This window comes from Paractinoplanes durhamensis (assembly GCF_016862175.1).
GTDB classification, from domain to species: Bacteria; Actinomycetota; Actinomycetes; order Mycobacteriales; family Micromonosporaceae; genus Actinoplanes; species Actinoplanes durhamensis.
The window spans coordinates 1-54673 of record NZ_BOML01000080.1; the positions used below are offsets into that span (position 1 = coordinate 1).

Here is a 54673-nt window from a genome sequence, read left to right on the forward strand (position 1 = left end):
CCCGGCCCAGCCCCGCGCCCCGTGAGTGCGTCGCCCAGTTCGGCCCCGCTCCCGGTGAGTGGGCCGCCCAGCCCTACCCGCGCCCCGTGAGTGCGTCGCCTGGCTCAGTCCTGCGCCGGGTGAACGGGACGCCTGGTTTACCCGCGCCCGGTGAGTTTGTCGGTTGGGTTGGGCTCTCGGCTTTGGGTGGGTGGGTTCGGTCACGCTTGGTTGGGGAGGAGTCGTGATCGGGCGTGGGGTGGGGGCGGCGGGGGGTGTTCTTGGAGGTTGCGGCTTGCTGATGTTGTGGAGTTGCGGTCAGTAGTTGGAGGGAAATCCACAAGATCGGGTGGCGGGGTGGGTTGGGGCCCGGTGGCTACTCGGGGTTGCTTTGTGGGGTGGTTCGAGATGTTGGTGGGGTGGGGTGGGGCGGTGTGAATTGAGTTTTCACGTTCGCTCGATGTGCGAAAACGGGCGTTGCTGTTGGAGCTGCCAGCGTTGTCAGCACGATCGGTGACATCGATCGCGGGGCATTTGAGGTGCCTGTCGTTGATCGTGCCGGGTTGGGCGGGTTCGGCGTTGGTGATCATTGCTGTCTTGTATTTGTGGGGCGCTACGGGGCGCTCAGGCCGTTGCGGTCTCGCTGGCCGGCCGGGCGGTGGGCTGTTCTGGGTACGCGAAAGGCCCGCGGGATCCGCGGGCCTTGGCGATTGGGGGTCTTACGTTTTTCGGGGGATCAGCTGGCGAAGAACGCGCGGGGGTCGGCCACCAGCACGCCCTGCTCCGTCAGGCGCTCGATCAAGCCCGAGGGGGAGATGTCGTACACGATGGCGAGCGCGCGCAGGTCGTCGGCGCGGATGGAGAGGACGCGGCCGTTGTAGTCGCCGCGCTGCTGCTGGATGGCCCGGGCGTACCGTGCGACGTAGGCGAGGTCTTCGCCGGTGGTGTCGTACAGCTTTTCCAGGTCCAGCACGATCTTGTTGGTGGCCTCGAGGCGGACGCCGCTGCCGTCGGGCAGCAGTTCCGAGACGGGTACGCGGTAGAAGTCGGCCAGCTCGGCGAGGCGCGACACGGTGACCGCACGGTCGCCGCGCTCGTACGAGCCCACCACGACGGCCTTCCACCGACCGTTCGACTTCTCTTCCACACCCTGCAGGGACAGGCCCTGCTGCTGCCGGATGGAGCGCAGGCGGGCGCCCAACGACTTGGCGTACTCAGACGGCATTCGGAACACTCCCAGTACTGTGCTGGCCCGGAGGGTTCTTCCTCCGCGATCGCTACGCAGCGTGACGGTACGCAGTGTGAGTCCGCCGGTCAAGTGTTGGTTACCGATGAGTCGCGCGGCCCTCGGGGGTTCTGCCGGATTCGTCCGACTGACACCAGGGGTCGGGCACGTCACCATGGTCAACGCCGCGTCCACTGGTAACGTAGCGTCAGCCATCGGGTAGCCCCCTGTCGGGGGTTCCCGTCGACGTCCTTTAACGACCCGTCCCGTGAGGCGGGGAAGGAGGTCCGCCGTGGCATCGCCGCGTGCTGACACCACCAGCAAGATCATTTTGAGTGGGTCCGACCTGCATCGGGTCGTCGATCGCATCGCTCATCAGATCCTCGAGAAGACGTCGGGTGCCACCGGCACCGTGCTGCTCGGGATCCCGACCCGCGGAGTGCCCCTGGCCCAGCGCCTGGCGGCCCGCATCCACGCCTTCGAGGGCATCGACGTTCCGGTCGGGTCGCTCGACATCACCCTCTACCGCGATGACCTGCGGCTGCACGCCACCCGGGCGCTCGGCAAGACCGAACTTCCCGGCGGCGGCATCGACGGGCGGCGGGTCATCCTGGTCGACGACGTGCTCTACTCCGGCCGCACCGTGCGGGCCGCGTTGGACGCGCTCAACGACGTCGGCCGGCCCCAGTCGGTGCAGCTCGCGGTGCTGGTCGACCGCGGTCACCGGCAGCTGCCGATCCGCGCCGACTACGTCGGCAAGAACATTCCGACCGCGCTGTACGAGAGTGTCCGGGTCTCGCTCACCGAGACCGACGGGCTCGACGAGGTCAAGCTGACCGGGGGCGAGAAATGATCAAGCACCTGCGTTCGGCCGCCGATCTGGACGCGGCCACCGCCACCCTGATCCTGGACACCGCGGGCGAGATGGCCGCGCTGGCCGGCCGCGAGGTCAAGAAGCTGCCGACGCTGCGCGGCCGCACCGTGGTGAACCTTTTTTACGAGGACTCGACCCGGACCCGGATCTCCTTCGAGGCCGCGGCGAAGCGCCTGTCCGCCGATGTCATCAATTTTTCCGCCAAAGGCTCCAGCGTCTCGAAGGGTGAGAGCCTCAAGGACACCGCTCTCACATTGCAGGCAATGGGCGCGGACGCGGTGGTCATCCGGCACTCCGCCTCGGGGGCCCCGCACCGGCTCGCCTCCTGGGTGGACGGTTCGGTGATCAACGCGGGCGACGGCACCCACGAGCACCCGACCCAGGCACTGCTCGACGCGTACACCATGCGCTCTCGTCTTGGCCGGCTTGCCGGCTTGAAGGTGGCCATCGTCGGGGACGTCCTGCACAGCCGGGTCGCGCGCTCGAACGTTTTGCTGCTGACCACGCTGGGCGCCTCGGTCACCCTGGTCGGACCGCCGACGCTGATTCCGAACGACGTCGCGGCGGCGCTCTCGCCGGCCACTGAGCTGACCGGCTCCGCTTCGCTCCGCGGCGATCGCCTTATACCCGGTGAGATGGCAGGCGGTTTTCCGCCACCCGCAAACCCCGCGGGCGTCGAAAAACCGACTGCCATCTCACCGGCGGCGATCGCAGTGTCGTACGACCTCGATAGCGTTCTGCCCGACATGGACGTCGTGATGATGCTGCGGGTGCAGACCGAGCGCATGCAGGACTCGTACTTCCCGTCCGCCCGGGAGTACAGCCGCCGCTACGGTCTCGACCTCGCGCGCATGCGCAAGCTGCCCGAGCACGCGATCGTCATGCACCCGGGCCCGATGAACCGGGGCATGGAGATCGCGCCCGAGGTGGCCGACTCGTCCCGCTCCACGATCGTCGAACAGGTCGCCAACGGGGTCTCGGCCCGGATGGCGGTTCTCTATCTGCTGCTTGGGGGCAAAGCGTGACCACATATCGGCTCAAGGGCGTCTCGGTTCTGGGAGCCGCGCCGACCGACCTGTTCATCACCGACGGTCTGATCTCCGACAAATCGGCGTCGGCCGAGGTGATCGACGCCGCCGGGCTCGTCGCCCTGCCCGGCCTCGTCGACCTGCACACCCACCTGCGCGAGCCGGGCCGGGAGGACGCCGAGACGGTCGAGACCGGTTCCCGGGCCGCGGCGCTCGGCGGCTACACGGCGGTCTGCGCGATGGCCAACACGTCGCCGGTCGCCGACAGCGCCGGCGTGGTCGAGCAGGTCTGGCGGCTCGGCCGGGAGGCCGGCATGGTCGACGTGCAGCCGATCGGCGCCGTCACCGTCGGGCTGGCCGGCAAGCAGCTCGCCGAGCTGGGTGCGATGGCCACCTCGGCCGCCAACGTGCGGATCTTCTCCGACGACGGCTTCTGCGTCGCCGACCCCCGGCTGATGCGCCGCGCTCTGGAGTATGTGAAGGCGTTCGACGGCATCATCGCCCAGCACGCCGAGGAGCCGCGGCTCACCGAGGGCGCCCAGATGCACGAGGGCGAGGTCAGCACCCGGCTCGGCCTGACCGGCTGGCCCGCGGTGGCCGAGGAAGCGATCATCGCCCGCGACGTGCTGCTGGCCGAGCACGTCGGCAGCCGCCTGCACGTCTGCCACGTCTCGACCGCCGGTTCGGTCGAGGTGCTGCGCCAGGCCAAGGCCCGCGGGGTCCGGGTGACCGCCGAGGTCACGCCGCACCACCTGCTGCTGACCGACGAGCTGGCCGCCTCCTACGACCCGGTTTACAAGGTCAACCCCCCTTTGCGTACGGCCGGGGACGTCGCCGCCCTCCGCCAGGCACTGGTCGACGGCGTGATCGACGTCGTCGCCACCGACCACGCGCCGCACGCGGTGGAGGACAAGGAATGCGAGTGGGCGTACGCCCGGCCCGGCATGCTGGGTCTGGAGACCGCCTTCTCGATCGTGCTGAGCGTCCTCGGTGAGCAGTGGGAGCTGATCGCCGACCGGATGTCGCGCACCCCGGCCCGGATCGCGGGCCTCGACGGGCACGGCACCGACCTCGCGGTCGGCTCGCCGGCCAACCTCACGCTGGTGGACCCGTCCGCCCGGCGGGTCGTCGACCCGGCCGAGCTGGCGAGCCGCAGCCGCAACACGCCGTACTCGGGCACCACCCTGCCGGGTCGCATCGTCGCGACCTTCCTCCGGGGAGAGCCGACGGTCCTCGACGGGAAGGCAGTGAAGTAATGACGAAAGCGATCCTCGTGCTTGAGGATGGGCGGACGTTCCATGGAACCGCATATGGCGCGGTGGGGGAGACGTTCGGGGAGGCCGTCTTCACCACCGGCATGACCGGTTACCAGGAGACGCTGACCGACCCGTCCTATCACCGGCAGGTGGTCGTCCAGACCGCCCCGATGATCGGCAACACCGGCGTCAACGACGAGGACGACGAGTCCTCGCGGATCTGGGTCGCGGGTTACGTCGTACGCGATCCGGCTCGTCGCCCTTCGAATTGGCGTTCCACCGGTGACCTGGGGGAGCGGCTGGCGGCCGAGGGGATCGTCGGCATCAGCGGGATCGACACCCGCGCCCTGACCCGGCACCTGCGGTCGCGGGGTGCGATGCGGGTCGGCGTGTCCAGCGTGGATCTCGATCCGCAGTCGCTGCTGGCCCGGGTCCTCGAGTCGCCGCAGATGACCGGCGCCGACCTGTCGGCCGAAGTCACCACCGCTTCGCGCTACACGGTGGAGGCGGTCGGCGAGCACCGCTACACGGTGGCCGCCCTCGACCTCGGCATCAAGCGCAACGTCTCGCGCCGGCTGGCCGCGCGCGGCGTCACGACGCACATCTTCCCGGCCTCGTCCTCGATCGAGGACCTTCTCGCGGTCAGCCCCGACGCGGTCTTCTTCTCGCCCGGCCCGGGCGACCCGGCCACCGCCGACGGGCCGGTCGCGCTGGCCCGTGAGGTGATGCGGCAGCGTACGCCGCTGTTCGGCATCTGTTTCGGCAGTCAGATTCTCGGGCGGGCGCTCGGCTTCGGCACCTACAAGCTGGGGTACGGCCACCGCGGCATCAACCAGCCGGTGCTCGACAAGACCACCGGCAAGGTCGAGGTCACCTCGCACAACCACGGCTTCGCGGTCGACGCGCCGCTCAACACCGTGATCGACACCGACTTCGGCGGCGTCGAGGTGTCCCATGTCTGCCTCAACGACAACGTGGTCGAGGGCCTGCGGGGGATCGACGTCCCCGCGTTCACCGTCCAGTACCACCCCGAGGCCGCCGCCGGCCCGCACGACGCCGACTACCTCTTCGACCGGTTCGTCGAGCTCGTGGAAAAGAAGGGCTGACCGACCATGCCTAAGCGCTCCGATTTGAAGCATGTGATGGTGATCGGCTCCGGGCCGATCGTCATCGGGCAGGCCTGCGAGTTCGACTACTCCGGCACCCAGGCCTGCCGGGTGCTGCGCGCCGAAGGGCTGCGCGTCTCGCTGGTCAATTCCAACCCGGCCACGATCATGACCGACCCGGAGTTCGCCGACGCCACCTACGTCGAGCCGATCACCCCCGAGTTCGTCGAGCTGGTCATCGCCAAGGAGCGGCCGGACGCGATCCTGGCCACGCTGGGCGGGCAGACCGCGCTGAACACGGCGGTCGCCCTGCACGAGAACGGCGTCCTGGAGAAGTACGGTGTCGAGCTGATCGGCGCCAACATCGACGCCATCCGCAAGGGCGAGGACCGCCAGCTGTTCAAGGACATCGTCGCGAAGGCCGGCGGCCAGACGCCGCGCTCGCGGGTCTGCCACTCTCTCGAGGAAGTTTTCTCGACGGTCGACGATCTCGGCCTTCCGGTGGTCATCCGCCCGTCGTTCACCATGGGTGGCCTCGGCTCGGGCATGGCGCACACCCGCGAGGATCTCGAGCGGATCGCCGGGGCCGGCCTGGCCGCCTCGCCGGTGACCGAGGTTCTCATCGAGGAGAGCGTGCTCGGCTGGAAGGAGTACGAGCTCGAGCTGATGCGCGACAAGCACGACAACGTCGTGGTCGTCTGCTCGATCGAGAACATCGACCCGATGGGCGTGCACACCGGCGACTCGGTGACCGTGGCCCCGGCCATGACGCTGACCGACCGGGAATATCAGGACCTGCGCGACCTCGGCATCGCGGTGCTGCGCGAGGTCGGCGTCGACACCGGCGGCTGCAACATCCAGTTCGCGGTCAACCCGGCCGACGGCCGCCTGGTCGTCATCGAGATGAACCCGCGGGTGTCCCGCTCGTCGGCGCTGGCCTCGAAGGCCACCGGCTTCCCGATCGCGAAGATCGCGGCCAAGCTGGCCATCGGCTACACCCTCGACGAGATCCCGAACGACATCACCCTGAAGACGCCGGCCGCGTTCGAGCCGGCCCTCGACTACGTGGTCGTGAAGATCCCGCGGTTCGCGTTCGAGAAGTTCCCGGGCGCCGACCCCGAGCTGACCACCACGATGAAGTCGGTCGGCGAGGCGATGTCGCTGGGCCGCAACTTCGCCGAGGCGCTGAACAAGGCGATGCGCTCGATGGAGACGTCGGCGGCCGGTTTCTGGACTGAGGCCGATCCTTCCGATTCGGTCGAGTCGGCTCTCTCGGATCTGCGCATTCCGCACGACGGCCGCCTCTACACCGTGGAGCGCGCCCTGCGGCTCGGCGCCTCGATCGACCAGGTCTTCGAGGCCAGCGGCGGGATCGACCCGTGGTTCCTCGAGGAGATCCAGGCGCTCATCGAGCTGCGGCAGGAGATCTCGGACGCGGCGGTCCTCGACGAGGAACTGCTGCGCCGGGCCAAGCGGTCCGGGCTCTCCGACCGGCAGCTCGCCGCGCTGCGGCCCGAGCTCGCCGGCGAGAACGGCGTGCGCATCCTGCGGCACCGGCTCGGGGTCCGCCCGGTCTACAAGACGGTCGACACCTGCGCGGCCGAGTTCGAGGCCAACACGCCTTACCACTACTCGACGTACGACGAGGAGACCGAGGTCGCGCCGAGCGACCGGCCCAAGGTCCTCATCCTCGGTTCCGGCCCCAACCGGATCGGCCAGGGCATCGAGTTCGACTACTCCTGCGTGCACGCCGTCATGGCGCTGCGCGGCGTCGACTACGAGACCGTCATGGTCAACTGCAACCCGGAGACGGTGTCGACCGACTACGACACCGCCGACCGGCTCTACTTCGAGCCGCTCACCTTCGAGGACGTCCTCGAGGTGTTCCACTCCGAGGACTCCAGCGGCAAGGCGGCCGGCGGCCCGGGCGTGGTCGGTGTGATCGTGCAGCTCGGCGGCCAGACCCCGCTCGGCCTGGCCAAGCGGCTCAAGGCGGCCGGCGTCCCGATCGTCGGCACCTCGCCCGAGTCGATCGACCTGGCCGAGGACCGCGGCCAGTTCGGCGCCGTGCTCGGCCGGGCCGGCCTGCGCTCGCCCGACCACGGCACCGCCACCAGCTTCGACGAGGCCAAGGCGATCGCCGACACGATCGGCTACCCGGTTCTGGTCCGCCCGTCGTACGTTCTCGGCGGCCGCGGCATGGAGATCGTCTACGACGAGCCGACGCTGGCCGGCTACATCGAGCGGGCCACCCAGATCTCGCCCGATCACCCGGTGCTGGTCGACAGCTTCCTCGACGACGCCATCGAGATCGACGTGGACGCGCTCTGCGACGACACCGGCGAGGTCTACCTGGGCGGCGTGATGGAGCACATCGAGGAGGCCGGCATCCACTCCGGCGACTCGTCCTGCTCGCTGCCGCCGGTCACCCTGGCCGGCTCGCACCTGGCCGAGGTCCGCCGCTACACCGAGGCGATCGCCCGCGGGGTCGGGGTGCGTGGCCTGCTCAACGTCCAGTACGCGCTGAAGGACGACACCCTCTACGTCCTGGAGGCCAACCCGCGCGCCTCCCGGACGGTGCCGTTCGTCTCCAAGGCGACCGCGGTCCCGCTGGCCAAGGCCGCGGCCCGGATCATGCTCGGCGCCACCATCGCCGAGCTGCGCGAGGAAGGGCTGCTGCTGTCCGAGGGCGACGGCGGCACGGTGCCGGAGAACGCGCCGATCGCCATCAAGGAGGCGGTGCTGCCGTTCAAGCGGTTCCGCACCCCGGCCGGCAAGGGCGTGGACAGCCTGCTCGGCCCCGAGATGAAGTCGACCGGCGAGGTGATGGGCATCGACGCCGGCTTCGGTCAGGCGTTCGCCAAGTCCCAGGCCGCCGCCTACGGGTCGCTCCCGACCAGCGGCAAGATCTTCGTCTCGGTCGCCAACCGCGACAAGCGCACCATGATCTTCCCGATCAAGCGCCTCGCCGACCTCGGCTTCACCATCGTCACGACGGCCGGCACCGGCGAGGTCCTGCGCCGGCACGGCATCGCCTGCGAGATCGTCCCGAAGCACTTCGAGAGCCCCGGCCAGAACGCGGTGGCCCTCATCCTGGCCGGCGAGATCGCGATGATCATCAACACGCCGCAGGGCTCGGGCGCCAGCGCCCGTTCCGACGGCTACGAGATCCGCAGTGCCGCGGTCACCGCCGACATCCCGAGCATCACCACCACCCAGGGCGCGGCCGCCGCGGTCATGGGCATCGAGGCCCTGATGCGCGGCGACATGACGGTCCGCCCGCTGCAGGAGCTGCACGCCGCGCTTCGGGGCACCAAGTGACGGCGCCGGAGCAGGACCCCGCCGCCGCAGCGGCGGCCGGGCGCCGCCCGGCCTGCCCGATCCCGTCCCTGCGCACGGCCGGCGCGGCGGCCCGCCGCGTGCCCGCGTCGGCGGCCTGGGCCACGTCATGGCGTTGCGGTGTGGTCGCGTGACCGCATTCGAGCGGGCCGTCCGGCCGGTTCTCTTCCGGCTCGGCGGCGGGGACGCGGAGAAGGTGCACGAGTTCACGCTGGCCCGGCTTGCCGGGCTCGGCGGGCCGGCCCGGTCGGTGCTGCGCGGGCGCTATGCGGTCGATGCGCCGGTCGAGGTGTTCGGGGTGCGGTTCCCGAACGCGGTCGGGCTCGCCGCGGGGATGGACAAGAACGGGGTGGCGCTGCCGTCCTGGCCGGCGCTCGGGTTCGGGTTCGTCGAGGTCGGCACGGTCACCGCCAAGGCCCAGCCGGGCAACGACAGGCCGCGGCTGTTCCGGCTCCGGGACAGCGAGGCGATCATCAACCGGATGGGCTTCAACAACGCCGGGGCGGCGGCCCTCGCCGCTCGCCTGCAGGAGTTGGGGCCGCTGCGTTCATCCAAGCTCGGAGTACCGCTGGGCATCTCGCTCGGCAAGAGCAAGGTCACGCCGCTGGAGGAGGCGGTCGAGGACTACCTGACCTCCTACCGGCTGCTGCACCCGTACGCCGACTACATCGCGGTCAACGTCTCGTCGCCGAACACGCCCGGCCTGCGCACCCTGCAGGACAAGTCGGCCGTCGCCGAGCTGCTGACCGCCCTGGCCGGCGACACCCCGGTCCTCGTGAAGATCGCTCCCGACCTGACCGAGCCGGCCATCGCCGAGCTGCTGGAGGTCTGCCTCAGCCACGGCGCGGCCGGCGTGATCGCCACCAACACCACCCTCGCCCGGGACGGGCTGGCGGCGGCCGACCAGCCGAAGGCCGCCGAAGCCGGTGGCCTCTCCGGGCGGCCGCTCACCGAGAAGGCCCGCAAGGTCGTGCACTTCGTGCACACCGAGACCGGCGGCCGGCTCCCGATCATCGGGGTCGGCGGGGTGATGACCCCGGACGACGCCGCCCGGCTGCTGGATGCGGGGGCGTCGCTGGTGCAGCTCTACAGCGGCTTCATCTACCACGGGCCCGCTCTGGTGCGGGGTGCGGCGCGTGCCGCCGCCACACACCGGGCGCAAGCGAGCGCGGAGACACGGTGACCGCCGCGCCCCTGGTGAGCGATCACTCGCCGGGGGCGTGGCGTCCCGGTGCGAGCACTCGCCTTACAAGCGAGAGGTGATGGCGTGAGCCGAAGTGAGCGAGAGCTCGTCGCCCTCGATCGTGCGCACGTCTGGCATCCCTACGGGCCGATGCCGGGCAGGAGTGATCCCTACGTCGTCGAGAGCGCCCAAGGCGTGCGGCTGCGGCTGGCCGATGGGCGCGAGCTTGTCGACGGGATGTCGTCGTGGTGGGCGGCCATTCATGGGTACCGGCATCCGGTGCTTGATGCGGCCCTCGTCGAGCAGGCCGGGCGGATGAGTCATGTCATGTTCGGTGGGCTCACCCACGAGCCGGCCATCGATCTGGCCACCAAGCTTGTCGAGCTGACGCCGGCCGGCCTCGAGCACGTCTTTCTCTGCGACTCCGGTTCGGTCTCGGTCGAGGTCGCGATCAAGATGGCGCTGCAGGCCCAGCTGTCCCGCGGCCATCCGAACCGGCGGCGGCTGCTCACCTGGCGCGGCGGCTATCACGGGGACACCTTCCATCCGATGACCGTGTGCGACCCGGAGGGCGGGATGCACTCGCTCTGGACCGGGGTGCTGCCGGTGCAGGTCTTCGCGGACGTGCCGCCGGCCGAGTTCGACGAGGGCTACGCCGCCGCGCTCGTGACACTCGTCGAGCAGCACGCCGACGACGTGGCTGCGGTCATCGTCGAGCCGGTCGTCCAGGGGGCCGGCGGGATGCGCTTCCATCATCCGGAGTACCTGCGGGTGCTGCGCGAGGTGACCTCGGCGTACGGAATCCTCCTGATCTTTGATGAGATCGCCACCGGTTTCGGTCGGACGGGGGAGTTCTTCGCGGCCGATCACGCCGGCGTCAGCCCGGACATCATGTGCGTGGGCAAGGCGCTCACGGGTGGCTATCTCACCCTGGCGGCGGCCCTCTGCACGCCCGAGGTCGCGGCGGCGATCTCGGCCGGGGAGGCGGGCGGGCTGGCGCACGGGCCGACCTTCATGGGCAACCCGCTGGCCTGCGCGGTCGCGAACGCGTCCCTCGGACTGCTGACGGACGGGGACTGGAAGTACCGCGTACGGGTGATCGAAAGCGGACTGGCACATGCGCTGGAGCCGCTGCGGACCGCGCCCGGGGTCGCCGACGTGCGGGTCCTGGGCGCGATCGGGGTGGTTCAGCTCGATCATCCGGTCGACATGGCCAAGGCGACCGCCGCGGCCGTGGACGCCGGGGTCTGGCTGCGGCCGTTCCGGGATCTGATCTACACCATGCCGCCGTTCGTGGCGGACGAGGACGACGTAGCCCGCATTACCGCGGGAATCGCCGCCGCGGTGGCGGCCGGCTGACACGGAAGAGGTATGGCACGCGATGGAGACCTTCGGACGACGCCTCACGGACGCCATCGAGAAGCGGGGGCCGCTGTGTGTCGGCATCGATCCGCACACCGCCCTGCTGACCCGCTGGGGGCTCACAGACGACGTCGCCGGCCTGGAACGCTTCGCCCGTACGGTGGTCGACGCCCTGGCCGATCGGGTGGCTGTGGTGAAGCCGCAGTCCGCGTTTTTTGAGAGATTTGGGTCACGTGGCATCGGCATCCTTGAGTCAACTATCCGACAGTTGCGCGAGGCCGGGGCGCTGGTCCTGCTGGACGTGAAGCGCGGAGATATCGGTTCGACGATGGCCGCGTACGCGTCTGCTTATCTTGATCCTTCAAGTTCACTGAGTGCTGACGCGATTACTGTCAGTCCCTATCTCGGGGTCGGCTCGTTGCAGCCGGCATTCGACCTCGCGGCCGCGAACGGCGCCGGAGTCTTCGTTCTCGCGCTGACGTCCAACCCGGAGGGAGCGAGCGTCCAGCATGCTGTCGCGGCCGGCGGCCGGACCGTCGCGCAGACCGTGATCGATGAGATTTCCCAGCTCAACAAGGGTGCCCAGCCGCTCGGCAACTTCGGACTCGTGGTCGGAGCGACGATCGGGCGGACCGGTCACGACCTGTCCGAAGTGAACGGTCCACTGCTCGCTCCGGGCCTCGGAGCGCAGGGCGCTACCCCCTCCGACCTGCGCGATGTCTTCGGCGAAAGCCTGCGCAACGTGCTGCCGTCGTACTCACGCGAAGTTCTCAACGCGGGACCTTCCGTGGTCGCGCTGCGGGCCGCCGCAGAGCGCGCGGTGGATGAATGCAAATCCGCTCTCGGGTGAAACGCGCCTGCTTATCAGGCTCGCGATCACCCGGTGCGGGGGTACCCCCACGTTGCCGAAACCGCCATTGACCGCTAGTTTTCCGGGCGCCAGGAACCACATGCCCCTTTGGTTCCCTGGCACACCACGTTTCACAGAAGCGCCGGTATTGGACTACCGCCGCGATAGGGACCTGAGGAGAACTGGTGCCGCTCCCGTCACTGAGCCCCGAGCAGCGCGCTGCAGCGCTGGAGAAGGCCGCGGAAGTTCGCAAGGCTCGGGCTGAGCTGAAGGAACAGCTCAAGTCCGGCAAGACCACTCTCGCCGCGGTGCTTGACCGCGCGGAGCAGGACGAGGTCGTCGGCAAGCTGAAGGTTTCGGCGGTGCTTCAGGCGCTGCCGGGCATCGGCAAGATCCGGGCGACCCAGATCATGGAGAAGCTCAAGATCGCTGACAGCCGCCGGCTGCGCGGTCTCGGCGACCAGCAGCGGAAGGCCCTCCTGGGGGAGTTCGCTGCGAACTGACTCATGGGCTCGTGTTGAATGAGCCTTGTGAGCATGGATGACGACGCGCGCCCGGCAGCCCGCCTCACCGTCCTGTCCGGCCCTTCCGGGGTCGGCAAGGACAGCGTGATCGAGCTGATCCGGGCGCGCTCGCCTTGGATCAAGCTTTCCGTGTCGGTGACGACGCGGAAGAAGCGCGACTACGAGACCGACGGCGAGCATTACCACTTTGTGAACCGTTCGGAGTTCCAGCGGCTGATCGACGGCGGTCAGCTGCTCGAGTGGGCCGAGTTCGCGGGGAACCTCTACGGGACCCCGCGGGCCCAGGTCGAGGGCTGGATCAGTCAGGGCCGGCCGGTCCTGTTGAAGATCGACCTCCAGGGGGCGCGCCAGGTGCGGGCCACCATGCCGGACGCTCAACTGGTGTTCCTCGCCCCGCCGAGCGTCGAAGAACTCAAGCGCCGGCTGATCGGCCGGGGCACCGAGGACGAGGAGACGATCCGTCGCCGACTCGCCCACGCCGACGAGGAGCTGTCGCACGAGAAGGAGTTCGACCGTACGGTCGTCAACGACTTCGTCGAGCGGGCAGCCGATGAGCTGGTAGGATTGCTCGGTTCGTCATTTTTGACGCCGGCACAAGCTCCCGAGCATTAAGGATCTCTCAACAGTGGGAACCATCGCGAACCCCGAAGGCATCACCAACCCGCCCATCGACGAGCTGCTCGACAAGACCTCGTCGAAGTACTCGCTGGTGATCTTCGCGGCCAAGCGCGCCCGCCAGGTGAACGCGTACTACAGCCAGCTCGGTGAGGGCCTGCTGGAGTACGTCGGCCCCCTGGTCGAGACCACCCCGCAGGAGAAGCCGCTCTCCATCGCCATGCGTGAGATCAACGCTGGCCTCCTGACCGCCGAGGCAACGGACAATCCGTAAGGTTTCGGCCGGAGTCTGTCCGCGGAAAGCGCGAACCGCGTTGCTTACGGATTGATTCCTGCTCCGGGGGCCGAGCCCCCGGAAACCCCGCGGTGCGTTGGTCCGGCTGGTTCGTTTGCTTCCGGCTTTGCTTGATGTACGGCGGGGGAGCCCCCGGTTCACCTCGGTTATCCACAGCTCTGGCATCTGGTCCCGCGTCCGGTCCTCGGACGCGGGATCATTGCTGTCATGACCGAAGTCGTGCTTGGCGTCTGTGGCGGGATCGCTGCCTACAAGGCCTGTGAGTTGCTGCGTCTGTTCACCGAGTCGGGGCACGGCGTGCGGGTGGTGCCGACCGCCTCCGCGCTGCAGTTCGTGGGGGCGCCGACCTGGGCCGCCCTCTCCGGCAAGCCGGTGGCCACCGAGGTGTGGGATGACGCGCACGAGGTGCCGCATGTGCGGATCGGGCGGCAGGCCGAGCTGGTCGTGGTCGCGCCGGCCACCGCCGACATGCTGGCCAAGGCCGCGCACGGCATCGCCGACGACCTGCTGACCAATACGCTTCTGACGGCGACCTGCCCGATCGTCTACGCGCCGGCCATGCACACCGAGATGTGGGAAAACCCGGCCACCCGAGCGAATGTCGCGCTTCTCCGCGAACGCGGTGCGATCGTCATCGAGCCCGCGGTGGGGCGGCTGACCGGGGCCGACACCGGCAAGGGCCGGCTCCCGGATCCTTCGGAGATCTTCGAGCGGGCTCTCGGCGTACTCAAGCGGGGCCTTGATCTTGATCTTGCCGGGCGGCATGTCGTGGTGACCGCCGGTGGAACGCGCGAACCGATCGATCCGGTTCGTTTTATCGGGAATCGGTCATCCGGTAAGCAGGGTTACGCGCTCGCCAGGGCCGCCGTTGCGCGTGGGGCGCGAGTAACGCTCGTCACGGCGAACGTCGCGCTGCCCGACCCGGCCGGCGCCGAACTCGTCCGGGTCGGCACCACCGAGGAGTTGCGGGTCGCGACGGTGAAGGCCGCCGGCGATGCGGACATTGTGGTCATGGCGGCCGCACCCGCCGATTTCCGGCCGGCCGCGATGGCGACGCAGAAGATCAAAAAGACCGAGGGGGGTACGCCGGAACCCATCGTTCTCGTGACGAACCCGGACATCGCCGCCGAACTCGGTGCTAACAAACGCCCTGGTCAGGTGCTGGTCGCGTTCGCGGCCGAGACACATGATGCGCTCGAGCATGCGCGAGCTAAGTTGGTCCGAAAACGTGCCGACGTGATCGTCGTCAACGTCGTGGGTGTGGACCGGGTCTTCGGGTCCGATCACAATGAGGTCACCATCCTCGGGGCCGACGGAAGCACGGCGACCCTCGGCGAACTCCGCAAAGACGATGTGGCCGATAGGATTTTCGACCATGTCATCACGCTTCTGTAACGCCTGGTCGGTGCCGGTGAGACGGCAGACCACCCGGGCGTTCCCAGTCGTTCGTGATGGCTACACTCTCGCGATACGTTGTACTTCGACAAGCTGAGGAGCACCGTGGCACGCCGCCTGTTCACCTCCGAGTCGGTCACGGAAGGCCACCCGGACAAGATCGCTGACCAGATCAGCGACGGCATTCTCGACGCCCTGCTGGCCCAGGACCCGCGCAGCCGGGTGGCGGTGGAGACTCTCATCACCACTGGTCAGGTGCACGTGGCCGGCGAGGTCACCACCCAGGCGTATGCCGATATCCCGAGCATCGTCCGCGAGACGATCCTGCGGATCGGCTACGACTCGTCCAAGAAGGGCTTCGACGGCGCGTCCTGCGGCGTGAGCGTGTCCATCGGTGCGCAGTCGCCCGACATCGCCCAGGGCGTGGACAGCGCGATCGAGCTGCGCGAAGGCGACTCGGAGCACGTCCTCGACTCGCAGGGCGCCGGCGACCAGGGCATGATGTTCGGCTTCGCCTGCTCGGAGACCCCCGAGCTGATGCCGCTGCCGATCGCGCTCGCGCACCGCCTGGCCCGGCGCCTCTCGGCGGCCCGCAAGGACGGCACGATCCCCTACCTGCGGCCCGACGGCAAGACCCAGGTGACCATCGAGTACGACGGCCTCAAGCCGGTTCGTCTCGACACCGTGGTGGTCTCGTCGCAGCACGCGGCCGACATCTCGCTCGAGTCGCTGCTCACGCCCGACATCCGCGAGCACGTGATCCAGCCTGAGCTCGAGGGTCTCGGCATCGACACCGAGGGCTACCGGCTGCTGGTCAACCCGACCGGCCGCTTCGAGATCGGTGGCCCGATGGGCGACGCCGGCCTCACCGGCCGGAAGATCATCGTCGACACCTACGGCGGCTACGCGCGCCACGGCGGCGGTGCCTTCTCCGGCAAGGACCCGTCCAAGGTGGACCGCTCCGCGGCGTACGCGATGCGCTGGGTCGCCAAGAACGTCGTGGCCGCCGGCCTGGCCGAGCGGTGCGAGGCGCAGGTCGCCTACGCGATCGGCAAGGCGCACCCGGTCTCGCTGTTCGTCGAGACCTTCGGCACCGAGAATGTGCCGGTCGAGCGGATCGAGAAGGCGATCAACGAGGTCTTCGACCTCCGCCCCGCCGCGATCATCCGCGACCTCGACCTGCTCCGCCCGATCTACCAGCAGACCGCTGCCTACGGCCACTTCGGCCGGGAGCTGCCGGAGCTGCTGTGGGAGAGCACCGACCGGGCGCAGGAACTGAAGAACGCCGCCGCCTGATTTTCAGCTCTGTGTGACCGGCGCCCCGTTGTCCGCGGGGCGCCGGTTCTTTCATTTCTTCGTCGCTGTTACCGCCACGGTGGTGTAGCGCATGAGGAAGCTGTCGCCGATTGCTCGGTCCGTCGCGGCGAGCAGTTCCGCCATGGTGTCCTTCGGGAGACGGCTCATCCCGCCGAAGGTGGGTAGCTGATCCAGCCAGTCTTTCTTGGTGTAGACGCGCTCCCAGTCGATCCGCCAGCGCTCCACCAGGGTGAAGTTTCCGGATTTATCCAGACCTTCCTCGGCTTTGGCGAACATCAGGCCGTAGGTCTCGAGGATGGGGCGGTCGCCCGCCCATATGTTGGGGAAGTCCGGCAGAACCGACTGTTGAACCACGGCGAGCGCGGTCCGGGCCGAGGGTTCCGGCTCGAAGACGTTCCAGATCAGGGCGATGCGACCGGCCGGGTTCAGGATCTCGGCGGCCTTGACCGCGCCGGCGAACGGGTCGACCCAGTGCCACGCCTGCGCCGCCGCGACGGTGTCGAAGACCCGGCCCTTGGCGTCCCAGTCCTCGAACTTCGACACCTCGACCTCGAGGCCCTGCCGGCGGGCCTGCTCGGCCATCCGGGCGTCCACGTCGAGGCCGAGCACGTCGCGCTTCTCGTCGCGGAACTGGCGGGCCGCGATGCCGGTGCCGCAGCCGACGTCGAGGACGCGCGGGCCGGGGCTGTGCTCGGCGATCCGGTGGATCAGATCCTGCGGGTAGCTGGGGCGGGTGCGGTCGTAGCGTTCGGCTTCGGCGCCGAACGACTCGGCGGCGCCGCGCTGCTGGTGCGGCTCGGTCATGGGGTTCACGCTCCTCGCGGCCGTATAGTGGGCACGCGCCCACCTTAAGTGGGCGAGCGCCCACTCGCTAGAGCCAGGAGGATCTGTGCCGACCGGTGTGGCGCTTCGAGACGTCCGTGAGCAGCTGTTCGCCGCCGCCGAGCGGGTGTTGCTGCGAGCTGGTCCGTTCCTGTTGACCAGCCGGGCGGTGACCACCGAGGCCGGGGTGGCCAAGGGCGTGCTGCACCGGCACTTCGCGGATTTCGACGACTTTCTGACCCAGCTGGTGGCCGACCGGGCCGGCCGGGTCGAGCGGCAGGCCGAGGTGCTGCTGGAGTGGGCCGGGCACGGGTCGCTGGTGGCCAACCTGGCGACGGCACTGCAGCAGATCTTCAACCCGGTGGCGGTCGCGATGGTCAGCCTGATCACCTTCCGCGACGACCTGCGGGCGGGGCTCCGGTCGACCAGCGGCCGGCCGGGCATCCCGCTGCTGACCGAGGCCGGCGTGATGGTCGCGGCCTACCTGGCGGCCGAGAAGGAGCAGGGGCGGCTCGCGGCCGACGCCGATGTGGAGACCCTGGCCCCGATGGTGATCGGCGCCGGGCACCTGCTGTTCGCCGACCGCAGCGACGCGACGCCGTCGCCGGCGGCGGTGGAACGGATGGTGGCGGCCGCGCTGTCGGGGGCCGTGCGCGGTTGAGCCTTCCGATTCCTGTCACACCCCTTCGGCAGAATGTGCCCCGATGACCAGCAAGAGCGCACGCAGCGAACGGGTCCCGGCCGAGCGGCTGCCGGTGGCCCGGGTGTGCGTCGACGTGCCCCTGCCACATCTCGATCGGCCCTTCGACTACCTGGTCTCCAGCGACGACGACGCGGTGGCGCAGCCCGGGGTGCGGGTCAAGGTCCGGTTCGCCGGGCAGCTGGTCACCGGGTTCCTGCTGGAGCGGGCGGAGTCGTCCCCGCACGGCGGGAAACTGGCCTATCTCGACAGGGTGGTCTCCCCGGAGCAGGTGCTCGACCCGGAGGTGGCCCGGCTGGCCCGGGCCGTCGCCGACCGCTACGCCGGCAACCTCTGCGACGTGCTGCGCCTGGCCGTCCCGCCACGCCACGCCCGCGTCGAGGCGCAAGGGAAGAACGGCACCGAGCCCGGCGAGGGCGAATTGTCCCCCGCCGACGGAGACACGACGGCTGAGCCGGCGGGAGATGCGGCTGAGGCCGCGCCGGGAGATGCGGCGGTCGAGGCGCCGAGCGAGCCCGGTGCCGGTCCCGGTGATCAGCCGGCCTCTGTTCTTCCGCCGGGCAAGGGGCTGCCCGCGGCCGGTGGGTGGGATTCGTATGTGGCGGGCGCTGCGTTCCTGCGGGCGCTCGAGGAAGGGCGGGACGCCCGGGCCGTCTGGGGTGCGCTGCCGGGCGAGGACTGGGCCGTGCGGATCGCCGAGGCGGCGGCGGCCGCCGTGCGGGCCGGGCTCGGCGCGGTCATCGTCGTCGCGGATGCCCGCGACCTCGACCGGGTCGACCGTGCGCTCGGTGCCGTGCTCGGCGAAGGGCTTCACGTCGCGCTCAACGCCGCCCTCGGCCCCGCCGAGCGTTACCGGCGGTTCCTGGCGGCCAGCCGGCATCGGGTGCCGGTCGTGGCCGGGACCAGGGCGGCCATGTTCGCGCCGGTCGCCAAGCTCGGGCTGGTCGTCATCTGGGACGACGGCGACGACCTGCACGCCGAGCCGCGGTCGCCCTATCCGCACGCACGCGAGGTGCTGCTGACCAGGGCTCGGCTGGCCGGCTGCGCCGCCCTGGTGGCCGGGCATGCCCGCACCGGCGAGGGCCAGCTGCTGCTGGAGACCGGGTGGGCCAAGGAGATCTCGGCGAGCCGGGACGTGCTGCGCAACCGGGTGCCGGCGATCGCGCCGACCGGGGACGATCCGCAGCTGGCCCGGGATCCGGGGGCGGCCACCGCCCGGCTGCCCAGCCTGGCCTGGGAGGCGGCCCGGCAGGCGCTGAAGGCGGGGGCGCCGGTGCTGGTCCAGGTGCCCCGGCGCGGCTATCTGCCGTCGGTCGCCTGCGCGGAGTGCCGCACGCCCGCGCGGTGCCCGCACTGCTCGGGGCCGTTGTCGCTGGCGGGGGCGCGGGACGTGCCGACCTGCCGGTGGTGCGGGCGGGCGTCGGCCGACTACGCCTGCCCGGCCTGTGGCGGCCGGCGACTGCGCGCGTCGGTGACCGGCGCCCGGCGGACCGCGGAGGAGCTGGGGCGGGCGTTCCCGGATACACCGGTGCGCACCTCGGGGCGGGACGAAATCCTCGACACCGTGCCGGGCACGGCGTCCGTGGTGGTGGCCACGCCGGGGGCGGAGCCGGTCGCCGCCGGGGGATACGGCGCGGTGCTGCTGCTCGACACGTGGGCGCTGCTCACCCGCTCCGACCTGCGGGCGGCCGAGGAGACGATGCGACGGTGGCTCAGTGCGTCGGCGCTGGCCCGGCCCGCGAAACAGGGCGGCAAGGTGGTCGTCGTGGCCGATGGGTCGCTGGCGACCGTGCAGGCGCTGATCCGGTGGGATCCGGGCTGGTTCGCGGCGCGGGAGCTGTCCGAGCGGCGCGAGCTGGGCTTCCCGCCGGCCGCCCGGATGGCCAGCCTCACCGGGCTGCCGGAGGCGGTCGCCGAGTTGCTGGCGGCCGCGAAGTTGCCGGATACGGCCGAGGTGCTCGGGCCGGTGCCGGCCGACGACGACCAGGAACGCATGCTGGTGCGCACCAGCCGGTCGCAGGCGGGGGCGCTGGCGGCGGCACTGCACGAGGCCGCGGGGGTGCGCAGCGCCAGAAGGGCAGCCCTGCCGGTGCGGATCGAGGTCGATCCGGGCACGCTGTTCTAAGCGCCGACCAGAGTGGAGGATCGAGAGATGGACGCTGTTGACGCCGCCGGGATCCTGCTCGCTCCGCCCACCGGCCGGGAGCCGGATGCGGCCTACGCGGCGCTGCACGCGCACGGGCCGATCCTGCAGGTCTCCGAGCCGCTGCACCTGATCTCCGGATATGAGGCGGTCGACCGGGCGCTGCGCGATCCGGCCCTCGAAGCGGTCGACGCGGCGCGGCTCGACCAGGCCTGGCCGGCCTGGCGGGAATACCGTGCGGTCGCGCTGTTCGCCGACTCGATGCTGCGGGCCAACCCGCCGCACCACACCCGGCAGCGACGGCTCGCGGCGGGCGTCTTCACCGCACGGCGGGTGTCGGCGCTGCGGGCGGTCATCGCCGAGCAGGTCGACGAGTTGCTGGCGGGGCTCACGGCGTACGGGACAGGGGTGGATCTTGTGGGCCACCTGGCCTATCCCTTGCCGATCCGGGTGATCACCGCGCTGCTCGGGGTTCCCGCCGCCGATCGTGGCCGCTTCCGGCGGCTCGCCGAGGCGCTGACCGCGGTGCTGGAGATGCACTGGACCGAGGAGGACCGGGTGCGGGCCGACGCGGCCGCCGACGAGCTGATCGACTATTTCGCGCACCTGGTCGAGTTGCGCCGGGCCGAGCCCGCCGACGACCTGGTCACCGCGCTCGCCGCCGCGCACGACGCGGACGGCGAGCGGCTCACCGCGAACGAGCTGCTGGCCAACCTGGCGTTGCTGCTGGTGGCCGGGTTCGAGACGACGACCAACCTGATCGGCAACGCGGTGGTGCTGCTGCTCGACCATCCGGCGTACGCGGAGAAGCTGCGCGAGGACCCGGAGCTGGCCCCGGCGTACGTCGAGGAGGTCCTTCGGATCGATGCGCCGGTGCAGATGACGAGCCGGGTCGTCGCCCGGCCGACGCAGATCGCGGGCCGGCCGGTGCCGGTCGGCAGCGAGCTGATCCTGCTGCTCGGCGCGGCCAACCGGGACCCGGCCCGGTTCGACCGGCCCGACGTGTTCGACCCGGCCCGGCAGGGTTCGCCGCCGCTGTCGTTCGGGGCCGGCGTCCACTACTGCCTCGGTGCGCCGCTCGCCCGGCTGGAAGCCCAGGTCGCGCTGCCCGCGCTGCTGCGCCGCTACCCCGATCTGGCCCTGGCCGAGCGCCCGGTGCGCCGCGCCCGGATGAACCTGCGGGGCTGGCGCGAGCTCCCGGTCACGCTGGCGCGATGAGCAATCAGCGACTCCGTAGACTGGGATGCTGCCCGCCTCAAATTGTCAGGAGTACCGCCGCGTGACCGTTCAGCCCATTCGTCTCTTCGGTGATCCGGTGCTGCGGACACCGGCCGATCCCGTCGTCGACTTCGACAAGGAGCTGCGCAATCTCGTCCGGGACCTGGTCGAGACCATGCAGGACGAGGGCGGCGCCGGCCTGGCCGCGCCCCAGCTCGGGGTCGGGCTGCGGGTCTTCACGTTCGACGTCGACGAGGTGGTGGGGCACATCGTCAACCCGGTGCTGTCGTTCCCCGACGACGAGGAGCAGGACGGCCCCGAGGGCTGCCTGTCCATCCCGGGCATCTACGTCGACACCAAGCGCCGGCAAAATGTCGTGGCCGCCGGTTTCAACGAGCACGGCGAGCCGATCCAGCTGGTCGGCACCGGTCTGATGGCCCGCTGCGTGCAGCACGAGACCGACCACCTCGAGGGTGTCCTCTTCCTCGACCGGCTCGACTCGGCCGCCCGCAAGGACGCGATGAAGCAGATCCGCGCGGCCGAGTGGTATGACGCCGGCAAGCCCCCCACGGTCAAGGAGAGCCCGCACGGCCGGGGCATCTTCGGCCTGGGGCGGTGACCGGATGCGCCTGATCTTCGCCGGCACGCCGGCCGTCACCATCCCGGCCCTCGACGCGATCGCCGGGTCGAGCCACGAGCTGCTCGCCGTCGTCACCCGCCCGGACGCTCCGGCCGGCCGCGGCCGCCGCCTGGTGCGCTCGCCCGCCGGTGCGTGGGCCGACGAGCGCGGCATCGAGGTGCTCACCCCGGCCAAGCCGCGCGAGCCGGAGTTCCAGGAGCGGCTGCGTCAGCTCGCGCCGGATTGTGCGCCGGTCGTCGCCTACGGCGCGCTGGTGCCGCCGAGCGCCCTGGAGATCCCCAAGCACGGCTGGGTCAACCTGCACTTCTCGCTGCTGCCGGCCTGGCGCGGTGCGGCCCCGGTGCAGCACGCGGTGCTGCACGGCGACGAGGTGACCGGGGCCAGCGTGTTCGAGCTGGAGGCGGGCCTCGACACCGGCCCGGTCTACGGCACCCTGACCGAGGACATCCGGCCCGCCGACACCTCCGGTGACCTGCTCGAACGGCTCGCGCACTCGGGTGCCGGGCTGCTCGTGGCGGTGCTCGACGCGATCGAGGCGGGCACCGCGGTGGCGCGCCCCCAGCCGGGCGACGGGGTCACCTTCGCGCCCAAGCTGACCGTCGACGACGCGCACATCCGCTGGTCCGACCCGTCCTTCGCGGTCGACCGGCGGGTCCGGGCGTGCACGCCGGCGCCGGGCGCGTGGACCACCTTCCGGGACGACCGGGTCAAGCTCGGCCCGGTGCACCCGATCGCCAACGCGCCGCAGCTCGCCCCCGGCGACCTGCTGGTGGAGCGCACCCAGGTGCTCGTCGGCACGGCCACCACGCCGGTCGCACTCGGTGAGGTGCGGGCCGCGGGCAAGAAGCCGATGTCGGCCACCGACTGGGCCCGCGGTTCGCGGATCCAGCCCGGGGAGAGGTTCGTGTGAACGCCGGTTCGGAACGAAACGAGGAATCGGCATGACTGAACAGCATCGAGCGGATCGGCCCCACGGGTCCGGCCGGCCACGCGGGACAGCGGGTCCGGGCTATGCCCGGGACGACCGCACGGGCCGGGCTCCGCGCGCCGGTCGCCCACCGTCGGATCCGGCCCGGCAGGCGGCGTACGAGGCGATCGCGGCCGTGCACCGCGACGACGCGTACGCGAACCTGGTGCTCTCCGACATCCTCCGGGACATGGGCCTGAGCGGCCGGGACGCGGCCTTCGCCACCGAGCTCACCTACGGCACGCTGCGCGCGCTCGGCACCCTCGACCTGATCGTGGCCGACGCGGCCGGCCGGGACGTGGCCCGCATCGACCCGCCCGCCCGGGACGCCCTGCGGCTCGGTGCCTACCAGCTGCTGCACACCCGGGTGCCGGCGCACGCGGCGGTCAACCAGACCGTCGACCTGGTGCGCTCGGTGGCGCCGGAGGCGGCCGGTTTCGCCAACGCGGTGATGCGGACGATCAGCGAGACCTCGCTGGAGGCCTGGCTGACGAAGCTGGCCCCGGCGTACGACGAGGACCCGGTCGGCAACCTCGCGGTGCTCTACAACCACCCGCAGTGGATCATCCGGGCGTTCTCCGAGGCGCTCGGCGGCGATCTGGACGACACCGCCCGGCTGCTGATCGAGGACAACCAGGCGCCCATCGTGCACCTGTGTGCGCGGCCGGGCTTCGCCGACCCGGTCGAGCTGGCCGACGAGGTCGACGGGCAGCCGGGGGCGTTTTCCCCATATGCGGTCTACCTGAACGGTGGCTCGCCGCGCGAGCTGTCGGCGATCCACGACGGCCGCGCGCACGTGCAGGACGAGGGATCACAGCTGGTCGCGGCGGCGCTGCTGGCCGCGCCGATCGAGGGTCAGGACGACCGCTGGCTCGACCTGTGCGCCGGGCCGGGCGGCAAGGCCGGCCTGCTCGGCGCGATCGCCGCGCAGCGCGGGGCCCGGGTGACCGCGGTCGAGGTGGCCGAGCACCGGGCCACCCTGGTCCAGAAGGCCACCCGGGGCATGCCGGTCAGCGTGCTGGCGATGGACGGGCGTTCGGTGGGCCGGGAGAACGAGTTGCCGGCGGGCGGGTTCGACCGGGTGCTGGTCGACGCGCCGTGCACCGGCCTAGGGTCGCTGCGGCGCCGGCCGGAGGCGCGCTGGCGGCGTCAGCCGTCCGACCTGCCGGCCCTGACCAAGCTGCAGCGGGAGCTGCTGGTGGCGGCGCTGCAGGCGGTCCGGCCGGGCGGCCTGGTGGCGTATGTGACGTGTTCGCCGCACATGGTGGAGACGCAGGTGACGGTGACCGAGGGTTCGCGGCGCAGCGGCGTCGAGGCCGACTTCGTGGACGCGCGCACCCTGCTGCCGGCCGGCATGCCGAGCCTGGGCCCCGGCCCGACGGTGCAGCTGTGGCCGCACCGGCACGGCACCGACGCGATGTTCCTGGCGGTGCTGCGCCGCACCGCCTAATCGGAGTAGTGGATCTTCAGCCTGGAGGGGCCGGCGTTGCGGTACGAGCCGGCCATCTTCTCGCCGTTGAGCCACAGGAAGCAGCGGATCGCCCGGTCGCCCATCTGCCAGGCGGTGTCGTCGGGCGGGAAGCCGAGCCAGCCGATCCGGCTCTCCAGGGAGCTGTCGTTCGGCAGGCCGGTGAACTTGGCGATCACCCGGTCGCAGCCGGTGGCGAGGGCTTTGCTGGTCAGGTCGTCGGAGCGTTTCACGCTGGTCTCGAAGAGGCCGGCGAACTCGGCGGTGTGACTGCTGGGGCAGGCCACCGGGTGCATCTCGCTGACCGACTCGCCGTGGATGGTCGGGTTGGCGCAGGCCATCCGCAGCTTGCCGGTCTTGATGGTGTCCTTCATGCTGCCGGCGCGGCGGACCAGGGCACCGTCGACCGGTGAGGTCTCGGCGACGTCGCAGCGGAACCAGCGGGCGCCGCCGGCCCACGCCGTCTTGCCCGGCAGCACCGGCTGCAGCAGCACCCAGCCGGTGCGCCAGTCGGCGCCGAGGAACGCGGTGAGCTGCTTCGAACAGGCGGCGAACGCCTTCGGCAGGCCGGCCTCCGGCGTCTTCAGCCCGGTGGCCCCGGTCAGGTCGGCGACCGCGACCGTCTCGGCCACGTGGGTGCCGGTGCACGGCACGGGCGAGTAGGAGTCGATCGTGCCGGTCTGGGTCAGCTCGCTGTGGCAGGTGCCGGCGGCCGGGCGGAACGCGGTCGCGGCCGGCATCGGCTGCCAGCCGTTGGTCAGGTCGCCGTCGACACCCTCGAAGTGCTGGGCGCAGCCGGCCGGGGCCAGGGCCAGCATCGCGGCGAGGGCGAGGACCACCCACCGTCGCATCGATCGCCTCCCGGGGCTGGATATCGGAGCGTCACTCTATCGGTTATCCACAGGCCGTCAGGACGCTGGGCGGCGGGTGTCCCGGACGCCCTAGACTTCCCCCGTGAGCCCAAAGACGATCATCGCCCCGAGCATCCTGGCAGCCGACTTCTCCCGTCTCGCCGACGAGGTGGGTGCCATCGAGGGGGCGGCCGACTGGGTGCATGTCGACGTCATGGACAACCACTTCGTGCCCAACCTGACGATCGGCCTGCCGGTGGTGCAGAGCCTGCGCAAGGCCACCACGATCCCGTTCGACGTGCATCTGATGATCACCGACCCGGAGCGGTGGGCGCCGGGCTACGCGGAGGCGGGCGCCCACAACGTGACCTTCCACGCCGAGGCGTGCGAAAACCCGGTGGCCCTGGCCAAGACGCTGCGTGCCGCCGGGGCGAAGGCGGGGCTGGCGATCGACCGGGACACGTCCGTCGAGCCCTACCTGGAGCTGCTTCCCTACATCGACACCGTCCTGATCATGACGATCAAGGCCGGTTTCGGCGGGCAGAAGTTCATGCCCGAAATGCTCGACAAGGTGCGCGACGTGCGCCGCCGGGTCAGCGCGAAGGATCTCTCGGTGCGCATCGAGGTCGACGGCGGCATCGCGGCCGACACCATTGCCCAGGCGGCCGAGGCGGGTGCCGACGCGTTCGTGGCGGGCACCGCGGTCTACGGCGCCGACGATCCGGCCGAGGCGATTCGCAAACTTCGGGCACTGGCCGAGGCGGCCCTCCCGTCGCATGATTGACCCGCTGAAGGCGTGACGGGGCAGTAGCGGCCAGCGACGAGCGGGGAGACGGGATGAGCACCGGCGTGGTGCGGCACAGCGCGGAGGACCTTGGAGCTGACGCCGAGGATCGGCCGGATCTGATCCTGGTGGTCGACGACGATCAGGACATCGCGGGTTTCGTCGAGTTCAACCTCAAGGTCCACGGCTACGAGGTGATCCGGGCCGCCGACGGCGAGAGTGCCCTCGAGCTGATGGAGACCAAGCGCCCCGACCTTGCCGTGGTCGACTGGATGATGCCGCGGATGGACGGGGTCGAGCTGACCCGCCGGTTGCGCGCCGAGCCGCTGACCTCCGCCCTCCCGGTGATCATGCTGACCGCCAAGAGCATGACCGTCGACAAGGTGGTCGGCCTGACCGCCGGCGTCGACGACTATTTGGTGAAGCCGTTCGACACGGCCGAGCTGATCGCCCGGGTCTCCTCCACGCTGCGGCGCAACAAGGAGTTCCGCGAGGTGTCCCCGCTGACCGGCCTGCCCGGCAACGCGCGGGTGCGGCGCGAGGTCGCCGACCGGATGAAGGCCGGCGGCGAATACTCGGTGGGCTACATCGACATCGACCGGTTCAAGAGCGTCAACGACGTCTACGGGTTCGACCGCGGCGACGAGTTCATCACCGCCCTGGCCCGCAGCCTGCACAAGGCGTCCGCCTCGGTCGGCAAGCCGTCGATCTTCCTCGGGCACATCGGTGGCGACGACTTCGTCTTCATCTGCGCGCCCGACCAGGTGCTGCCGCTGACCAAGTTCACGGTGACCGACTTCGAGCAGGCCGCCGACCGGCTCTACGACGCCGGCGATGCCGACCGCGGCTACATCGAGGTCCCCGACCGCCGCGGCAACAAAAATCGCGCCGCCCTGGTGACCCTGTCGATCGGGGTCGCCCAGGCGACGGCCGACGGCCGGAAGTTCACCGACCCGAGGGTGGTCATCGCCGTCGCGTCCGAGATGAAAAAGGTCGCGAAGTCCCAGCCGGGGTCATATGTCGCGATCGACCGCCGCCGCGGCGACGGTGAGGACGAGGACTGAGGGCGCCTGTTCCCCAACGGCGCCAGGGCATTTCCTCCCCAGCGGATGTGAGATGGCTCGCCAGGGTGGTGGCAAAGTCGATCCGTCGTGTAAGACTCGGAGTCAACCCACCACGCGCTGGCGGGATCGGTGAAATTCCGAACCGGCGGTGATCCGACGCGAAAGCATCGGTAAGCCCGCGACCCGGACGTCTTCGGACGGACGGTGGACCTGGTGAAAATCCGGGGCCGACGGTTGATCAGGACGGCGTCATGCCGCCCCGGTCAGACAGTCCGGATGGGAGACAGCGCGTCGGAATCGGACCTTGGGCTCATTTGGTGAGCCTTCGGCCGGGGCGCGCGAAGCGTACCCCGATTGTCCGATTCTTGGCGTTTTCTCCCGCAACCTTCAGCGCGTGACCGTGCCGCGCTGAGAGGACGAAGCGGATGGTGACCGAGGACGAGGCGATGCGCCGCGCGATCGCGCTGGCCGCTCGGGGCCTCGGCACGACCAGCCCCAACCCGGTGGTCGGTTGCCTGCTCCTCGACGCCGAGGGCGAGGTCGTCGGCGAGGGCTTCCACGCGTACGCCGGGGGCCCGCACGCCGAGATCGTCGCGCTCGCCCAGGCCGGGGAGCGTGCCCGCGGCGGCACCGCGGTGGTCACCCTCGAACCCTGCAACCACACCGGCCGCACCGGTCCCTGCAGCCACGCGCTGATCAACGCCGGGGTGCGGCGGGTGGTGATCGCGGTCGACGACCCGACCCCGGTGGCCTCCGGCGGCGCGGTCACGATGCGCGCCGCGGGCGTCCAGGTCGAGACCGGGGTCCGCCGCCGCGACGCGGAGCAGGGCAACATCGCCTGGTTGACCGCCGTCCGCCGCGGCCGGCCGTTCGTGACCTGGAAGTTCGCCGCGACCCTGGACGGGCGGTCGGCCGCGGCCGACGGCACCAGCCAGTGGATCACCTCGGCGCCGGCCCGCGCCGACGTGCACGTGCTGCGCAGCACGATGGACGCGATCATGGTGGGCGCCGGCACGGTCGTCATCGACGATCCGCAGCTCACCGTGCGCGACCTCAAGGACGGCACGCTCGCCATCAAGCAGCCGCTGCGGGTGGTGGTCGACTCCACCGGCCGGACGCCGGAGAAGGCCCGCGTGCGCGACGTCGCCGCACCCACCTGGATCGTCACCACCCGCGAGGTCGGCGCCGGGCCGGACGGTCGCGTCGACCTGCACGCCCTGCTCGCCGCCCTGTTCGGCCGGGGCATCCGCTCGGTGCTGCTGGAGGGCGGGCCGACCCTGGCCGGCTCGTTCCTCGCCGCCGGGCTGGTCGATCAGGTGATCGGCTACGTCGCGCCGAAGCTGCTGGGCGCGGGCAAGGCCGCCCTGCTCGACGCGGGCGTCACCACGATCGGCGACGCCGTCGAACTTGACCTCACCGACATCGCGCAGATCGGCCCCGACCTGCGCTTCACCGCATCGCTCCGAATTAAGGAGAGCTGATGTTCACCGGCATCATCGAGGAACTGGGCGAGGTCGTCCGTCTCACCGACGGCGGCGGCGATTCCGCGGTCATCGCCGTGCGCGGACCCGTCGTCACGACGGACGCCCGGCATGGCGACTCGATCGCGGTCAACGGCGTCTGTCTCACCGTCATCGACAACGAGGACGGCGTCTTCACCGCCGATGTGATGGGCGAGACGCTGCGCCGGTCGTCGCTCGGCGCGCTGCGCGTCGGCAGCACGGTGAACCTGGAGCGGGCGGCCGCGCTCGGCAGCCGGCTCGGCGGGCACCTGGTGCAGGGCCACGTCGACGGCGTCGGCGAGCTGCTCAGCCGCGAGCCGGCCGACCAGTGGGAGGTGCTGCGCTTCGCCCTGCCGAAGAGCGTGGCGAAGTACGTCGTGGAGAAGGGCTCGATCACTGTCGACGGGGTGTCGCTGACCGTCATGGCGGTGGACGACGAGACGTTCAGTGTCGGCCTGATCCCGACGACGCTGAAGCTGACCGTGCTGGGGTCGAAGGCCGTGGGTGACCCGGTGAACCTCGAGGTCGACGTGATCGCCAAGTACGTGGAAAAGATGCTGGGAGAGCGCCATGTTTGAAGACATTGAGCAGGCCATCGCCGACATCGCCGCGGGCCGCGCGGTGATCGTGGTCGACGACGAGGACCGCGAGAACGAGGGCGACCTGATCTTCGCGGCCGAGAAGGCGACGCCGGAGCTGGTCGCGTTCATGGTCCGCTACACCTCGGGGTACATCTGCGCGCCGATCACCGAGGAGGAGGCCGACCGCCTCGACCTGCCGCCGATGTTCCACACCAACCAGGACCGCCGGGGCACCGCGTACGCGGTGACGGTCGACGCGGCCGAGGGCGTGGCGACCGGCATCTCGGCCGCCGACCGGGCCCGTACGCTCCGCCTGCTGGCCTCGCCGGACACCCGCCCGACCGACCTCACCCGCCCCGGCCACGTCGTGCCGTTGCGGGCGAAAGCCGGCGGCGTGCTGCGTCGCCCGGGCCACACCGAGGCCGCCATCGACCTGGCCGTGATGGCGGGCCTGCGCCCGGCCGGCGTGCTGTGCGAGATGGTCAACGACGACGGCACCATGCAGCGCCGCCCCGACCTGGAGAAGTTCTCGGTCGAGCACGACCTGACCATCATCACCATCGCCGACCTGGTCGCCTACCGCCGCTCGCTGGAGCAGACGGTGGAGCGGGTGGTGGAGACCAAGCTGCCGACCGAGCACGGCGACTTCACCGCGGTCGGCTACCGCGCGAAGGTCGACGCCGGCGAGCACGTGGCGCTGGTCTTCGGCGAGATCGGGGACGGCGAGGACATCCTGGTCCGGGTGCACTCGGAGTGCCTGACCGGGGACGTCTTCGGCTCGAAGCGCTGCGATTGCGGCCCCCAGCTGGACGCGGCGCTGCAGCGGGTCGCCGAGGCCGGCCGGGGCGTGGTGCTCTACATGCGCGGGCACGAGGGCCGCGGCATCGGCCTGCTGCACAAGCTGCAGGCCTACCAGCTGCAGGACCGCGGCTTCGACACGGTCGACGCGAACCTCGAGCTGGGGCTGCCGGCCGACGCGCGCGACTACGGGACCGGCGCGCAGATCCTTTACGACCTGGGCGTGCGGTCGATGCGGCTGCTCACCAACAACCCGGCGAAGCGGGTCGGGCTGGAAGGGTACGGCCTGACCGTGACCGGCCTGGAGGCGCTCCCGGTGCGGCTGTTCCCGGAGAACGTGCGCTACCTGCGGACCAAGCGGGACCGGATGGGCCATTTGTTCGAGGCGTTGGGCTGACTGTCCTTCCAAAAAAGCTGACAATGGATGAAATAAGGGGGCAGGAACATGGCCGGCTTCGGTGATCCGCACATGCAGACCGTCGACGCGGCCGGGCTTCGGCTCGGCATCGTCGGCGCACGCTGGCACGCTGAGCTTGTCGACCACATGATCGAGCGGGCCAAGGCCGCCGCCGAGGCGTGCGGCGTGACCGACGTGATCGTCCACCGGGTCGGCGGCACCGTCGAGTTGCCGGTGGTCGCCCAGGCGATGGCCAAGCAGTGCGACGCGGTGGTCGCGCTGGGCGTGGTGATCAAGGGCGAGACCAGCCACTTCGAGTACGTGTGTGACTCGGTCACGGCCGGCCTGACCCGGATCGCCCTCGACGAGCAGACCCCGGTGGCGCACGGCGTGCTGACCGTGCACAGCCTCGGCCAGGCCCGCGACCGGGCCGGCCTGGAGGACTCGATCGAGGACAAGGGCTGGCAGAGCACGGTGGCAGCGCTGGACGCGGCCCTGGTGCTACGCGAACTGAAGGCCTGACGGGCTATCGGCGCATGACCACCAGCCGCGCCCGGTCGTCCTGAATCGCGAGCCCGAAGCCGGTCGACGCGCGCAGATCGGCGGCCGCGAACGCCCGCCCCGGCCGGAAGCTCAGGCCGGTGGCGGCGATCCGTAGCCGCACCGAGCTCGGCACCCCGGTGCAGACGATCCCGGTGCGGGCGGCGCCGACCGCGACGTGCTTGCCGGTCCGTTGGGCCAGTGACATGCCGATGCCGGCCACCGCACCCGGCGGGCAGAGTGCCACGTAGTGCAGGTCGACGCCGGCCCCCCCGGCCAGCACGGTCGCGGACTCCAGTCGCAGCCCGAACCGGGCGGCGGCGTTGGCGGGTGGGGTGCCGGCGGCGGTGACGAACAGGACCGCGGCCGCGAACATGACGGTGTACAGGCGCATGCGAGTGCCCTCCCGTGGGCCGGGCGCCCGCCTCCCCGGATGACGGTTTCACCCCCGTGCCCGCCGATGCACTGTGACACCCCGGCGGGCCCTCAGGAGGGTGACCGTCCGTGATCCGACCCCACGGGCCTAGAGCCGGCCCGCCTCGATGATGCGGGCCAGGAACTGGCGGGTGCGGGCCTCGACCGGGTCGCCGAGCACCTGCGCGGGCGGCCCCTGCTCCAGCACCCGGCCGGCGTCCAGGAACGCCACCCGGTCGGCCACCTGACGGGCGAAGCCCATCTCGTGCGTGGCCAGGACCATCGTCATGCCGTCGCTCTTCAGGTCGCGGATCATCGTGAGCACCTCGCCGACCAGCTCCGGGTCGAGCGCCGAGGTGACCTCGTCGAGCAGCAGCAGCCGCGGGCTGTTGACCAGGGCCCGGACGATGGCCACCCGCTGCTGCTGGCCGCCGCTGAGCCGGTCGGGATAGCTGCCGGCCTTGTCCGCGAGCCCGACCCGCTGCAGCCACTCCATCGCCTGCGCCTTGGCTTCCGCGCCCGGCCGCCCGTGCACCTTGATCGGCGCGAGGGTGATGTTGTCGAGCACGGTCATGTGCGGGAACAGGTTGTAGCTCTGAAAGACCAAACCGATCTTGCGGCGTACGAGGTCGGCGTCGGCCTTCGGGTCGGTGATGTCCTCGCCGTCCAGCCGGACCGTCCCGTCGTCGATCTCGGCGAGCAGGTTCACGCAGCGCAACAGCGTCGACTTGCCCGACCCGGAGGCGCCGATCAGCGCCACCACCTCGTGCTCCCCGACGTCGAGGGTGAGCCCGTCGAGCACCACGCTGCTCCCGAACGTCTTGCGCACGTCCTGGCAGGCCAGCACCGGAACGATCTCGTCAGCAGCGTCCATCACGTTCCCGCGTTCTGGCGTCGGGCGGCACGCAGCGTCGCCCAGTCGGTGATCCCGATCAGCGGAAGGGCAAGAAGAACGAAGAGCACACCCGCGATGACGTACGGGGTGAAGTTCGCATTCTGCGCCACCCCGATCTGGGCGGCCCGGATCGCGTCGATCGGCCCGGCCAGCGAGATCAGTCCGACGTCCTTCTGCAGCGCCACGGTGTCGTTGAGCAGCGGCGGCGCGACCCGCCGGACCGCCTGGGGCAGCACCACGTGCCGCATCGACTGCCGATAGGTGAGCCCGAGCGACCGGGCCGCCGCGATCTGGCTGGGGTGCACCGACTCGATGCCGGCCCGGAACACCTCGGCCAGGTACGCGCCGTAGGTGATCACGATGGCCGCGCCGCCGAGCACCGTCACGCTCGGCGTGCCCTGCAGCCGCAGGCCGGGGACGCCGAACGCGAACAGGTAGATCACGATGATCAGCGGCAGGCCGCGGAACGAGTAGGTGTAGAGGGTCGCGATCGCCCGCACCGGGAAGAAGACCGGCCCGCGCAGGGTGCGCAGCACCGCGACGAGCAGGCCCAGCGCCAGCGCCGCGAACGCACAGAACACCAGCATCCTGATGTTCAGCCAGAGCCCTTCCAGGATCTGCGGAAGGAACTCGGTGGCGTTGCCCCAGTCGAAGAACGACTCCTTGACCCGGTCCCAGCCCGGCGCGCTGGTGACCAGCACCCCGAGCAGGGTGCCGAGCACCGCCGTGGACAGGGCCGCGAGCAGCACGGAGCGGATCGCCTGCCGCTTGCGGAAGGCGATCCGTCCTAGCTGAATGTCACTCGGCCGGTGGAACTCTGTGCTCACTGGAGTTCGGGAGCTCCACCCGTGCTGGCCAGCCACTGCTTCTCCAGCACCGCGAGGGTGCCGTCCTGGCGCAGCTGGTCGACCGCGCTGCTCACGCAGCTGGTCAGCGACGAGCCCTTGTCGAGCACGAGGCCGAACTGCTCGGGCGTGCCGACCTGGGCGAGCTGGCCGACGATGATGCCGCCGTCGAGCTCGGCCGAGGTCATGTAGAACGCGGTCGGCAGGTCCACCACGATGCCGTCGACGGTCTTGTTGACCAGGGCCGCCTTGGCGTCGTCGTTGTTGTTGAACACCTGCGGGCCGGCCGACGGCTTGATCACGTCGGTGATGGCCTGGTAGCTGGTCGTCCCGACCTGGGCGCCGAGCTTGGCGGTCTTCAGGTCGGCCAGCGACTTGGCGTTCGCGATCTTCGAACCCTTGAGGGTGATCACGGTCTGCTTGACCAGGTAGTAGGGCGCCGAGAAATCGACGGCCTTCTTTCGGTCGTCGGTGATCGAGAACTCGTTGATATCGAAGTCGAACGCCTTCGGGCCGGGCGCGATCGCGTTGTTGAACGTCACAGAGACCCAGGTCACATTCTCGGCGGAGTAACCGAGACGCTGGGCGACCTGGTACGCGACGGCCGATTCGAAGCCCTTGCCGTTGCTCGGCTTGTTATCGCTGAACCACGGCTCGTAGACCGGGTTGTCGGTACCGATCGTGAGCTTGCCGGCGGTCGTCGTGGAGAGCGTCGCAGGCGTGCACGTGTTCGCAGAAGCGCTGGCAGAGGCCGCAGGGGCGGCGGTCTCGTCGGCGGGCGCGCAGGCCGCGAGGGCGGCGATCAGGGCTGCGGCGCCGCCGGTGATGATGATGGTGTTTCGGCTGACCATGACGGCGAGCCTAGGCCACGTCTCACCTGCTGGGGCCGTTCGTATTGATCCCGTGATGAGTTGTCACAATGGCGGCCGTGAAGACGTTCGAAGAGCTGTTCGCCGAGCTTCGGGAGAAGGCGGAGACGCGCCCCGAGGGCTCGTCCACCGTTGTCGCCCTGGAGCGAGGGGTCCACTTCATCGGGAAGAAGGTCGTCGAAGAGGCGGCCGAGTCCTGGATGGCCGCCGAGCACGAGGGCCCCGAGCGGGCCGCCGAGGAGATCTCGCAGCTGCTCTACCAGGCTCAGGTCCTGATGATCGCGACTGGTCTCGACCTCGAGGACGTGTATCGACATCTCTGACGTGCCCTCCCTACCCGATTTTCGACAAGTCGAAGGAGCACGTCCGATGCTGCGCATCGCCATCCCCAACAAGGGCACCCTGTCCCAGCCCGCCTCGCAGATGCTGCGGGACGCCGGCTACCGCCAGCGCACCGACCCGAAAGACCTGATCTGCCGGGACGAGCCCAACAACGTCGAGTTCTTCTACCTGCGGCCGCGGGACATCGCGACCTACGTCGGCACCGGCGACCTCGACCTCGGCATCACCGGCCGGGACCTGCTGGTCGACTCCGGGGTCGCCGCCGAGGAGGTGCTCGACCTGGCGTTCGGCGGGGCCACGTTCCGCTGGGCGGCCCCGCCCGGCACGATCACCTCGGCCGCCGAGGTGGGCGGCCGGCGGATCGCCACCGCGTACCCCGGGGTGGTCGAGCGCTACCTGGCCGAGCACGACCTGAAGGCCGACGTCGTCCGGCTGGACGGCGCGGTGGAAAACGCGGTCCGCCTCGGCGTCGCCGACCTGATCGCCGACGTGGTCGAGACCGGTGCGACGCTGCGCCAGGCCGGCCTGGTCACGCTGGGCGACCCGCTGCTGAAGTCGTCGGCGATCATCATCGGCCGGCCCGGCCACGCGCCGGCCGGGGTGTCCCAGCTGGTTCGCCGCCTGCAGGGCGTCCTGGTCGCGCGCAGCTACGTGATGCTCGCCTACGACGTGCCGGCCAACCTGCTGGAGAACGCGACCGCGCTCACCCCGGGCATCGAGTCGCCGACGGTGTCCCCGCTGCACCGTGAGGGCTGGGTCGCGGTCCAGGCCATGGTCCAGCGGGCCGACGTGCACCACGTCATGGACGAGCTCTACGAGCTGGGCGCCCGCGCCATCCTGGTCACCGACATCGCCAACTGCCGGCTATGACCGTCAGCGGTAGTCTGAGCAGCGTGGAGACCGTTACATATCGGCCGCAGAAGATCCGCTGGGTGGCCGGCGCGCTGGCGGCCGGGGTGGTGGTGCTCTTCACCGGCATCAGCTTCGGGCTGAGCGGGTCGAAGGGGTTCGACAACTCGGGCCAGTTCGAGAAGGGCGACCAGACCGCGATGATCGGCCTGGGCATCCTGATCGGGCTGGGCATCCTGGCGTTCTGCCGGCCCCGGGTGATCGCCGACGCCGAGCACATCCAGATCCGCAACGTCGTGGGCGGCTACGACCTGCCCTGGTCGGTGGTGCGGGCGGTGCGTTTCGACCGGAACTCGCCGTGGGCGCAGCTGGAGCTGCACGACGACGAGCAGGTCTCGGTGCACGCCCTGCAGGCCACCGACAAGGACTACGCGGTCGAGGGAGTTCGCGCACTTCGGGCCCTCCATCAGGCCGCCGTGAAGGCCTGATAGACTTGCCGCTGTCGACCACGTCTGCGCGTAAGTGCAGGCGCGAAAGAGGAGCCCGCTGGTTCCCACCCGACGTCAACTAGACGTCCGGGTCCGGTCACCCGGCACCGATGTTCCGCAGGGAATATTCGGGTTCCGGGGTGCGTCCTCATGGACGCCGATGACCGGTCGAGCGGGCCCTGGCATGCGCTGAAGTCTGGCGCAGGCGGGGCCTTCTGCTTTCCCGGCGTCCCGTTCCAGGGGGCGCGTTAGGGGCCGACCGACATTGGCAACGTTTCCGCGGTGGGGACCGCGGAGGCGTCGAGAAAGTAACCGTTCTGAGGAGGCCCCATCAGCGTCGAACCACGCGTTAACGAACAGATCCGGGCTCGTGAGGTCCGTTTGGTCGGCCCCGAGGGTGAGCAGGTGGGCATCGTCCCGCTTGAGCGCGCCCTGCAGCTGGCTGCGGACGTAGACCTGGACCTGGTCGAGGTTGCTCCGATGGCGCGGCCGCCGGTGTGCAAGCTCATGGACTTCGGCAAGTTCAAGTACGAGAGCGCACTGAAGGCACGCGAAGCGCGGCGCAACCAGCAGCAGACCGTCATCAAGGAAATGAAGCTCCGTCCGAAGATCGACCCGCACGACTACGAGACCAAAAAGGGTCACGTGGTGCGGTTCCTCAAGGCGGGCGACAAGGTCAAGGTGACGATCATGTTCCGCGGCCGCGAGCAGAGCCGCCCCGAGCTGGGTTTCCGGCTTCTTCGCCGGCTCAGCGAGGAGATTTCGGAGCTGGGCTTCGTCGAGGCCAGCCCGAAGCAGGACGGCCGAAACATGATCATGGTGTTGGCCCCGCACCGGGCCACGAAGGCAGCTGCTGCTGCGACGGTCGCGGCCAACGCGCGCCCGCCGCGGGAGCCGCGTGAGGGCGATGGCGTAGAGACGCCGGCGGCTGAGGCCGTCGACACCGCCGAGACCACCGCAGAGTAATCAGCTTTTCCGTACGGCCCCCGGCCGTACGGAAAGATCAGAAAGAGGCTTCAAGTGCCGAAGTTCAAGCCCCACACCGGTACCGGCAAGAGGGTGAAGGTCACCGGCAAGGGCAAGCTCGTCACCGAGCAGGCCGGTAAGCGCCACCTGCTGGAGGGCAAGTCCTCCAAGGTCACACGACGGATGACCGGCACGGTCACCGTGGCCAAGGCCGACACCAAGCGAGTCAAGAAGCTGCTGGGCCGCTGACGCGCGCGCCACACACGTTCCCCTGTTAGGAGTACCGAAATGGCACGCGTCAAGCGGGCAGTCAACGCCCAGAAGAAGCGCCGCACCCTGCTCGAGTCTGCGAGCGGATACCGCGGCCAGCGCTCGCGCCTGTACCGCAAGGCCAAAGAGCAGGTGCTGCACTCGATGCAGTACGCGTACCGCGACCGCCGTGACCGCAAGGGCGACTTCCGCCAGCTGTGGATCACGCGCATCAACGCGGGCGCTCGGGCCAACGGCCTGACCTACAACCGCCTCATCCAGGGCCTCCGGCTTGCCGAGGTCGAGGTGGACCGCAAGATCCTGGCCGACCTGGCCGTGAACGACCCGGCCGCCTTCGCGGCGATCGTCGAGATCGCGCGCGCTGCTGTCGCGGCCGAGGGCACCGGCGGCGCTGCCGCGCAGGCTGCCTGATTTTCGCAGTTCTCGTAGTACCGCTGGACGCCCTCCGATCACGTCGGGGGGCGTCTTGCCGTCCGCACGCAAAAGCAGGCAGGGCGACCTGCTTTGCGCGCGAAGGGCCCGGAACGATCGGCGTTGCTCTTGATGACTTTCACGACGCGTACCCCCCGAATTGTTGCGGCCCGGCGCCTGCAGCGCCGTAGGGATCGCGATCAGACCGGGCGATTTCTGGCCGAAGGGCCGCAGGCGGTGCGCGAAGCGCTCGCCGCGGGGGTGGTGGTCGAGCTGTTCGGCACCGACGCCGCGCTGAACCGGCACGGTGACCTCGCGCTGCTCGCGCCGTCGGCCTCGGCGGTCGACGAGGACGCGATCGAGGCGCTCACCGAGACGGTGCAGCCGCAGGGGATCGTCGCGGTGTGCGAGCAGATGGACGTCACGCTCAGTGCGGCGCTCGCCAAGCGGCCACGGCTGGTGGCGGTGGTGGCCGAGATCCGGGATCCGGGGAACGCCGGCACCGTGCTGCGCACGGCCGACGCCGCCGGCGCCGACGCGGTGATCTTCGCGGGCGACGCGGTCGACCCCTACAACGGCAAATGTGTCCGGGCGTCGGCCGGCTCGCTGTTCCACGTCGATGTGGTGCGCACCGGGCTCGACCTCGTCGACGAACTGCGCGACTACGGCCTGCAGACGCTCGCGACCAGCGGGTACGGCGCGGATGATCTCGATTCGCTGCTGGACGAGGGGGCGCTCGCCGCGCCGACCGCGTGGATCTTCGGGTCGGAGGCGCACGGCCTGCCGAAGGATCTGCTGGAGGCGGCCGACCGGCAGGTCCGGGTGCCGATCTACGGCGGTGCGGAGAGCCTGAACCTGGCGGCCGCGGCCGCCGTCTGCCTGTACGCGTCGGCCCGGGCGCACCGCTGATGCGCGCCCTGGTCTACGACGCCGTCGGTGCCCCGGTCGTGCTGCGCCAGATCCCCGAGCCGGCGCTGCCGGCCGACGGCGCGATCGTCGAGGTCCGAGCGACCGGCGTGTGCCGGTCCGACTGGCACGCGTGGCGCGGGCACGACCCGGTGCCGCTGCCGAACGTTCCCGGCCACGAGTTCGCCGGGGTGATCGCCGCACTCGGCAGTGACGTCACCGGCTTCGCGGTGGGTGACCGGGTCACCGTGCCGTTCGTCAACGGGTGCGGGCTCTGTGACTACTGCCGGTCCGGCAACGCGCAGGTGTGCCCGGCCCAGACGCAGCCCGGATTCACCCATCCGGGGTCGTTCGCCGAGCGGGTCGCGGTGCGGGCGGCGGAGACCAACCTGGTCCGGCTGCCCGACGAGATCGACTTCGTCGGGGCGGCCGCGCTCGGCTGCCGTTTCGCGACCGCGTTCCGGGCCCTGCGCGGGCCGCTCCGGCCGGGCGCGACCGTCGCGGTCTACGGCTGCGGCGGCGTCGGCCTGTCCGCGGTGATGATCGCCGTTGCTCTGGGTGCGCGAGTGCTCGCGGTGGATCCGTCGCCGGCTGCCCGCGCCGCCGCGGTCGACCTCGGTGCGGTGGCCAAGACCGAGGTCCTCGGCGAGGCGGACGTGGCGATCGACGCGTACGGCTCGGCCGACACCGCGATGGCCTCGGTGCGCAGCCTGCGCCGCGGTGGCCGGCACGTGCAGGTCGGGCTGATGCTCGGCGGCGACGCGCGGGCGCCGCTGCCGTGGGACCTGGTCGTCGCGCACGAGCTGGAGATCCTCGGCTCGCACGGGATGGCCGCGGTCGACTACCCGGCCATGCTCGACCTGGTGGTGTCCGGCAAGCTCAACCCGCGGCGCCTGGTCGGCTCGACCATCCCGCTGGCCGAGGCCGGAACCGCCCTGATGGCGATGGACTCGGCGGTGGCGCACGCGGGCGGGATCGTCGTGGCGGTATGCTGACGCACGTGTCAGGTCCGATGAAGCTGTTTATCCGGCCCGCTGGTCGCGGGCGCCGGGTCTGACTCTCCGCGCGTTCACTCCCTGACCGGCGGGCTGCGGCTCAGCCGCTGCTCCGTAGACTGCCCGATGGCATTTCCGGTGTGAGGGAGATTATGTCGTACCGCAATGATCCATACGACCCGAAGCAGGCTGCCCTGTTGTCGCCTGACTCGCTCGGCGAAGCTGTTTCAGCCGCTCAGCAGGCGTTCGGTGCCGCGTCCGATCTGGATGCGCTCGGCGCGCTGAAGCCGGCCCATCTCGGGGACCGCTCGCCGATTTCGCTCGCCCGCCGGGAGATCGGCTCGCTGCCGCCGGCCGCGAAGTCCGACGCCGGCAAGCGGGTCAACGAGGCCCGCCAGGCCGTCCAGGGTGCGTTCGACGCCCGCTTCGCCGAGCTGGAGCTCGAACGGGCCGACCGCGTGCTGGTCGAGGAGCGGGTCGACGTCACCCTGCCGTGGGACCGCCGCCCGCGCGGTGCCCGGCACCCGCTGACCACCCTGCAGGAGCACATGGGCGACCTGTTCGCCGGCATGGGCTACGACGTGGTGGAGGGTCCCGAGCTGGAGCTCGAGTGGGCCAACTTCGACGCGCTCAACATCGGCCCGGACAACCCGGTCCGCGGCTCGATGGACACGTTCTACGTGGACCTGCCCGGCCTGGTGATGCGCACCCACACGTCGCCCGGCCAGGTGCGCACCATGCTCACCCGGCAGCCGCCGATCTACGTGGTCTGCCCGGGCCGGGTCTACCGCTCCGACGAGCTGGACGCCACCCACAGCCCGGTCTTCCACCAGATCGAAGGCCTGGTCGTCGACGAGGGCATCACCATGGCCCACCTGCGCGGCACCCTCGACCACTTCGCCAAGGCGATGTTCGGGCCGGACGCGCGCACCCGCTGGCGGCCGCACTACTTCCCGTTCACCGAGCCGTCCGCCGAGTTCGACGTGTGGTTCGCCCAGCACCGGGACGGGCCGCGCTGGGTCGAGTGGGGTGGCTGCGGCATGGTCAACCCGCGGGTGCTGGTGGCCTGCGGCATCGACCCGGATCGGTATTCCGGCTTCGCGTTCGGGATGGGCGTGGACCGCACCCTGATGTTCCGCAACGGCGTCGGCGACATGCGCGACCTCGTCGAGGGCGACACCCGCTTCACCGTCAACTTCGGCATGGAGGTCTGAGGCGATGAAGACGTCGCTGTCCTGGCTGCGGGACTATGTCGAGCTGCCCTCCGCCCTCTCGGTGGACGAGCTCGACGACGCGCTGACCAACCTCGGCATGGAGGTCGAGTCGATCGTCGACCAGGGCGCCACCGTGCAGGGTGAGCTGGTCGTCGGCAAGGTGCTGACCATCGAGGAGCTGACCGGCTTCAAGAAGCCGATCCGGTTCTGCACGGTGGACGTCGGCAAGGGTGCGCCGCAGGAGATCGTCTGCGGTGCCCGGAACTTCGCCGTCGACGACCTCGTCGTGGTCATTCTCCCCGGCGGCGAACTGCCGGGTGGATTCAAGATCGGGGCCCGCAAGACGTACGGCCGCAACTCCAACGGCATGATCTGTTCGGCCGCCGAGCTCGGTCTGTCCGGCGACCACTCGGGCATCATCGTGCTGCCGGCCGGGTCGGCGACGCCCGGGGTGGACGCACGGCCGGCGGTCGGGCTCGACGACGTCGTGGTCGATGTGGAGATCACCCCCGACCGCGGCTACGAGATGAGCCTGCGCGGCCTGGCACGCGAGTTGTCGTACGCCTTCGACGCCGCGTACACAGATCCGGCTGAAATTGACGCACCCAGCGGGACCACCGATGTTCCGTTCGTGGTGTCCGTCGAGGACACCGTCGGCTGTGACCGCTTCACCGCCCGGGTGGTGCGGGGCATCGACCCGTCCGCGCCGTCACCCGACTGGATGCAGCGGCGCCTCGTCGCGGCCGGCATCCGCACCATCTCGCTGCCGGTCGACATCACCAACTACCTGATGCTCGAACTCGGCCAGCCGATGCACGTGTTCGACCTCAACCGGATCGCCGGCTCGCTGGTGGTCCGGCGCAGCCGGCCGGGGGAGAAGCTCACCACCCTGGACGGCGTGGCCCGCGTGCTCGACGCCGAGGACATGGTGATCTGCGACGACACCGGCCCGATCTCGCTCGCCGCGGTGATGGGCGGCGAGACCAGCGAATGGCAGGCCGACACCGTCGACGTGCTGCTCGAGGCCGCGCACTGGGACCCGGTCATGGTGGGTCGCACCGCCCGCCGGCACAAGCTGTTCAGCGAGGCCGCGAAGCGCTGGGAGCGGGGCGTCGACCCGAGCCTGACCCTGGCCGCCCTCGAGCGCGCCGTGCAGATCCTCACCACGCACGCCGGCGGCACCGTCGACGAGCGGGTCCTCGACATCGACCACCGGGTCCATCCCGGCCCGATCCTGCTCGACCCGGCCCTGCCCGGGCAGCGGATCGGCATCCCCTACCCGGCCTCCGCGGTGGTCGAGTCGCTCACCCGGATCGGCTGCACGGTCACCGGCACCGAGCCGCTCGAGGTCACCCCGCCGGCCTGGCGCCCGGATCTCGTCGCCCCGATCGACCTGGTCGAGGAGGTCGCCCGGCTCGGCGGCTACAACAACATCCCCAGCGTGCTGCCGCCGGCCCGGGGCGGGTCCGGCATCACCGCCGCGCAGCGCCGGCGCCGTTCGGTCGGCCGGGCGCTGGCCGAGAACGGTTACATCGAGGTCTGGACCTACCCGTTCGTCGCGCCCGGGCTCGCCGACGCGCTCGGCTATCCCGAGGACGACCAGCGGCGCAGCGCGGTCCGGCTGACCAACCCGCTGTCCGAAGAAGAGCCTTTGCTGCGTACGTCGTTGCTGGCGCCGCTGCTCGGCACCCTCAAGCGGAACCTGAGCCGGGGCCGGCGCGACCTGGCGCTCTACGAGATCGGCACGGTGTTCCTGCCGGGCCGCTCCGACACCCCGCCCCCGGCGATGGGCGTCGACCGGCGCCCCAACGACGCCGACTGGGCGACCGCGAACCTGTTCGTGCCGGCCCAGCCGTGGCACCTCGCGGTCGTGCTGACCGGCGACATCGCCCCGTCCGGCTGGTGGGGCCCCGGCCGCGCCGCGATCTGGGCGGACGCTCTCGAAGCCGCCAGGATCACGCTGTCGGCCGCCGGCATCGCGGACTCCCGGGTCACCGTCGCCGCGGCGTCGCACGCGCCCTGGCACCCCGGCCGGTGCGCGTCGATCGCGGTGGACGGCCAGATCCTGGGCTACGCCGGCGAGCTGCACCCGGCCGTGGTCAGCGCCCTGGACCTGCCCAAGCGCACCTGCGCGATGGAGCTGGACCTGACCGCGATTCCCGCTGCTCCGGTCGTGCAGGGCATCCGGATCACGTCGTTCCCGCCGGCCCTGATCGACGTGGCGCTGGAGCTGGACCGTTCGGTCCCGGCCGCCGAGGTCGAGGCGGCGCTGGCCGAGGGCGCGGGCGAGCTGCTGGAGTCGGTGGCGCTGTTCGACGTGTACGAGTCGGACCAGCTCGGCGAGGGCAAGCGCTCCCTCGCCTACAAGCTGACCTTCCGCGCGCCCGACCGCACCCTCACCTCGGAGGAGGCCCTGGCGGCCCGGGACGCCGCGGTCGCCGCGGCGGCCGCCCGCTTCGGGGCGACCCTGCGCGGAGCCTGACCGGTCTGGTCACCACCGGCCCGCAGGTTCGTTACTGCGAGTCGGTGGTGACCGACCGGTAGTAGGAGATCTTCCCGCGGATGTGCTCCCGCTGCCGAAGCAGCGAGTCGATCCGCTCCTCGACGTCCCGGTCGTGCTCCTCGAGCAGCGCGATCCGGTCCGGAATCGACTCCTCATCCCGGCTGAGCTCGGCAAACTCGAGCATCCGGGCGATCGGCATGCCGGTGTCCCGAAGACAGCGCAACATCTCCAGCCAGCCCACGTCATCATCGCGATATTGCCGCCGCCCACCCGACGTGCGAGGCACATCTTCGAGCAGCCCGATCTTCTCGTAGTAGCGAAGCGTGTCGAGACTGAACCCGGTCTTCTCGACAACCTGTCCGGGGGTATAGGTGGGCATGCCGGTCAGGCTACGTCGAGTCCCTCGGCAGCGCCGCCCGCACCAGCGGCCAGATGCCAACAAAAGTAGCGGCCAGATGACCACGGATCATGCGGCCAGATGACCACGGATCATGCGGCCGGATCGCCACTGAGGTGGCATGTCGCTCGCCGCGCGTGCATTCGGGCAGGATCAGGGCATGACTTCACTGGTCCTCTCGCCGGAGCGGCGTGCGCAGTTGGCCGGGTTGCTCGGCGACGAGCGGCGCCTCGACGCGGAGTATCCGAGAGTGGCCGAATACCTGGACGCCGCCGCCGCGCTGCCCGGCACCGGAGATACCGAGGCCGATCGATTGTTCGATCTGTGGTTGTTGCACTACATGACCGACGGCAGCGCGGAAAGCGGCAACCCTTACTGGGAGATCGTTGCGCCGTCGACCGCGAAGACGCCGTCGCTGACGACCGCCTTGGCCTCTCGGGGTCCGATGCAAACCCGGACCTGTCAGGAACGACATGGTGTGGCCGGCGGCTACGCCCACCACCAGCACACCTGACGGCAGGCGGCAGGCGGCCAGGGGCTCGCCGGCGGTGTCGGTGCGCGCGTTGGTTTCGTCGCTTCGGGGCGCTGCGTTCGCGTACACAAGCGGTCTTCTGGCCCTTCGCCGAAGGCGAGCTGAGCCACGCAGAAGCCGGCGCCGGCGGTGTCGAACCTGGGCACCGGGACCTCGACGACCTCGGCGTGCGGCAGGGGCGCGGCGAACCGTCGGCGCACCTCGGCGAAAGGCGAGATCGCCGACGCCGTAGTCGGCCACGATCGTGATCAACATATCTTCAGGCTAACGGTGATCTCGTGACATTCTGGATCGTATGCGGGACGAACCACTGCGCAAGCTCGGCTTTCTGACCATCGGGCTGTTCGATGGGGACAATCCCCGGGCCGGTCACGAATCGACTCTGGAGATCATCAAGCTGGGGGAGGACCTCGGCTTCGACAGTGCCTGGGTGCGCCACCGCCACCTGCAGTACGGCATCTCCTCGCCGGTCGCGGTGCTGGCCGCCGCCTCCCAGCGCACCTCCCGCATCGATCTGGGCACCGCCGTCATCCCGCTGGGCTGGGAAAATCCGCTGCGCCTCGCCGAGGATCTGGCCACCGTCGACATCCTGTCGGGCGGGCGGCTCAATCCGGGTGTCAGTGTGGGCCCGCCGATGCAGTACGAGAAGGTCAAGCCGGCCCTCTATCCGGACACGGCTGACCACGAGGATTTCAGCTACGCCCGGGTCGAGCGACTGCTGTCCTTCGTCCGCGGGGAGCCCGCCACCGATTTCGCCGGCACCGAGGGTTTCGAGGTCTTCTCCCACCGGGTCGAGCCGCACGCGGCCGGGCTGGGCAGCCGGTTGTGGTACGGCGGGGCCAGCCTCCGTTCGGCGCAGTGGGCCGGCGAGCACCGGATGAACTTCCTGACCAGCAGCGTCGTCAAGGCCGAGGAGGCCGAGGACTTCGCCGAGATCCAGCTGTCGCACATCCGCGCGTTCCGGGCCCACCACCCCGACGGGGAGCGGGCCCGGGTCTCGCAGGGCCTGGTGGTCATTCCCACCGATTCGGCGACCGCCGATCAAAAGGCCCGATATCTTGCGTACGCCGAGAAGCGCACCCCCCGTACCGCCGCCCCACAGGGACCGGCGCGGATGCTCTTCTCGATCGACTACGTGGGCAGCTCCGAGCAGATCGCCGAGCGGCTGCGCGCGCATGCCGGGTTCCGTGCGGTCGACGAGGTCGCGTTCGCGCTGCCGTTCAGCTTCGAGCACGACGACTACGTGCAGATCCTCACCGACAGCGCCACCAAGCTGGGCCCGGCGCTCGGCTGGAAACCGCCGGCCTAGAGGGCCGGCACCGTGAGGGTCTGCCCCTCCTGCATCTGGGTGATCGGGACCAGGGCGGCCGGCTTTCCGGCCATCAGCACCAGGGTGGTGGCGCCCTGCAGGTCCACGCCCTTCAGCTTGCTGACGTCGCTCGCGGACACCGTCACCGTGCCGTTCTTGCGGTGGGCGTGCACGTCGCCGAGCGGTCCGTTGAGGACCAGGCACATCTTCTTGCCGTCGTGCTCGACGTAGTAGCTGTCCGCGTCGCACATGCCGAGCGCCCGGCCCAGCAGGCCCGGCCGCTGGTCGACCTCGGTGGTGACCTGCTCGTCCAGCCCATAGACGGCCACCTCGTGGTCGCCCGGGAGCAGCAACGGATCCCGTACCACCGCAAGAGCTCCGGCCGCGCTCAGCGCGAGCACCACGACCGCCCCGACCACCCACGGCCATCCACGTTTTTTCGCCATGGCAGGAACCCTATGGACGCTGCGGGGCCGCCGCCTGAGTCAGGCTACTCAGCCGAGGTATAGGTAGCCCTACCCCGGGACGGACGCCAGCCGCAGCGACATCCATCGCTCGCCCGCATAGCGTTTTTGCCATGACGACAACCATCATGACCAGGGAAGACGCGGCGGTGACGCTGCGCGGGATCAGCCGGTCCTACGGCCGTGGCAACGCCGCGGTCCGGGCCGTCGACAACGTGACTCTCGCGTTCCCCCGGGGCGCCTGGACGGCCGTGATGGGCCCGTCCGGCTCCGGCAAATCGACGCTGCTGCACTGCGCGGCCGGCCTCGAACGCGTCGACGAGGGCCAGGTCCTCCTCGGCGACACCGACCTCACCGCCGCGCGCGACCGCACCCTGACCGAGCTACGGCGTACCCGGATCGGCTTTGTCTTCCAGAGCTTCAACCTGATCGGCTCGATGACCGCCGCGCAGAACGTCGCACTCCCGCTGCGCCTGGCCGGCCAGCGCCCGTCGGCCGCCGTCGTGCGGGACACCCTCGCCTCGGTCGGGCTCGCCGACCGTGCCCGGCACCGGCCGCGCGAACTGTCCGGCGGCCAGCAGCAGCGCGTCGCGCTGGCCCGCGCCATGGTGACCCGGCCCGACGTGCTCTTCGCCGACGAACCGACCGGCGCGCTCGACTCGACGTCGGCCGCCGTGGTCCTCGACATGATGCGGCAGATGGCGTCGAACGGGCAGAGCATCGTGATGGTCACCCACGATCCGCTCGCCGCCGCCCGCGCCGACGCGGTGATCTTCCTGCGCGACGGGCGGGTGGTCGACCGGCTGGCCGGCGCGAGTGCCGGCCAGGTCGCCGCCCGTCTTACCGCGCTGGAGGTCGGGCCATGATCGCGCTGTTCGCCGGCTCGCTGCTCTCGGTCACGCTCGGCGTGGCGCTGGTCCAGTCCTCGCTGCTGTTGCTGATCACGGCGGCCACCCTCGACCCGCCGCCCGGCCTCGGCGCGGCGGCGCGGATGGAGTTCGCCGACAACGTCACCGCCGCCGTCAGCATGCTCGGGATCATCCTCGGCATGGCGGTGTTCCTGGCCGGCTTCATCATCAGCTCCACGTTCGCGTTCACCGTCGCCCAGCGGCGCCGCGACTTCGCCCTGCTGCGCCTCGTCGGCGCCGGCCGCGGTCAGGTGCAGCGGCGCCTGCTGCGCGAGGCGCTGCTGCTCGGCGCGCTGGGCGCGGCCGCCGGCGTGCCGGTCGGCCTGCTCGTGATGGCGGCGCAGGCGGCGCTCATGCGCCACCTGGGGTTCGTGCCGGCGGGCTTCGAGGGCCGGTGGCGGATGTGGATTCTCGGAGTTTCCTTCGGTACGGGCATCGTCCTTGCCGTCGCCGGAGCCATGGTCGCGGCCCGGCGCGCGGCGCGGGTGCAGCCCCTGGAAGCGTTGCGGGACACCGGGGCGGCGGCCCGGGTGATGACCGCGACCCGGTGGATCGCCGGGCTGATCTTCACGGGCGGCGCGCTGGCGTTGATCATCGTGGCGCCGGTCGGCGGACCGGGTGGCGGGGCGGCGATGGCCATGAACGTTCCGCTGCCGGCGGCGGTCGCGGCGGCCGCGCTCAGCCCGCTGTTCGTGCCGCTGCTCGGCCGCTTGCTGCCCACCGGCAGCGGCGTGATCGGGGTGCTGGCCCGGGCCAACCTGTGGGACGCCCGGCGGCGCAGCGCGTCGGTGGCGGCCCCGCTGATCGTGCTGGTCGCGCTGGTCGTGGGCACGGCGGCGGCCGGTGCGTCGTTCACCGACTCCGGGATCGACGAGCTGAAGCGGCAGACCCGGGCCGACCTGGTGGTCACCGCGACCGGACCGGTCGGCGCGGCGGTCGCCGCGGTGCCCGGGGTGGCGTCCGCCTCCACCGAGCTGTCGGTGCCCGCCACCATCGTCGCCGGCGAGGACTCGGAGGCGGTGTCGGCGCTGGTCATCGACCCGGCCGCGTATGCCCGGGCGCATTCCGTGGACGGCGGCCTGACCGCGCTGCAGGGCCGGGCGGTGGCCGCGGGCCCCGGCGGCGACGTGCCGTCGAGCGGAACGGTCAACGTCACCCTGCCGGATCTCGACCTCGGCGCGGTGCCGGTGGTGGCGGCGGTGCCGAGCACCATCAGCGGCGGCGCCAACCTGCTGCTGCCGCCCGGCCTGGTGCCGGCCGGGTTGCTGGCGGACGCACCGGCCCAGTCGTTCGTCACCCTCGCGCCGGGCGCTTCCGCCGACCAGGTGCGGGCGGCGCTCGGCCGGATCGGCACGGTCGCCGACGCCGGCACGTGGCTGCGCGACGACGCGGCCAGCCGATCCGACGTCAACAACAAGATCATGGTGGCGGTGATGGGCCTGGGTGGGCTCTACGCGCTGATCGGCGTGGTCAACTCGATCGTGATCGGGGCGGCGGCCCGGCGGCGGGAGTTCGCGGCGGCCCGGGTCGGCGGCCTCACCCGCGGCCAGGTGCTGCGGGCGGCCCTGGTCGAGTCGTCCGCGGTCACCGTGGCCGGCGTCCTGCTCGGCGGGGTGGCCGCGGCCGGGGCGCTGATCGCGGCGGCCCGCACCACGTCCGCGGTCACCGGCAGCACGACCGTGTCGCTGCCGTGGACGCTGATCGGCGCGGTGTGCGCGGTCGCCCTGATCGTGACCGGCACGACCAGCCTGATCACCTCATGGTCGGCGACCAGGCCGGCCCCGATCACCCAGCTGGCCGCCCGCGAGTAACGGCCGGCGCACGCCGCACGGCCGAGCGCGGCTCAGCGGCCCGGGAGCAGCACCACGTCGGCGATCACCGAGCCGTCGTCGGTGAGGCGAGCCCGGGCCGGGCTGTCGTAGACCACCAGGACCCGGTCGGTGCCCAGCATGCTCAGGCCTTCGGCGTGGTCGTCGCCCTCGCCGAAGGTCAGATCCAGCTCGCGGGTGATCAGGTCGTCGCGGACGATCTGCGGGGTGTCGAGCCGGGCCGCGCCGTGCCAGCGGTAGATCCGCACCGGCCCGTCCAGGTCCATCGTCGGGCCGGCCAGGATCAGCAGGTCGTCGCCGTCCGGGCAGAGATCGCGCACGCCCAGCCCGTCCAGGTCGAGGACGTGCTTGCGGTAGGGCAGGTCGTCGTCGAAGTCGCGCAGCCGCAGCCGGTCCGGGTCGCTGTCGTCCACGTACGGCCGGAGCTCCAGCACGAACGCCCACCCGCGCAGCACCGGCCCCCGCAACCCCAGGTAGACCCGGTCGCCGCGGACCGCGATCCCCTCGATGTCGAGCCCGTTGTCCTTGCCCGGGATCGGCAGGAACGGCCCGAGGTGCTCGTCGTCGCGCAGCAGCGACCGCAGGTTGTCCCGGCGGCTCAGCGCCGCCGCCCGATGCGGCTTCCCGTCGATCACCGTCTCGCGCACCGGCGTGGGCAGCCCGTCGACGTCGGCGATCGGCACCCGCACCAGGATCTGCCGGTTGTCCTGCCCCTCGATCCGGGCGAGCCGCTTCAGGGCCTTGTCGCCCTCGTGCCGCTCCTTGATCTGCTTGCGGCGCAGACTGTGCGACCCGACCGCCCACAGGAACGGCCCGCTGCGGGCCAGCCCTTCGACGTCGGCCTCCTCGTCGGCGTCCTCGCCGGGCAGGTCGACGAGGTCACCGAGCCGGAACGACGTCTCCTGACCGAACTCGGCCGCCTTCGCCGGGTCGTCGGCGAGCAGCCGCTCCACGGTCGCGGTCTCATCACCCGCGATCCAGAGCACGGGCCCGTCGAGCCGGACCGCGGAGAGGTTGGTGTGCGTGGCCGCGTCCCGAGATGTCTCCCCGAACCGCAGCCGAACCGTGTAGTCGACCGTCATGGCGCCATCGTGTCACCGCCACGCACACCTGGCAGCAGGTTTGTCAGCTGGACGGCTGAGGGGCGGCCACCGGGCTGCGGTTGCCGTCGCGGTCCACCGCCCGTACGCCGAAGAAGACGTTGTCCTTGGAGAGGTCGACCGTGGCCGTGGTGACCGAGCCGACGTCCAGGGTGTGGGTCCAGTCGGGGGCGGTCGTCTCGCGCCAGAGCAACTCGTAGCCGGTCAGGTCGGGTTCGGGGTTCGGCTGCCAGCGCAGGGTGGTCTCGTTGGTGAGCTGGGTCGTGTCGATCACCACGCCCCTCGGGGTGCCCGGGGCCTGGGCCAGCGACCAGAGGGCGGCCGCGTTCACCCGGGCCACCCGGGCGATGTAGCCGAAGTCGCAGAACTCGATCAGATCGCCGTACTGGACGCCGTCGACCACCCGCACGTCCTGGTGCTCGTGGGCGAAATTCTCCCGGGGCTCGGTGAAACGGGCCGCCGGGTAGCCGCGCAGCAGGAACGAGATGTGGTCGCTGCCGCGCAGGTAGCGGTCCCGCCGCCAGATCTGCCGCACCCGCATGCCGGTCTCCGGCGTCGACGCCACCTCGTGCACGAACCGGCCCAGCTGCCGCGACGGGCCGTCGTTCTCGCCGCCGACGCTGCGGCGCACGTTGGCCTCGGCGGCCGTCTCGGCGGTCGGCACGCCCTCGACGAACAGGCGGACCGTGCGGGGATCGTTGGCGGTGCCGTCGTGCGCGTCACCGGTGCCGACGATGTCGTTGCTGAACATGCCGTACACCTGAACGCCCTGGTCCTTGAAGGTCTGAGCCAGGTGGTCGGAGCCGTAGAGGCCCTGCTCCTCGGCGGCCACCGCGGCGAACACGATCGTCGCCTCGGGGGAGCGGGTCGCCATCACCCGGGCCAGCTCCAGCACGACGGCGACCCCCGACGCGTCGTCGTCGGCGCCCGGTGCGTCGCTGGTCGCGTCCAGCACGTCGGTCACCCGCGAGTCGTAGTGGCCGGTCACCACGTACACCCGCTCGGGCGTGACGCTGCCGCGCAGCGTGGCCACGACGTTGGTGATCCGGGTCGGCACCGGAATGCGCGAGGAGACCGGCTGGATGAACGAGTCCAGCGCAACCGTCATCCGCCCGCCGGACTCGGCCGCGTATCGCTCGAACTCGCTCGCGATCCAGTCGCGGGCGGCGCCGATGCCACGCACCGGATCGTCCTGCGCGGACAGCGTGTGCCGGGTGCCGAACGCCACCAGCCGCCGGATGATCGCCTCGATCCGCTCCGGATCGATCTCCCGCAACATCGCCCGCAGCTGCGGATCAACGTGCGGCTTGCGCACACTCGCCGCCGCTTCCCCGGGCCCGGCCAGCCCGGCCGTAACGGCTACCGCGGACACTGCCATGAAGGTACGCCGACTCGACTTGGCCATGCCGACCACTCTCGTCCGCCCGCCGCAACATGTCCACAATCATCGATATGTTGCGGTGTGGCACAGTGGCCCGGTGACGGATCTTGGGCGCTGGCGACCGGCCCTCCCGCTGACCACGTTGTCGCTGCTCCTGTTCCTGGTGGTCGGCGTCCGCAACTGGCCCAACTGGACCGAGAACCCGCACGCCGACGAGCGAGCCCTCCTGGTCCTCTTCTCGGCGCTGTTCGCCCTGGCCATCCCGACCAGCCTGTCGATAGCCCTAACCCCCAAGATCAAAAGCATTCCTTGGGTACGCGTCGGAGCAGTCACCCTGCTACTCGCCCTCGGCCTGCTCGCCGCCGTGATCCGCGACATCCGCTGACCCCAGACCACGACACCCGGCAGACGACTCGGCGCGCAGCAGCAGGGATGCGGTGCGGGCGCCCGCTGTCGCGTGGCCCGGGCGACTCCCGCCGGGCCGCGCCGGGCCGAGCCGGGCCGCGCCGGAGCCATGCCATGCCGGCAGCCGGGCGGCTGGTGCAGTCAGGACGTGGCGCTTGGCTCCGGGGTGGCGGGGGTCGGCGGGTTTGCCGGGTTTGCGGGGTTGACCGGGTTGGGGGCCTGGTCGCGGTTGTTGCGCTGGCCGCCGTGGGAGCGGTCGCCGTTGCGGCCCTGGCGGTTGCCGTCCGGCCCGGCCATGCCGCCGCGCGGGCCGTGCTGGAAGCCGTGGTTGCCCCGGTCGCCGTGGCCGTCGAAGACGGCTACCGCCGCGCCGACGCCACATGCGCCCAGCACCAGGCCCACGACCAGCGCGCCGGCCGCGGCCAGCAGCGGCACCCGCCGGGAGCGAAGTCCGTTCGCCGGCCCGGGTCGCCAGCCCGGCGGCGGCTGCGAGCCCGGCGGCGGCTGCCAGCCCGGGGGAGGCTGCCATCCGGGCGGCGGCTGCCAGGCGGCGGCCGGTTGCGCGGCGGCCTGCTCAGCCGATGCCGGTGCAGGCACCTGCTCGGCCGCTGGTTGCGCGGCTGGCTGCTCGGCTGACGCCGGCGCGATGGGCTGCTCGGCTGACGCCGGCGTGGTGGGCTGGTCGGGCGCCGACTGCGCGACGGCGGGCTGCTCGGCCGTCGGTGCCGTGGCGGCCGGTTGCGCGGCGATGGGCTGTTCGGCGGTCGGCTCGTCGGCCGACCGCGCGGGCGTTGGCTGCGCAGGCGTTTGCTGGGCGCCCGAGCCGGGGGCGGGCTGGTGGGCTGCGGCGTCGTCGGGTCTGGGGGTCTGGTCGCTCATCGGGGGCTCCGGTCGAGGGAGTGCGGCGCTGATGGGTTCGAGCATCGACGATGGAGCTGGGATGCCGATGAGTATGCGCCTATGAAAGACCTATGAATCGGCCCGGACGGCTCTGTGAGGGGTGCTTGATCATGGGCATGTCATCGGCCGGACCTTGACGAGGTCGAGTAAATCTGACATGTCGTATACGTCACCCAGCGGGTGACCAGGCACAGCTCAACCCTGCCGCTGCCGCTGCCGCTGCCGCTGCGGGAGCCGGAGTCAGAGTCGGAGTCGGACCCGGAGCGGGAGCCGGAGTCGGAGCCGGAGTCGGACCCGGAGTCGGACCCGGAGCGGGAGTCGGACCCGGAGCGGGAGCCGGAGTCGGAGCCGGAGTCGGAGTCGGAGCCGGAGCGGGAGTCGGAGCCGGACCCGGACCCGGAGCGGGAGTCGGAGCCGGAGTCAGAGCCGGAGCTGAAGCCGGAGTCAGAGCCTGAGCGCAGCGGGAGCGGGAGCCGGAGCGAGAACCGGGGCGAGAGCCGGAGCCGGGCGCGGTCGGCTCGGCGTGGGTCGAAGGTTGTTTGGCGCGCTCTCAGGTCAGGCGGCCTGCTGGGCCACGTCGGCGGTGAACGTCACCGGCTGGCCGGTTGCCTCCAGGACCGACATCCACAGGTCGCCGTCGGGGTCGACCTGGTTGCGGGTGGCCACCGCTACCGGGATCGGGACGTGTACGAAACGGTTGCGCCATGTGCCGACGACCATCTCGGTGCGGCCGGCCATCGCGGCGTGCACGGCCGCCTGGGCCAGGCGCAGGCAGTAGACGCTGTCGTATGGATTGGCGGGCACGCTGCGGATCACGTAGCTCGGGTCGATGTATTTCAGGTTTGCCTCCTCGCCGGCCGCGGCGAAGTCGTCGAGGATGCGGCGGCGCAGGTGGACGCCGAAGTCGCCGAGCCGCTGGTTGCCGGAGGCATCCGTGCCGACCGCGGTCAGATACTCCTGGCCGGCGCCCTCGGCCACCACCACCAGGGCATGGCCGCGCTCGCGGACCCGCCGCCGCAGGTGCGGCAGGAACGCCTCCACGTCCACCGGCACCTCGGGGATCAGCACGTAGTCGGCGTCGTTGTTGGCCAGCGCCGCGTAGCAGGCGATGAAACCGGAGTGCCGGCCCATGAGCTGCACCAGGCCGATGCCGCCGGGCTGCGCGGTCGCCTCGGTGTGCGCGGCCCGGATCGACTCGGTGGCCTTGCCGAAGGCGGTCTGGAAGCCGAAGCTGTGGCCGATGAACGGGATGTCGTTGTCGATGGTCTTCGGCACGCCGACCACCGCGATCCGGCGGTCCCGCGACGAGATCTCCGCGGCGATCCGCTGGGCGCCGCGCATCGAGCCGTCGCCGCCGATCACGAACAGGATGTTGATGCCGAGCTGCTCGAGGCAGTCGACGATCTCGGCCGGGTCCTGGTTGCCGCGGGACGTGCCGAGGATCGTGCCGCCGTGCTCGTTGATGTGGTCGACGCCGGCCGGGGTCAGTTCGACCACGTCGTGGCCGTGCCGGGCGACCATGCCGCGGTAGCCGTTGCGGAAGCCGACGATCCGCCGCACCCCGTAGTGCGAGGTCAGCTCGAGCACCAGGCCGCGGATCACGTCGTTGAGGCCGGGGCACAGGCCGCCGCAGGTGACGATGCCGACCCGGATCTTGGACGGGTCGAAGTAGATCTGCCGGCGCGGCCCGCCCGGCTCGAACGACGGTGGCTCGCCGTCGCGGGCGGCCAGCAGGGCCAGGGTGTCGTCGAACAGCACCCGGTCCGTCTCGTCGACGTAGTGCTCGGTCGTGCCGCGCCGGGTGACCAGGCCGCCCAGCGGCGAGCCGATCCGGCCCTCCCCGAGCGTCCGCACCCGCAGGTCAGCCGCGTCCATGGCGGCACTGTAGGCCCTGAACGTTTCAGAAAAAGGCGCGCCTGCGGAGCGAAGCCGGGGCCGGAGGCTCAGCTGAGAGCGCGCTCGATCCCGGTTTCGTGGCGGCCGAGGAAGACCGGGTCGCGGTGCGAGAGCATGTCGTACGCGGCCTTGACGACCGCGCCCCGCTCGCGGATCACCGAGTTGCGCCACGGTCCGGTGTAGATCCGGACGGTGTCGTCGCCGACCCCGGTCGCATCGATGCCGAGGTGGCGGCAGAGCGTGACGGCCCGGGCGACGTGGTAGCTCTGGGTGACCACGATGGCCTTGTCGACGCCGAAGATGCGATGCGCCCGCGCACACGAGTCGTAGGTGTCGAAGCCGGCGTAGTCGAGCACCACCTGCGCGGCCGGTACGCCGCGGGCGACGAGGTAGACCTGCATCGCGCCGGGCTCGTCGTACTCCCAGCGGCTGTGGTCGCCGGAGACCAGGATCGCCCGCACCTTGCCGGCCTGCAGCAACCGGCGAGCGATGTCGAGGCGGGCGGCCAGGAACGGCGAGGGGGTGCCGCCCGGGTAGACCTCGGCGCCGAGCACCAGGGCCACCGGCGCGGCCGGCACCGACGCCTCGTCGTAGACCCGCCCGGCGGCGCCGCGGCTCACCCAGAGCGACGACGAAACCAGAACAAATATGCCCAAAAACGCCGCCAATGCACCCACCGTGACCAAACGGCGGGTCAAACGGTAGAGCAGATACGGGAGCGGCACTCGGATGACGATGCCAGATCGTGTCAACATGTTCCGA

The 54673-nt window shown here is 70.9% G+C and carries 56 protein-coding genes, 1 tRNA gene and 1 riboswitch (1 of these 58 cut by a window edge); of the genes, 43 read left to right on the forward strand and 14 right to left on the reverse strand.

The window, feature by feature from the left end:
• Positions 1–715: 715 nt before the first annotated feature.
• Positions 716–1204 (reverse strand): transcriptional regulator BldD, encoded by a 489-nt coding sequence (bldD, locus tag Adu01nite_RS43285; protein WP_020517563.1) that lies wholly within the window; start codon positions 1202–1204, stop codon positions 716–718.
• 292 nt (positions 1205–1496) lie between these two features.
• On the opposite strand from bldD, the gene pyrR reads away from it, so the two are divergent.
• The 15 genes from pyrR to metK all read left to right on the forward strand — a co-directional run bounded on the left by pyrR (position 1497) and on the right by metK (position 16327).
• The gene (pyrR, locus tag Adu01nite_RS43290) at positions 1497–2057 is read left to right on the forward strand and encodes a bifunctional pyr operon transcriptional regulator/uracil phosphoribosyltransferase PyrR (RefSeq protein WP_203735212.1); all 561 of its coding nucleotides are present in this window, start codon (positions 1497–1499) and stop codon (positions 2055–2057) included.
• Positions 2054–3103, forward strand: coding sequence for an aspartate carbamoyltransferase catalytic subunit (locus Adu01nite_RS43295; protein WP_203735213.1), 1050 nt, complete (start codon positions 2054–2056; stop codon positions 3101–3103). Before pyrR ends, Adu01nite_RS43295 begins: the two co-directional genes overlap by 4 nt.
• A complete protein-coding gene (locus Adu01nite_RS43300) occupies positions 3100–4362 on the forward strand; it encodes a dihydroorotase (protein ID WP_203735214.1) in 1263 nt (420 codons plus the stop codon). The genes Adu01nite_RS43295 and Adu01nite_RS43300 overlap by 4 nt, the downstream gene beginning before the upstream one ends.
• A complete protein-coding gene (gene carA / locus Adu01nite_RS43305) occupies positions 4362–5468 on the forward strand; it encodes a glutamine-hydrolyzing carbamoyl-phosphate synthase small subunit (RefSeq protein WP_203735215.1) in 1107 nt (368 codons plus the stop codon). Before Adu01nite_RS43300 ends, carA begins: the two co-directional genes overlap by 1 nt.
• A 6-nt stretch (positions 5469–5474) precedes the next feature.
• Positions 5475–8789 (forward strand): carbamoyl-phosphate synthase large subunit, encoded by a 3315-nt coding sequence (carB, locus tag Adu01nite_RS43310; RefSeq protein WP_203735216.1) that lies wholly within the window; start codon positions 5475–5477, stop codon positions 8787–8789.
• Positions 8786–8941 carry a hypothetical protein gene (locus Adu01nite_RS43315; RefSeq protein WP_203735273.1) on the forward strand — a complete coding sequence of 52 codons (156 nt, stop codon included), beginning with the start codon at positions 8786–8788 and terminating at the stop codon, positions 8939–8941. The genes carB and Adu01nite_RS43315 overlap by 4 nt, the downstream gene beginning before the upstream one ends.
• Positions 8938–9990: a quinone-dependent dihydroorotate dehydrogenase gene (locus Adu01nite_RS43320; protein ID WP_239133160.1), complete on the forward strand. Its 1053-nt coding sequence runs from the start codon at positions 8938–8940 to the stop codon at positions 9988–9990. Before Adu01nite_RS43315 ends, Adu01nite_RS43320 begins: the two co-directional genes overlap by 4 nt.
• A 31-nt stretch (positions 9991–10021) precedes the next feature.
• Positions 10022–10108: transfer RNA gene (locus Adu01nite_RS43325), tRNA-Val, on the forward strand.
• Positions 10075–11349, forward strand: a complete 1275-nt coding sequence (locus Adu01nite_RS43330; protein WP_203735218.1) for an adenosylmethionine--8-amino-7-oxononanoate transaminase — start codon at positions 10075–10077, stop codon at positions 11347–11349. Before Adu01nite_RS43325 ends, Adu01nite_RS43330 begins: the two co-directional genes overlap by 34 nt.
• Before the next feature lie 22 nt (positions 11350–11371).
• A complete protein-coding gene (gene pyrF, locus Adu01nite_RS43335; protein ID WP_203735219.1) occupies positions 11372–12202 on the forward strand; it encodes an orotidine-5'-phosphate decarboxylase in 831 nt (276 codons plus the stop codon).
• 185 nt (positions 12203–12387) lie between these two features.
• A complete protein-coding gene (gene mihF, locus Adu01nite_RS43340) occupies positions 12388–12705 on the forward strand; it encodes an integration host factor, actinobacterial type (protein WP_203735220.1) in 318 nt (105 codons plus the stop codon).
• A 33-nt stretch (positions 12706–12738) separates the two neighbouring features.
• Positions 12739–13338 carry a guanylate kinase gene (gmk, locus tag Adu01nite_RS43345; RefSeq protein WP_203735221.1) on the forward strand — a complete coding sequence of 200 codons (600 nt, stop codon included), beginning with the start codon at positions 12739–12741 and terminating at the stop codon, positions 13336–13338.
• Positions 13339–13351: 13 nt separating this feature from the next.
• Entirely contained in the window at positions 13352–13615 is a 264-nt protein-coding gene (gene rpoZ / locus Adu01nite_RS43350) for a DNA-directed RNA polymerase subunit omega (protein WP_015623990.1), read from the forward strand.
• A 228-nt stretch (positions 13616–13843) separates the two neighbouring features.
• A complete protein-coding gene (gene coaBC, locus Adu01nite_RS43355; protein WP_203735222.1) occupies positions 13844–15031 on the forward strand; it encodes a bifunctional phosphopantothenoylcysteine decarboxylase/phosphopantothenate--cysteine ligase CoaBC in 1188 nt (395 codons plus the stop codon).
• 105 nt (positions 15032–15136) lie between these two features.
• Complete coding sequence (gene metK / locus Adu01nite_RS43360; RefSeq protein WP_203735223.1) at positions 15137–16327, forward strand: methionine adenosyltransferase; 1191 nt, start codon at positions 15137–15139, stop codon at positions 16325–16327.
• Between the two features lie 51 nt (positions 16328–16378).
• On the opposite strand, the gene Adu01nite_RS43365 is transcribed toward metK, so the two are convergent.
• Positions 16379–17152, reverse strand: a complete 774-nt coding sequence (locus Adu01nite_RS43365) for a class I SAM-dependent methyltransferase (RefSeq protein WP_203735224.1) — start codon at positions 17150–17152, stop codon at positions 16379–16381.
• Between the two features lie 85 nt (positions 17153–17237).
• Between Adu01nite_RS43365 and Adu01nite_RS43370 the strand changes: the two genes are divergently transcribed.
• The 6 genes from Adu01nite_RS43370 to Adu01nite_RS43395 all read left to right on the forward strand — a co-directional run bounded on the left by Adu01nite_RS43370 (position 17238) and on the right by Adu01nite_RS43395 (position 24288).
• Positions 17238–17831, forward strand: coding sequence for a TetR/AcrR family transcriptional regulator (locus Adu01nite_RS43370; protein ID WP_203735225.1), 594 nt, complete (start codon positions 17238–17240; stop codon positions 17829–17831).
• Between the two features lie 43 nt (positions 17832–17874).
• A complete protein-coding gene (locus Adu01nite_RS43375) occupies positions 17875–19995 on the forward strand; it encodes a primosomal protein N' (protein ID WP_203735226.1) in 2121 nt (706 codons plus the stop codon).
• 27 nt (positions 19996–20022) lie between these two features.
• Complete coding sequence (locus Adu01nite_RS43380) at positions 20023–21231, forward strand: cytochrome P450 (protein WP_203735227.1); 1209 nt, start codon at positions 20023–20025, stop codon at positions 21229–21231.
• A 61-nt stretch (positions 21232–21292) separates the two neighbouring features.
• On the forward strand, positions 21293–21850 hold the full coding sequence (def, locus tag Adu01nite_RS43385; protein WP_203735228.1) for a peptide deformylase: 558 nt from the start codon (positions 21293–21295) through the stop codon (positions 21848–21850).
• Positions 21851–21854: 4 nt separating this feature from the next.
• Positions 21855–22781, forward strand: a complete 927-nt coding sequence (gene fmt, locus Adu01nite_RS43390; protein WP_203735229.1) for a methionyl-tRNA formyltransferase — start codon at positions 21855–21857, stop codon at positions 22779–22781.
• Between the two features lie 31 nt (positions 22782–22812).
• Complete coding sequence (locus Adu01nite_RS43395; protein WP_203735230.1) at positions 22813–24288, forward strand: RsmB/NOP family class I SAM-dependent RNA methyltransferase; 1476 nt, start codon at positions 22813–22815, stop codon at positions 24286–24288.
• Here the strand turns inward: Adu01nite_RS43395 and Adu01nite_RS43400 are convergent.
• On the reverse strand, positions 24285–25157 hold the full coding sequence (locus tag Adu01nite_RS43400) for a septum formation family protein (RefSeq protein ID WP_203735231.1): 873 nt from the start codon (positions 25155–25157) through the stop codon (positions 24285–24287). The genes Adu01nite_RS43395 and Adu01nite_RS43400 overlap by 4 nt on opposite strands.
• Before the next feature lie 103 nt (positions 25158–25260).
• Here Adu01nite_RS43400 and rpe point away from each other — a divergent pair, with 103 nt between their 5' ends.
• From rpe to ribH, 6 genes are all read left to right on the forward strand, one after another.
• Entirely contained in the window at positions 25261–25941 is a 681-nt protein-coding gene (rpe, locus tag Adu01nite_RS43405) for a ribulose-phosphate 3-epimerase (protein WP_203735232.1), read from the forward strand.
• 53 nt (positions 25942–25994) lie between these two features.
• Positions 25995–27005 carry a GGDEF domain-containing response regulator gene (locus Adu01nite_RS43410; protein ID WP_203735233.1) on the forward strand — a complete coding sequence of 337 codons (1011 nt, stop codon included), beginning with the start codon at positions 25995–25997 and terminating at the stop codon, positions 27003–27005.
• 112 nt (positions 27006–27117) lie between these two features.
• A riboswitch (FMN riboswitch) is annotated at positions 27118–27297 on the forward strand.
• A 133-nt stretch (positions 27298–27430) separates the two neighbouring features.
• Positions 27431–28486, forward strand: a complete 1056-nt coding sequence (ribD, locus tag Adu01nite_RS43415; RefSeq protein ID WP_203735234.1) for a bifunctional diaminohydroxyphosphoribosylaminopyrimidine deaminase/5-amino-6-(5-phosphoribosylamino)uracil reductase RibD — start codon at positions 27431–27433, stop codon at positions 28484–28486.
• The gene (locus Adu01nite_RS43420) at positions 28486–29085 is read left to right on the forward strand and encodes a riboflavin synthase (RefSeq protein ID WP_203735235.1); all 600 of its coding nucleotides are present in this window, start codon (positions 28486–28488) and stop codon (positions 29083–29085) included. The genes ribD and Adu01nite_RS43420 overlap by 1 nt, the downstream gene beginning before the upstream one ends.
• On the forward strand, positions 29078–30283 hold the full coding sequence (locus Adu01nite_RS43425; RefSeq protein ID WP_203735236.1) for a bifunctional 3,4-dihydroxy-2-butanone-4-phosphate synthase/GTP cyclohydrolase II: 1206 nt from the start codon (positions 29078–29080) through the stop codon (positions 30281–30283). The genes Adu01nite_RS43420 and Adu01nite_RS43425 overlap by 8 nt, the downstream gene beginning before the upstream one ends.
• Before the next feature lie 48 nt (positions 30284–30331).
• Positions 30332–30805: a 6,7-dimethyl-8-ribityllumazine synthase gene (ribH, locus tag Adu01nite_RS43430; RefSeq protein WP_203735237.1), complete on the forward strand. Its 474-nt coding sequence runs from the start codon at positions 30332–30334 to the stop codon at positions 30803–30805.
• A 4-nt stretch (positions 30806–30809) separates the two neighbouring features.
• On the opposite strand, the gene Adu01nite_RS43435 is transcribed toward ribH, so the two are convergent.
• The 4 genes from Adu01nite_RS43435 to Adu01nite_RS43450 all read right to left on the reverse strand — a co-directional run bounded on the left by Adu01nite_RS43435 (position 30810) and on the right by Adu01nite_RS43450 (position 33828).
• Complete coding sequence (locus Adu01nite_RS43435; RefSeq protein ID WP_203735238.1) at positions 30810–31217, reverse strand: hypothetical protein; 408 nt, start codon at positions 31215–31217, stop codon at positions 30810–30812.
• A gap of 129 nt (positions 31218–31346) precedes the next feature.
• Positions 31347–32111: an amino acid ABC transporter ATP-binding protein gene (locus tag Adu01nite_RS43440; RefSeq protein WP_275414777.1), complete on the reverse strand. Its 765-nt coding sequence runs from the start codon at positions 32109–32111 to the stop codon at positions 31347–31349.
• Entirely contained in the window at positions 32111–32959 is an 849-nt protein-coding gene (locus tag Adu01nite_RS43445) for an amino acid ABC transporter permease (protein ID WP_203735239.1), read from the reverse strand. Before Adu01nite_RS43445 ends, Adu01nite_RS43440 begins: the two co-directional genes overlap by 1 nt.
• Positions 32956–33828 (reverse strand): ABC transporter substrate-binding protein, encoded by an 873-nt coding sequence (locus tag Adu01nite_RS43450; RefSeq protein WP_203735240.1) that lies wholly within the window; start codon positions 33826–33828, stop codon positions 32956–32958. The genes Adu01nite_RS43445 and Adu01nite_RS43450 overlap by 4 nt, the downstream gene beginning before the upstream one ends.
• A 77-nt stretch (positions 33829–33905) precedes the next feature.
• Here Adu01nite_RS43450 and Adu01nite_RS43455 point away from each other — a divergent pair, with 77 nt between their 5' ends.
• The 10 genes from Adu01nite_RS43455 to pheT all read left to right on the forward strand — a co-directional run bounded on the left by Adu01nite_RS43455 (position 33906) and on the right by pheT (position 42769).
• The gene (locus Adu01nite_RS43455; protein ID WP_030440099.1) at positions 33906–34169 is read left to right on the forward strand and encodes a phosphoribosyl-ATP diphosphatase; all 264 of its coding nucleotides are present in this window, start codon (positions 33906–33908) and stop codon (positions 34167–34169) included.
• A 46-nt stretch (positions 34170–34215) separates the two neighbouring features.
• Complete coding sequence (gene hisG / locus Adu01nite_RS43460; RefSeq protein ID WP_203735241.1) at positions 34216–35058, forward strand: ATP phosphoribosyltransferase; 843 nt, start codon at positions 34216–34218, stop codon at positions 35056–35058.
• The gene (locus Adu01nite_RS43465) at positions 35055–35525 is read left to right on the forward strand and encodes a PH domain-containing protein (protein ID WP_203735242.1); all 471 of its coding nucleotides are present in this window, start codon (positions 35055–35057) and stop codon (positions 35523–35525) included. Before hisG ends, Adu01nite_RS43465 begins: the two co-directional genes overlap by 4 nt.
• 330 nt (positions 35526–35855) lie before the next feature.
• Positions 35856–36491: a translation initiation factor IF-3 gene (gene infC, locus Adu01nite_RS43470; protein WP_203735269.1), complete on the forward strand. Its 636-nt coding sequence runs from the start codon at positions 35856–35858 to the stop codon at positions 36489–36491.
• Positions 36492–36545: 54 nt separating this feature from the next.
• Positions 36546–36740: a 50S ribosomal protein L35 gene (gene rpmI, locus Adu01nite_RS43475; RefSeq protein ID WP_203735243.1), complete on the forward strand. Its 195-nt coding sequence runs from the start codon at positions 36546–36548 to the stop codon at positions 36738–36740.
• Between the two features lie 39 nt (positions 36741–36779).
• Positions 36780–37172, forward strand: a complete 393-nt coding sequence (rplT, locus tag Adu01nite_RS43480) for a 50S ribosomal protein L20 (RefSeq protein ID WP_203735244.1) — start codon at positions 36780–36782, stop codon at positions 37170–37172.
• Between the two features lie 132 nt (positions 37173–37304).
• Entirely contained in the window at positions 37305–38081 is a 777-nt protein-coding gene (locus tag Adu01nite_RS43485) for a TrmH family RNA methyltransferase (protein ID WP_203735245.1), read from the forward strand.
• Positions 38081–39073, forward strand: coding sequence for an alcohol dehydrogenase catalytic domain-containing protein (locus Adu01nite_RS43490; RefSeq protein WP_203735246.1), 993 nt, complete (start codon positions 38081–38083; stop codon positions 39071–39073). The genes Adu01nite_RS43485 and Adu01nite_RS43490 overlap by 1 nt, the downstream gene beginning before the upstream one ends.
• 152 nt (positions 39074–39225) lie before the next feature.
• Complete coding sequence (gene pheS, locus Adu01nite_RS43495; RefSeq protein ID WP_203735270.1) at positions 39226–40287, forward strand: phenylalanine--tRNA ligase subunit alpha; 1062 nt, start codon at positions 39226–39228, stop codon at positions 40285–40287.
• A gap of 4 nt (positions 40288–40291) precedes the next feature.
• Entirely contained in the window at positions 40292–42769 is a 2478-nt protein-coding gene (pheT, locus tag Adu01nite_RS43500; RefSeq protein WP_203735247.1) for a phenylalanine--tRNA ligase subunit beta, read from the forward strand.
• Between the two features lie 31 nt (positions 42770–42800).
• Here pheT and Adu01nite_RS43505 read toward each other — a convergent pair whose 3' ends face one another.
• Positions 42801–43169, reverse strand: a complete 369-nt coding sequence (locus Adu01nite_RS43505) for a MerR family transcriptional regulator (RefSeq protein ID WP_203735248.1) — start codon at positions 43167–43169, stop codon at positions 42801–42803.
• A gap of 139 nt (positions 43170–43308) precedes the next feature.
• On the opposite strand from Adu01nite_RS43505, the gene Adu01nite_RS43510 reads away from it, so the two are divergent.
• Together Adu01nite_RS43510 and Adu01nite_RS43515 are read left to right on the forward strand one after the other, a co-directional pair.
• Positions 43309–43701 carry a hypothetical protein gene (locus Adu01nite_RS43510; RefSeq protein ID WP_203735249.1) on the forward strand — a complete coding sequence of 131 codons (393 nt, stop codon included), beginning with the start codon at positions 43309–43311 and terminating at the stop codon, positions 43699–43701.
• Positions 43702–44014: 313 nt separating this feature from the next.
• Entirely contained in the window at positions 44015–45028 is a 1014-nt protein-coding gene (locus Adu01nite_RS43515) for an LLM class flavin-dependent oxidoreductase (protein ID WP_203735250.1), read from the forward strand.
• On the opposite strand, the gene Adu01nite_RS43520 is transcribed toward Adu01nite_RS43515, so the two are convergent.
• Positions 45025–45474, reverse strand: a complete 450-nt coding sequence (locus Adu01nite_RS43520) for a hypothetical protein (RefSeq protein ID WP_203735251.1) — start codon at positions 45472–45474, stop codon at positions 45025–45027. The genes Adu01nite_RS43515 and Adu01nite_RS43520 overlap by 4 nt on opposite strands.
• A gap of 131 nt (positions 45475–45605) precedes the next feature.
• Between Adu01nite_RS43520 and Adu01nite_RS43525 the strand changes: the two genes are divergently transcribed.
• Positions 45606–46358: an ABC transporter ATP-binding protein gene (locus Adu01nite_RS43525; RefSeq protein WP_239133162.1), complete on the forward strand. Its 753-nt coding sequence runs from the start codon at positions 45606–45608 to the stop codon at positions 46356–46358.
• On the forward strand, positions 46355–48211 hold the full coding sequence (locus Adu01nite_RS43530; RefSeq protein ID WP_203735252.1) for an FtsX-like permease family protein: 1857 nt from the start codon (positions 46355–46357) through the stop codon (positions 48209–48211). Before Adu01nite_RS43525 ends, Adu01nite_RS43530 begins: the two co-directional genes overlap by 4 nt.
• Positions 48212–48243: 32 nt before the next feature.
• On the opposite strand, the gene Adu01nite_RS43535 is transcribed toward Adu01nite_RS43530, so the two are convergent.
• Positions 48244–49311: a DUF3616 domain-containing protein gene (locus Adu01nite_RS43535; protein ID WP_203735253.1), complete on the reverse strand. Its 1068-nt coding sequence runs from the start codon at positions 49309–49311 to the stop codon at positions 48244–48246.
• Positions 49312–49354: 43 nt separating this feature from the next.
• Positions 49355–50707, reverse strand: coding sequence for a M20/M25/M40 family metallo-hydrolase (locus Adu01nite_RS43540; RefSeq protein WP_239133167.1), 1353 nt, complete (start codon positions 50705–50707; stop codon positions 49355–49357).
• Positions 50708–50807: 100 nt separating this feature from the next.
• On the opposite strand from Adu01nite_RS43540, the gene Adu01nite_RS43545 reads away from it, so the two are divergent.
• Positions 50808–51095, forward strand: a complete 288-nt coding sequence (locus Adu01nite_RS43545; protein ID WP_203735255.1) for a hypothetical protein — start codon at positions 50808–50810, stop codon at positions 51093–51095.
• 161 nt (positions 51096–51256) lie between these two features.
• Here Adu01nite_RS43545 and Adu01nite_RS43550 read toward each other — a convergent pair whose 3' ends face one another.
• The 3 genes from Adu01nite_RS43550 to Adu01nite_RS43560 all read right to left on the reverse strand — a co-directional run bounded on the left by Adu01nite_RS43550 (position 51257) and on the right by Adu01nite_RS43560 (position 54666).
• Complete coding sequence (locus tag Adu01nite_RS43550) at positions 51257–51994, reverse strand: hypothetical protein (RefSeq protein ID WP_203735256.1); 738 nt, start codon at positions 51992–51994, stop codon at positions 51257–51259.
• A gap of 576 nt (positions 51995–52570) precedes the next feature.
• Positions 52571–53890 (reverse strand): ATP-dependent 6-phosphofructokinase, encoded by a 1320-nt coding sequence (locus Adu01nite_RS43555; protein ID WP_203735257.1) that lies wholly within the window; start codon positions 53888–53890, stop codon positions 52571–52573.
• A 68-nt stretch (positions 53891–53958) separates the two neighbouring features.
• Positions 53959–54666, reverse strand: coding sequence for a SanA/YdcF family protein (locus Adu01nite_RS43560; protein ID WP_203735258.1), 708 nt, complete (start codon positions 54664–54666; stop codon positions 53959–53961).
• A gap of 6 nt (positions 54667–54672) precedes the next feature.
• On the opposite strand from Adu01nite_RS43560, the gene Adu01nite_RS43565 reads away from it, so the two are divergent.
• Position 54673 carries a 1-nt sliver of a GNAT family N-acetyltransferase gene (locus tag Adu01nite_RS43565; protein WP_203735259.1) on the forward strand. Its footprint extends 695 nt past the window's final position, so a 1-nt sliver of its 696-nt coding sequence is all that appears in the window; its start codon straddles the right edge of the window (only 1 of its three bases is visible, at position 54673); its stop codon lies beyond the right edge, outside the window.

What these genes read in the sequence shown, in the direction of transcription:
- ribH (WP_203735237.1), top strand. Translation starts at nt 30,332, where the DNA reads ATGGCCGGCTTCGGTGATCCGCACATGCAGACCGTCGACGCGGCCGGG.
- Adu01nite_RS43485 (WP_203735245.1), top strand. Translation starts at nt 37,305, where the DNA reads ATGACTTTCACGACGCGTACCCCCCGAATTGTTGCGGCCCGGCGCCTG.
- Adu01nite_RS43560 (WP_203735258.1), bottom strand. Translation starts at nt 54,666, where the DNA reads ATGTTGACACGATCTGGCATCGTCATCCGAGTGCCGCTCCCGTATCTG.
- gmk (WP_203735221.1), top strand. Translation starts at nt 12,739, where the DNA reads ATGGATGACGACGCGCGCCCGGCAGCCCGCCTCACCGTCCTGTCCGGC.
- Adu01nite_RS43490 (WP_203735246.1), top strand. Translation starts at nt 38,081, where the DNA reads ATGCGCGCCCTGGTCTACGACGCCGTCGGTGCCCCGGTCGTGCTGCGC.
- pheT (WP_203735247.1), top strand. Translation starts at nt 40,292, where the DNA reads ATGAAGACGTCGCTGTCCTGGCTGCGGGACTATGTCGAGCTGCCCTCC.
- Adu01nite_RS43420 (WP_203735235.1), top strand. Translation starts at nt 28,486, where the DNA reads ATGTTCACCGGCATCATCGAGGAACTGGGCGAGGTCGTCCGTCTCACC.
- coaBC (WP_203735222.1), top strand. Translation starts at nt 13,844, where the DNA reads ATGACCGAAGTCGTGCTTGGCGTCTGTGGCGGGATCGCTGCCTACAAG.
- Adu01nite_RS43525 (WP_239133162.1), top strand. Translation starts at nt 45,606, where the DNA reads ATGACGACAACCATCATGACCAGGGAAGACGCGGCGGTGACGCTGCGC.
- Adu01nite_RS43555 (WP_203735257.1), bottom strand. Translation starts at nt 53,890, where the DNA reads ATGGACGCGGCTGACCTGCGGGTGCGGACGCTCGGGGAGGGCCGGATC.
- Adu01nite_RS43410 (WP_203735233.1), top strand. Translation starts at nt 25,995, where the DNA reads ATGAGCACCGGCGTGGTGCGGCACAGCGCGGAGGACCTTGGAGCTGAC.
- Adu01nite_RS43520 (WP_203735251.1), bottom strand. Translation starts at nt 45,474, where the DNA reads ATGGCGAAAAAACGTGGATGGCCGTGGGTGGTCGGGGCGGTCGTGGTG.
- hisG (WP_203735241.1), top strand. Translation starts at nt 34,216, where the DNA reads ATGCTGCGCATCGCCATCCCCAACAAGGGCACCCTGTCCCAGCCCGCC.
- pyrF (WP_203735219.1), top strand. Translation starts at nt 11,372, where the DNA reads ATGGAGACCTTCGGACGACGCCTCACGGACGCCATCGAGAAGCGGGGG.
- pheS (WP_203735270.1), top strand. Translation starts at nt 39,226, where the DNA reads ATGTCGTACCGCAATGATCCATACGACCCGAAGCAGGCTGCCCTGTTG.
- Adu01nite_RS43515 (WP_203735250.1), top strand. Translation starts at nt 44,015, where the DNA reads ATGCGGGACGAACCACTGCGCAAGCTCGGCTTTCTGACCATCGGGCTG.
- fmt (WP_203735229.1), top strand. Translation starts at nt 21,855, where the DNA reads ATGCGCCTGATCTTCGCCGGCACGCCGGCCGTCACCATCCCGGCCCTC.
- Adu01nite_RS43550 (WP_203735256.1), bottom strand. Translation starts at nt 51,994, where the DNA reads ATGAGCGACCAGACCCCCAGACCCGACGACGCCGCAGCCCACCAGCCC.
- Adu01nite_RS43505 (WP_203735248.1), bottom strand. Translation starts at nt 43,169, where the DNA reads ATGCCCACCTATACCCCCGGACAGGTTGTCGAGAAGACCGGGTTCAGT.
- Adu01nite_RS43400 (WP_203735231.1), bottom strand. Translation starts at nt 25,157, where the DNA reads ATGCGACGGTGGGTGGTCCTCGCCCTCGCCGCGATGCTGGCCCTGGCC.
- Adu01nite_RS43510 (WP_203735249.1), top strand. Translation starts at nt 43,309, where the DNA reads ATGTCGCTCGCCGCGCGTGCATTCGGGCAGGATCAGGGCATGACTTCA.
- carB (WP_203735216.1), top strand. Translation starts at nt 5,475, where the DNA reads ATGCCTAAGCGCTCCGATTTGAAGCATGTGATGGTGATCGGCTCCGGG.
- Adu01nite_RS43435 (WP_203735238.1), bottom strand. Translation starts at nt 31,217, where the DNA reads ATGCGCCTGTACACCGTCATGTTCGCGGCCGCGGTCCTGTTCGTCACC.
- rplT (WP_203735244.1), top strand. Translation starts at nt 36,780, where the DNA reads ATGGCACGCGTCAAGCGGGCAGTCAACGCCCAGAAGAAGCGCCGCACC.
- Adu01nite_RS43535 (WP_203735253.1), bottom strand. Translation starts at nt 49,311, where the DNA reads ATGACGGTCGACTACACGGTTCGGCTGCGGTTCGGGGAGACATCTCGG.
- Adu01nite_RS43380 (WP_203735227.1), top strand. Translation starts at nt 20,023, where the DNA reads ATGGACGCTGTTGACGCCGCCGGGATCCTGCTCGCTCCGCCCACCGGC.
- Adu01nite_RS43375 (WP_203735226.1), top strand. Translation starts at nt 17,875, where the DNA reads ATGACCAGCAAGAGCGCACGCAGCGAACGGGTCCCGGCCGAGCGGCTG.
- Adu01nite_RS43440 (WP_275414777.1), bottom strand. Translation starts at nt 32,111, where the DNA reads ATGGACGCTGCTGACGAGATCGTTCCGGTGCTGGCCTGCCAGGACGTG.
- carA (WP_203735215.1), top strand. Translation starts at nt 4,362, where the DNA reads ATGACGAAAGCGATCCTCGTGCTTGAGGATGGGCGGACGTTCCATGGA.
- Adu01nite_RS43425 (WP_203735236.1), top strand. Translation starts at nt 29,078, where the DNA reads ATGTTTGAAGACATTGAGCAGGCCATCGCCGACATCGCCGCGGGCCGC.
- Adu01nite_RS43295 (WP_203735213.1), top strand. Translation starts at nt 2,054, where the DNA reads ATGATCAAGCACCTGCGTTCGGCCGCCGATCTGGACGCGGCCACCGCC.
- Adu01nite_RS43530 (WP_203735252.1), top strand. Translation starts at nt 46,355, where the DNA reads ATGATCGCGCTGTTCGCCGGCTCGCTGCTCTCGGTCACGCTCGGCGTG.
- Adu01nite_RS43540 (WP_239133167.1), bottom strand. Translation starts at nt 50,707, where the DNA reads ATGGCAGTGTCCGCGGTAGCCGTTACGGCCGGGCTGGCCGGGCCCGGG.
- bldD (WP_020517563.1), bottom strand. Translation starts at nt 1,204, where the DNA reads ATGCCGTCTGAGTACGCCAAGTCGTTGGGCGCCCGCCTGCGCTCCATC.
- Adu01nite_RS43365 (WP_203735224.1), bottom strand. Translation starts at nt 17,152, where the DNA reads ATGACCGAGCCGCACCAGCAGCGCGGCGCCGCCGAGTCGTTCGGCGCC.
- Adu01nite_RS43465 (WP_203735242.1), top strand. Translation starts at nt 35,055, where the DNA reads ATGACCGTCAGCGGTAGTCTGAGCAGCGTGGAGACCGTTACATATCGG.
- ribD (WP_203735234.1), top strand. Translation starts at nt 27,431, where the DNA reads ATGGTGACCGAGGACGAGGCGATGCGCCGCGCGATCGCGCTGGCCGCT.
- Adu01nite_RS43395 (WP_203735230.1), top strand. Translation starts at nt 22,813, where the DNA reads ATGACTGAACAGCATCGAGCGGATCGGCCCCACGGGTCCGGCCGGCCA.
- Adu01nite_RS43450 (WP_203735240.1), bottom strand. Translation starts at nt 33,828, where the DNA reads ATGGTCAGCCGAAACACCATCATCATCACCGGCGGCGCCGCAGCCCTG.